This window comes from Emticicia sp. (genome assembly GCF_043780375.1).
Lineage (GTDB): Bacteria > Bacteroidota > Bacteroidia > Cytophagales > Spirosomataceae > Emticicia.
In genome coordinates this window covers 1-47,824 of record NZ_JAYWCU010000009.1, presented here as the reverse complement: position 1 = coordinate 47,824, position 47,824 = coordinate 1, and the positions used below count along the sequence as shown (strand labels likewise).

The following is a 47,824-nucleotide window of genomic DNA, read 5'->3' as shown; positions in this document are numbered from 1 at the left end:
TTTTGAAAGCATAGCACCGCTACGGTTGAAAAATTTGCTCAATTTGTAGCCGAAAAGATGGTGTTTTTCGACTTAAAATACTTTCGCAGGAAGTCTATTGAATATCGACTGATTTTTAATCAATTATACCTTTAATGGTTTCAATTATGCCATCAATTCCGCTTCTACTAATTTTTTTTTTCGACGTTCCTCACGTCGTAATAAGATTCGCTGTTTAAATCTCATCCAACGTTCATACAAAGGCGATTCGGTTAGAAAATCCCATTTTTCGTCTTTTTTTCCTGCTTCTTCTTTCTTTTTCGCTTCAACGGGGTCGAAAAGCATGCCTGTACACAAACAATGCTTGCGGTTGGTACGTGTAAGCACGTCATAGTTTACACAACTTGAGCAGCCTTTCCAAAAGGCATCATCGGCTGGTAGTTCGCTAAATGTTGTTGGTTCGTAACCCAAATCGGAGTTGATTTTCATCACTGCCAAACTCGTGGTTAGACCAATAATTTTGGCATCAGGATATTTTGTTCGAGAAAGTTCAAATGCTGTTTGCTTGATGCGGGTGGCAATACCACTTTTTCTGAATTCTGGATGAACGATTAGACCCGAATTGGCTACAAATTTACCATGTTCCCATGTTTCAATGTAGCAAAAGCCCATCCATTCACCCTTTTTGGTGAGTGCAATGATAGCTTTGCCTTCACGCATTTTTTCTCTCAAATAATCGGGCGATCGTTTCGCAATACCTGTGCCTCTTGCTTTGGCACTTTCTGCCATTTCATCGCAAATAGTTTCAGCCAAATTATAGTGGCTTTCATTGGCTACTTGCACAATATATAAATCTTCGGATGTGAGTGCTGTGTTATTCATCGTCATTTATTGGGCTTTCCTCAAACGGAGACGCTGTATCCTAAATGGTTTTAATTGAAAAAATAAGAAAACTTTGATAGGGAGGTGCTTTGCCATAAAGGCAAAACGATTACTGTCTGATATTGATATATCGGAATCGTCGAACTGGCATTATGGGGAGACGAATATTCATTTGGGATGCAAAGATGTTAGGTTTCGGAATAATATCCAATACATAGACCTAATATTTTTATTTGAATTAGAATAACGACCGACTTTTGGTTTTAGTTCGTTGGAAAGAAAACTTTCAAAATTATGACTTAATCTTTAGACAATATGCTCAAAAAAAATGCTTAAAGCATATAGCTCCAAATTTTCAAAATTTTCTAATAACTTTGACAAAAAAACGATTTAATCCTTGAATACTCGACTCGCCAATTTTCTTTCTGTTGTTTTGCATCCTTTATTGATGCCTACATTTTTATTTTTGATATTGTTTTCTCTTGCTCCGACCGTCATTGGAGCCGAATCGCTTGGTTTTTTGTTTAAAATCGGTTTTATAGCCTTTACCTTTTTTTATACTTTTGCATTGCCTGCTTATTTTATTTTTTTATTGAAACGCTGGGGCATTATCGGAAGTATAAAATTGGAAAACTTAAGTGATAGACGCATTCCGTATTTTCTAACAGCTGCTATTTATGCTATTGTCGGTTATATAATTCTTTCCAAAAATTCTGTGCTTTTTCCTTGTGCATATATCCTTTGGAGCATTTCAATAGTTATTTTTTTCGTAGCTATCATTAGTCTTTGGTGGCAAATATCGGCTCACGCTGCAGGTATTGGTGGTATGATTGGGGCTTTGGCAGGCATAATGATACAATTTGGAGAAACGGCTCTTTTTATTCCTCTTCTTTGCCTTATTCTTTTGGCTGGTGTTATTATTTCTGCTCGTTTGGCACTCAACGCTCATACTTCTTCACAGGTTGGAATGGGTTTTTTATTGGGAGTTATTTCGAGCTTGTCTTCTGTTTATGTATTTTTTTGATTTGTAAAGTATTTATAATCAACGATTTACAAACGATTTCTTAAATCGTTTTATGTTTCGTGCAACATTTTGTTTTTTGTTCCGTCATTTGTTTGAAACCATAAAACACAATACTTTTCTGACAAACACTGTATTCATCAACAAGCATTTCGATTTGGTCGAGCGATGCAAACGTGGCGAAAGTAAGGCACAGTATGAACTGTACAAGCTTTACTCTAAGGCTATGTTTAGTGTCTGTATGCGAATATTGAATCATGTGGGTGAAGCAGAAGATATTTTGCAAGAATCGTTTATTGATGCTTTTGCAAAAATTGGAGATTTTCGTCAAGAAGCCACATTTGGCGTTTGGTTGAAACAAATTGTGGTCAATAAAGCTATCAATCAGATTAGGTCGAGAAAAATGCAACTGGTTGATATTGAGGAGTTTGGCGGTGATGAAAATGACATTGCCGACTACCAAGAAACTTATAACGAACAAGAAGCAAAGTTTGAAGTAGAGCGAGTGAAACGGGCAATGCAGCAATTGCCCGAAGGTTTTAGAGTTGTGCTGTCGTTGTATTTATTTGAAGGATACGACCACGAAGAAATAGGGAAGATTTTGAATATAAACGAAAGCACTTCTCGTACGCAGTATATGCGAGCCAAGAAAAGGCTGTTGGAGATTATGGATAGACAAATGTTTTAGGTAATCAATAGCCTATTGTCGAAAGAAAAACATCAAAAAAATTAGGGTATGAAAGACCGTTTAGAAAGATTTGTGAGAGATAACCGTGAGGCCTTTGATGACTATGAACCATCGAATGACTTATGGAAAAAAATTGAGACAGAAACTGCCAAAAAATTACCAAAAAGCAAGAGATTGAATGGGAAAATCGTGTCTTTGGGTGGGCCAAAATTTGCTTGGAGAATTGCCGCAAGTATTGCTATTGTACTAACTATCAGTTATTTAGCCTTTAATTATGGAAAATCGCTTGCCCAAAATCCTGATATTGTAGCTTTGAGTCCGACGTATGCTAAAGAACTAACACAGTTTACATCGTTAGTTGAACAAAAGCGAGGAGAATTAAAGTTTTTGGAGCAAGAAGATCCAATGCTTTACCATGATTTTAATACCGATTTGAAAGGTTTAGACCACGATTATCAAAAACTTAAAGCCGAATTGCCTAAAAATCCGAATCAGGAGGAGTTATTGAAAGCAATGATGCAAAACCTAAGTATGCAGATCGAACTGTTGAACCAGCAGTTACAAATAATTCAAAAAATTAAAGCGTCAAAAAATGAAAAAATTAACACAGTTATATAATTACAGCTCAATAATGAAAGGAGCTATGGTCTTGATTTGTTTTTTCTTTTATGGAAAAACAAATGCAAACACTGACCAAAAGGAGCAAACTGATCCCCAATGGATAGAGAAAAAGAAAAATGTTACTTTTTCTTACAGCGTAACGGGGGCAGATAAAATTTCACTTGAAAACCAATTTGGAGATATTAAGGTTAGCTTTTGGGATAAAAATGAACTAAAAGTTGAAGTTATTATTTTGGCAAATGCAACTTCCGAAGAACGAGCATCAAACTTCATGCAAATGGTTGATGTGGTCGGAAAAAAAGCCGATGGTCAGGTAAGTATTAAAACTATAATCGACCGTGAAGAGGGGAATTATAAAAACAATACTTGGAATTGGAAAGGTGGAAGTGATGATAAGAACTCATTAAAAATTGATTATCAGGTGTTTATGCCTAAAAATAATGCTCTAAAAGTAAAAAATTCTTTCGGAAATACCTATTTACCAACTTTCACAAATATTCTGACGGTTCACCAAAGTTATGGTCAATTAGTTGCCGAAGATATTACAAATGCTCAATCGGATATTCGTCTGGAATTTTGTAAAAACTCTTATATTAGGTCGATGTCGGGCGGGAAATTGAAGGCATCCTATTCGGGCATAAAAATGGAAAAAGCCAATGATTTTGATTTTAATAATAGTTTTGGCGAAATTGATATTAAAGAAGTTGGTAAAATGGATGCAAAAATCTCTTATTCGAGTGGCATGATAGGTATGATACGAGAATCATCAAATCTTCGATTGGAGTTTTCTGGAGGTTTTAAATTAGGGGGCTTGGGCAAAAATGTAAAAGAATTGGATATTAACGCCAGTTATTCGCCTGTAAACCTGACACTTAGCGATGATATTGCCTACGATTTTGAGGTAAAAGCCAACTATGGAGATTTTGCTTATCCTGTGAATCGGGGGGTTTCTTTCACCAGAAACTCGGAAACAGATTCAAAAAAGAATAATGAACATTATTCTTTTAATCCTACTAAATATTATATTGGCAAAATAGGAAAAGGCTCAAGTGACTGCAAAATCATTGTTAATGGAAATTTTAGCAGTGTTAAGTTTAAATAGTTGCAAAACCTGTAAGATCTTTTTAAAACGGGGTAGCCATGACCTTACAGGTTTTTATCTTAGTTTTACCCTATTTTCTTCTCAGGAATCAAAACTGATGCTCCGATACTTACAGCCAAAATTCCGATAATGACAAATAGTGAATAAGTGTTTGTAAAGCCAAAGGCTTCCATTTGGTGGTGTAGAAGCATTTTTAAGCCAATAAAAGTCAGCAAAACTCCTAAACCATATTTCAAGAAGCGGAAAAGCCCCATAATGCTCGATAAAAAGAAAAACATCGAACGCAAGCCCATGATAGCAAAAACATTCGAGAAAAATACAATATAGGGGTCTTTTGTAATCGAAAAAATAGCCGGAATTGAATCTACCGCAAAAACTACGTCAGTTCCTGCAATTACGAGCATCACCAAAAACAAAGGCGTAATGTACCATTTTCTGATTTTCTTGTTGTAAATCAAGAAGTTATCGGTAACATTTCTTTTGTAAACATTGAAAACTTTCGATGCCAACTTAACTATTGGATGATTGGCTGGCTCGATATTTTCTGCATCTTCGTCTTTACTGAAAAATATTTTCAGCCCAGTATAAACCAAAAATCCACCAAATAAATAAAGAATCCAATCAAATTGTTGAATCAAAGCTGCCCCAATAAAGATAAATATAAAACGCAAAATAATTGACCCTAAAATTCCCCAGACCAACACTTTTTTGTAAAATTTTTCACGTACACCGAACGAATTGAAAATCAATATAAATACAAAAATATTATCTACTGAAAGAGAATATTCTGTCAAATATCCTGTTAAGTAGTCAATCGCCATGCTATTTTGAAATTTCTTTAAAGCAATATCAAAATCTGAGGGTAATTGCATTTTTTCATAATATTTTGCCTTCAGCAATTCAAGGTGAGAAGCATCGCTAATATCATGAATCAAGTAGCCGTATTGACGTAAAAAGAAGAAGAATCCAACGGCTAAAGCCACCCAAACGGCACTCCAAATACCCGCTTCCTTGAAACTAACTTTGTGGCTTGTCGATTTGCTGAATGCTCCCAAATCAAGTGCCATCACGAAACCAACGAAAATTGCAAAACCAATAAAAAATATACTTTCGTTTGAAAAAGTCATAAAATCAATATTTATATAAAAACTACCTAAATCTTGGCATTTTGTTTGCCATACAATACCTAATAGCAAACACTAAAAACAAGGTTAATCTTGCAAATTAAGTGAAACCTTATCTATTTTGTAACAAAGTTTTAAACTAATCGGTTTGCAAAAATGCACCGAAAACTCGAATAATTCATGTATAATGGCAAAAAAGTAGTTATCGTTATGCCCGCCTACCGTGCGTCGTTGACCGTAGAACGTACTTATAAAGAGATTCCTTTCGATATTGTGGATGAAGTGATTTTAGTAGATGACCACAGCCCAGACGATACCACAAAAGTAGCTCAAAGTATTGGTATTCAGCATGTTATAAGGCATGATGTAAACAAAGGCTATGGTGGAAATCAGAAAACTTGCTATACAAAAGCCCTCGAAATTGGGGCTGATATTGTAGTGATGGTGCATCCCGATTATCAATATACACCTAAGCTCATTCGGGCAATGGTGAGTATCATAGGTGAAGACTTATACCCTGTGGTTTTTGGTTCAAGAATCTTAGGTAAAGGTGCTTTGAAGGGCGGAATGCCACTTTATAAATATATTGCCAATCGTTTTTTGACTCTCACACAAAATATTTTGATGAACCAAAAACTATCAGAATATCATACTGGTTATCGTGCATTTTCTAAGGAAGTATTGCAAGCAGTTCCTTTCCAAAAATGCGACGATGATTTTATTTTTGATAATGAAATGATTGCCCAAATCTTTTGGAAAGGCTTCGAGATTGCTGAAGTTACATGTCCGACTAAATATTTTGAAGAAGCATCATCTATCAATTTTGTACGAAGTTCCAAATATGGTTTGGGTGTTTTGCGAGTTTCGATTTGTTATTTCTTCTCGAAATTGGGTATTTTTAAATGGGATTTGTTGGATTAACCATATCCAAACCTGTAAGGTCTGAAAAGAAGACTTTGCAGGTTTTTTTTACGCATCTTCGCAGTTTTTCTTCTTTATTCAAAATATTTCTCCTCTTCAATTGCTAACTTTGACTTTTTAATCAATCAAAAAGTCAAATGTCAGTCGTAATTTCTTCCATTTCCGAAAGTTTACAAACTTTTCTTGCTACGGGCGGCGTTCCGCAAAAGGTTTATTCTAAAATCATAGTATTGGTTGATACAAACACCAAGCGTTTTTGTTATCCAATTGTCAAAGAATTTTTGCCAAAACATACTTTGATTTCGATAAAAAGTGGCGAAGAGCATAAAAATCTCCAAACTTGTGAAATTATTTGGTCGGCAATGACCGAGGCACAACTCGACCGCCATGCTTTGATGATTAATTTGGGCGGTGGAGTAATCGGTGATATGGGTGGGTTTTGTGCTGCAACTTACAAGCGAGGCATTGATTTTATTCAAATCCCTACAACACTACTCTCGCAAGTTGATGCAAGCGTAGGTGGGAAGTTAGGCATTGATTTTCATGGATTCAAAAATCATTTGGGCGTTTTTACTTTGCCAAAAGCAGTTTTGATTGATCCAGTTTTCTTGAAAACACTTTCAGAAAGAGAAAAACGCTCAGGTTTTGCCGAAATTTTGAAGCATTGTTTGATTCAAGATGGTGAAAAATGGAATGAAATCAGAAGAAAAGATTTGGTCGACCAAGATTTAGCAGATTTGATTACACATTCGGTCGAAATTAAGAAAAAAATAGTCGAACAAGACCCAACCGAACAAGGAATTAGAAAAATTTTAAACTTCGGACATACGCTTGGACATGCCGTAGAGACGTATTTTTTGGATAAAGGAAAAAAAAGGTTGCTTCATGGGGAGGCAATTGCAACCGGAATGCTCTGCGAATCGTATATAGCTTTTGAGAGAGGTTTACTCAATGAAAAAACTTTAGAGCAAATCGAAGATTTTATTTTTTCGATTTATGGCAAAGTACCAATGCAAGAAAGTGATTTTGAGGCGATTATGAGCTTCACACAACAAGACAAAAAAAATAAAGGAAAAGAGATACGTTTTTCGCTCATCAATAGTGTAGGAAGTTGTTTATATGACGTAGTTGTGTCGAAGACAGAAATGAAAAAAGCGTTGGAATACTACGTAGGTTAGGGGAGCTTTTCATAGAAAGAGAAGTTTTTGGAGTATAATATCATTTTAAAATTATTTAATAAATATATTCGTAACTGTAAAAAAATCAAGAAATCATAAATATTTCACTTGATTTTTCAAAAGCATTCATTAACTTTGATGAATTGCTGTTGCGATTGTCTGTAGATAGTTGATTTGAGTTATTTGTACCTAAACTGAACAAATTGTAAACTTTATGAAAAAAATCTATTTATTCTCCGCACTAATTATTGTTGCTTTATCAAGCTGTAACACCCTCAAATTGATGGTTGATAATGACTATAGCTATGAAACAGACTTCACAAAGTACAAAACCTACAACTTTTTAAACTGCGAAATCGATACTTCCTTTGTTTGTTCCGAAATCCAAGACGCGATTCGTCGTCAAATGAAAGCACGTGGCTACAAAGTAGTTGCCGACGGCCCAGGCTTGTTGGTGAGTTATAGCATAATACGTGATCGAGTTGACTATAAAGGATACTTCCAACCTTCGCTCGACCGTTGGGTAAATCATTTCGACGGAGACGATACTTATAAAACTCAAAACTTTCACTTTGGAGGCGGAATGATTTTGGTGTCGCTGCTCGATGCCGAAAGTAGCCGTTTGATTTGGCGAGGATATGCATCTGGTGTTTTTAATAAGCAAGTAAATAAGCCCATCAATTATTACCGCAGCGTGGTCAGAAACATTTTTGACCAATATCCATTGTTTGCCGCAGGCGAAAAACCCCGTAAAATCGAAGAATTATAGTCTTATCTAAAATTGCTCTTTCTATGAAAAAGACTGTCCTTTTTTTTGGTTTTATAATGCTTTTGAGTGCCTGTACAAGGGTTTTTGTTGATAATGACTACCGATATTCGACCCATTTCAAAAAGTATATTACGTATGCTTTTGTAGAATGTGAGCGTGATACTAATATTTTATGTGAAGACGTTCAACAAGCAATTCAGTACCAAATGCGTGCGAGAGGATATGAGTTTAATGCCCAAAAACCAAATATTCTCGTTAATTTTTCTATTTACTATGACCGTTTAAGATACAAAGGGTACGACCAACCTTCATTAGTAAATTGGGTATCGACCGAAGATGATAATTATATGTATCGTCCTGTAAAATATGATTTAGAAAAAGGAACTTTGATGGTTTCGATGATTGAAGCTGAATCAAGTGAGGTTGTTTGGCGAGGTTATGCTACTGGAATTTTTAATAGAGCTTCTTCTAAGAAAAATTATTTTAAGAGTATCGTCAGAGATATTTTTGACCAATATCCTCTTTTTGCAACTGCCGAAAAACCACAAACAACAAAAAAGAATGTTCTTTTTTGAAAGACAATAAAACATTTATAAATGATTAAAGTTTACGGAATACCCAACTGTGATACTGTTAAAAAAGCCTTGACTTGGCTCAAGGAACACAATGTTGCTTACGAGTTTCATGATTACAAGAAGACAGGTATTACTGTCAAAAAATTGGAAGAATGGCTTACACAAATTCCTTATGAAAAATTAGTTAATCGTGCAGGAACAACCTACAAAAAACTAACTGACCAAGAAAAAAGTAAAATCATAAATAATGCTTCGGCTATCAGTTTAATGCTCGAAAAAACGTCAGTTATCAAACGCCCGATTGTGGAAGGTGATAAGATTTTGGTGGTGGGTTTTAAGGAAGAGGAGTATTTGGCGGTGTTTGGCTGAAATAAAAATTATTATACTGATAAAGACTTGAAAGGCAAACTTTCAAGTCTTTGTTGTTTAAAAAAAACAGAAAATATTATCTCGTGTAATGCTTGATTATTAGGTGGTTATAGTTTAATTTTTATTTTACAAAAATCAAATTTTTGAATTTGTATAAGTCAAATCCCGTATTTTTCCACTCTCCGATAAAGAGCTTGGCGGGTAAGCCCCATTTCCCGGGCGGCTTCGGTAATATTGCCGTTGAATTTCTTTAAAGTCTTGATTATTAGCATTTTCTCCATTTCTTCCAATTGATAAGTTTGGTCGAATGAAGGTGCAGTTTCTTGTCTCGTTTCAAAGAAAAAATCTTCGGGTTGGAGTGTAGTTCCGTGTGAAAGAATGACTGCACGCTCAACGGCGTGTTGTAGTTCTCGTACATTTCCCGCCCAATGATAACGTTGTAATTGTTTCGCCAAAGTCGCACTGATGGTATTGACTGGGCGGTTATATTTTTTACGGTAAATTTTCAAAAAATGTTCCGCCAAAGGCAAAATGTCTTCTGGACGTTCTCGTAGAGCTGGCAATTTTATTTCGATGGTGTTGATGCGATAAAGCAAATCTTGCCGGAAAGTGCGTTGAGCAACTCGGTCGTAAATTGGCTCATTTGTAGCACAAATTAAGCGAATATCAATATTTTTTGATTTATTTGAGCCAACTTTTGTAATACTACGGTTTTGCAAAACATTCAATAATTTGGCTTGTAATGGCAATGGGATATTACCAATTTCATCCAAAAATATGGTGCCGTTATTGGCTTCTTCAAAACGCCCTGTTCGGTCTTCACGAGCATCGGTAAATGCTCCCTTTATGTGACCAAAAAGCTCACTTTCAAACAAAGTTTCCGAGATTGCACCTAAATCTGAATGAACGAACGACATTTCGGCACGATTTGACTTTTCGTGTAAATCCCTGGCTATTAGGTCTTTACCAGTGCCATTTTCTCCTAATATTAAAACATTGGCATCAGTGGCAGCTACTCGTTCGATGGTTTCAAAAATTTTCTTCATCACCACCGAATCTCCAATTATTTGTGTTTTAGAGATGCTTTTTGTGCTGCCTACCGCCGACTGCCTACCGCCGATTTTTTCTTGTCGAATCTCATATGCAGACTGCATGGTTTCGAGCAATTTAGTATTTTCCCAAGGTTTTAGCACAAAATCAACCGCACCAACTTTGATGGCACGCACCGCCATTTCGACATCTCCATAAGCCGTAAATAGTACGACCGAAATAAGTGGGTCGATATCTAAAACTCGGTCGAGCCATTCAAAGCCCTCTTTGCCAGTGTTTACATCTCTGGTAAAATTCATGTCGAGCAAAACGACATCATAATTGCCATTAGTAATCAAAAAAGGAATTTTTTCAGGATTTTTTTCAATATCAACTTGACCAAAATGTCGCTTTAAAAATAGTTTGGCAGCACTTAGCACATCCACATCATCATCAATTATTAGGAGTTTCGACATATTTATTATAGCTTTTTCTGTTAGCTAATCTATAACAAAAATTATTCCTCAACAAATTATTATTGAAAAGGTTTTTATAATCAGTTGATTATCAATTAATTGTGTTTGTTTTTAAATTTTTATCAGAAAAAATCAACAATCAGAATACGTCCGACAACGTACAATGGTTGTCCGAAAACGGACAGTTTTTAAATAATATTTTTTTATAATTAGTTGATAATCAACAAATTATGTTTTTGGCATAAGATTGGAAAATAACATAAATGAAATAACAAAATTAAGATTTTATTGCATACCACGATGGACAGACAAATTGAAAAAAAGTTTTGGAATACACAACGAATTGCGATGATTGGTGGAGGGGTATTATTGGTAGCTTTCTTGGTTTGGCAATTGGCTTTTGCTGATAAACGCTCAAAACTCAATGTTGAAAAGGATAAGATTACTGTTTCAGTTGTAAGTCAAGGCGATTTTGACGAATTTATTGTTGTTACAGGCGTGGTTTTGCCTTTGAAAACTATTAGATTAGATGCAATTGTGGGTGGTTATGTAAAAGAAAAAGTGGTTGACGGTGGAAACATGGTGAAACAAGGACAAGTGATTTTGAAACTCGAAAATCAAAACCTAAAACTTAATTTTTTACAATCAGAAACCGAGGCAAGTCGCTTGGTAAACGACCTTCAAAATACTCGTCAACGACTGAAAGTTGAGAAATTTACGATTAGACAATCACTCAATGATTTAGATTTTCAGATTGACCAAACTAAAGATTTGTACGACCGAAATAAAAAATTGTTTACTGATAAAGTAATTGCTGAATCTGATTATTTGAAGTCGAAGCGTGATTATGAAAAACTAATCAAACAACGTGAAATTACACTCGAATCGCAACGATACCAAGAAGAAAATGCCGAAATGCAAATAAAACAATTGGAAGGAACGCTCGAACGAACACAAAGAAATGTGCAGTTATGGCGTGAAACCCTCGAAAACTTAGTAGTAAAAGCACCAGTTGCAGGTTTGTTATCTTCGATTGATGTGGAAGTTGGCTCGAATATTAATCAAGGGCAAAATATTGGACAAATTGATGACTTGAACGGTTTTAAGATGCGTGTCGATATTGATGAACATTATATTTCAAGAATTTTTGCAGGCTTGGGTGGCTCGTTTGAGTTTAATGGAAAAGATTATGGTTTGGAAATAACCAAAATTTATCCAGAAGTAAAAAGCGGGCGTTTTCAGGTAGATATGATTTTTTCGAAAGGAGTTCCAGAAGGTATTAAACGTGGGCAATCTTCTCCGCTTCGTTTAGAATTGGGCAAAGCAACTAAAGCAATTTTGATTCCAGTAGGAGGCTTTTTCTCTGATACAGGCGGAAATTGGGTTTATGTTGTAGACAAATCGGGCAAAAAAGCCTCGAAAAGAAAAATTACATTAGGTCGAAAAAATCCAGAATTTTTTGAGGTTTTAGAGGGCTTACAAGTAGGCGAACAAGTGATTACAAGTTCGTATGAAAATTTTGGGGATAACGAGGTGTTGGAGTTTTAAAAGCCTCGTATAACGGTTGCTCTAACCCCCAATTGGTGGAATTTAAAATGTTATTGAATCAAAATATAATAAAAAAACTTTTAACTCCATTGAGAGTTAGGGGGCTTATCTATCATGATAAAAACAACCAACCTTCAAAAAATCTTCACCACTGAAGAAGTCGAAACTACTGCCTTGAATGGCATCACTATGGAAATTAAAGATGGCGAATTTGTAGCCATCATGGGGCCGTCGGGCTGTGGAAAGTCTACTTTACTCAATATTTTGGGGCTTTTAGATAATCCGTCGGCAGGAAGCTATGATTTCTACGGAAACGAGGTAGCTACAATGTCGGAGCGTCAGCGGGCTACATTCCGAAAAGGTGCAATTGGCTTCGTTTTCCAAAGTTTCAATTTGATTGACGAATTGACAGTTTACGAAAATGTTGAACTCCCATTACTATATCTAAAAACTCCTGCCGACGAGCGTAAACGTAAAGTTGAAATTGCCCTCGAACGTATGAATATGATGCATCGTCGTAACCACTTTCCTCAACAATTATCGGGCGGACAGCAGCAGCGTGTTGCCATTGCACGAGCGGTGGTTGCTAAACCAAAAATGATTCTTGCCGATGAACCAACGGGTAATTTGGACTCAACAAATGGGGAAGAAGTAATGAAACTTTTGCAAGAACTCAACAACGAAGGTACTACCATTGTGATGGTTACGCACTCGCCTTATGATGCTGGCTTTTCGCACCGAATTGTTAATTTATTTGATGGTAAAGTTGTTACAGAGAATTTTCATGTATAAATGGCTTTTCGGCTATTAGCGATTAGCTTTTAGCTTTTTGTTTGATAATAGACTTCTTGCGAAAGTATTTTAAGTCGAAAAACACCCTCTTTTTGGCTACAAATTGAGCAAATTTTTCAACCGTAGCGGTGCTATGCTTTTAAAATTCCCTCAATTTTCGCTTGAAAATCTACTATTTTTCAATCATAAAATACTTTCGCAAGAAGTCTAATCAATGAATAATCGCACTTTTTAGTTAATCGCTAAATATGAACGCCGAAACGGCTAATTGCCAACAGCTAAAATGATACGAAACTACATCAAAATCGCCTTCCGAAATCTTGTACGTAACAAGGTTTTTTCATTTATCAATATTGCTGGTTTGGCTATTGGCTTAACTGCCGCTATGCTCATCTTGCTTTATACAAAAGACGAAGTGAGCTACGATAAGTTTCATGTCAATAACCCAAATATCTATCGTATTACCAACGCTTGGATAAAACCCGACGGCAGCATCAATAATAAAGGTGGTAATACTGGTGATTTTCAAGGTCCAAAATTTAAAGCACAGATACCAGAAATTGAAGCATTTGTAAGAATACAGAGCCAGTTTAAAGATATTCGGACAAAAGACGAAATAAAAGGCTATGAAATGCTTGCTGCCGATACCAATTTCTTTTCGGTTTTTAGCTTTCCCCTTGCGAGCGGAAACCCAGCTACGGCTCTACAAAAGCCAAATACCATCGTTATTTCAGAAGAAATGGCAGAGAAGTTTTTCAAAACAAAAGATGTTTTGGGCAAAACCTTAGAACTAAAAGAAGGTGATAAATTTATCCCTTACCAAATTACTGGCATCTCGAAAAAATGTCCACAAAATTCATCGGTTAAATTTGATTTTTTGTTGCCAAAAATTGTAGCTGAAAAAGAATACAGCAATAATGAAAACTGGTTCAATTTCTTTCAAAATACCTTTGTTTTGCTGAATGCAAAAGCAGATAAGAAGCTAGTGGAGGCAAAAATGAAGCAAGTATATGATGCCGATGCCGCCGAAGCCATTAAAATGATGGCTGCAAAATATAATGTTAAAGAAAAAGCAGTATATGCTTTGCAACCCTTATTAGAAATGCACCTCAGCACCGACTATCCTGCACAAAATGGTTTGGTTGATGCCAGCAATCCCACATTTTCTTATATTCTTATGGGCATTGCACTCTTTATTTTACTGATAGCATGTATCAATTTTGTGAATCTTACGGTGGCACGTTCGCTCAAACGGGCCAAAGAAATTGGTGTCAGAAAAGTGGTTGGTAGTAATCGTAAGCAACTGATTTGGCAGTTTTTGGGCGAATCTTTTTTGCTTAGTTTCGTTGCCTTTATTATGGCTATTTTATTGCTTCAATTGGTATTACCCACTTTCAATCAACTTGCCAATAAAGCCCTTTCATTTTCTTATTTGCTTGATGCAAAGTTAGTAGTGGCCTATTTTGGAGCTTTCGTTCTAACATCTTTATTATCAGGATTTTATCCTGCTATTATGATGTCTGGTTTTAGCCCTGTCGAAACCCTCTACAACCGATTTAATTTATCGGGCAAAAACTATCTTCAAAAGTCTTTAGTAGTCTTACAGTTCGGCTTAGCTTCGTTCTTGATAATTGCCACCTTGACCATATTTTCACAGTTTAACTATTTGATAAACAAAGACTTAGGTTACAAAGATGAAAATGTGATAATGGTAGATTTCGGACAAAACATATTTAGAGATAAAGCAGTGATCTTGAAAGACCAATTGTTGAAAAACCCAAATATCGTGCAGGTAGCCCCCAAAAATGGAGGGAATTGGGGAACTGTTGCCCAAGTAAATGGAAAAACTGATTTGCAATTTGCCTACGAAACAGTTGATGAAGATTATTTGCCACTTTATAAGATTAAAATTATTGAAGGGCGTAATTTTTCAAAAGATTTTGCCGATTCTACCAACTCAGTTATTGTCAATGAAGCCTTCGTAAAAAAAGCTGGTTGGAAAAAGCCAATCGGGCAGGTTATAAATTTTTTTTATAGAGATAATGAAAAATATATGGTAGTTGGCGTAGTAAAAGATTATCATTATGATGCTCTTACGCAAGAAATTAAACCACAAATGTTTACTATGAAAAGCAATGGTTTTGGCATGGTACACATCAAAATTAAGCCAAATTCGGAAACTGCGAGCTTGGCACACATCGAGAAAAACTTCAAAAGCCTTTTTCCTATTAACCCATATTCTTATAGATTTAGAGATTTAGTAAATAAAAAAGCATACGAATCGGAGGAGAAATGGAAGCAAATTATGCTTTTTGGAGCAGCCCTTACCATTTTTATTTCTTGTATTGGTTTGTTTGGTTTGGCTACACTTTCGGCCGAAAAACGAACCAAAGAAATCGGAATTCGCAAAGTTTTGGGTGCTTCAATTAGCAGTATTGTTGCATTGCTTTCAACGGATTTCATAAAACTGGTTGGTCTTTCATTTGTGCTTTCTTTCCCAGTTGCATATTATGCTACTCAAAAATGGCTCGAAAATTATCCTTATCGAGAAAGTTTCAATGGGTGGATTTTCGCTTTTACGGCAGCCATAACTATTTGTATTGCTCTAATTACTGTTGGTTGGCAATCTATTAGAGCAGCTATGATGAATCCGGTAAAGAGCTTGAAAACTGAATAATCATGTTGCGTTGTAGAGAAAAGGGAACGCCTTGTTTCTACGCAAATCTTACCCAAAACAAACAAAATTATGATACGCAATTACATAAAAATCGCATTAAGAAATCTATTCAAAAACAAACTGTATAGCTTTATCAATATTTTTGGTTTGGCTATCGGGCTTACTTGTTTTTTGCTCATTTCGCTCTACGTTTTGGATGAACTGAGCTACGACCGTCATTTTAAAGATGCCGACCGCATTTATCGCATTAATTCGGATATTAAATTCGGTGGAGTTGAACAAAAAATGGCGGTGAGTTCTGACCCTTTTGGAGCTACACTTAAGAAAGATTATGCCGAAGTTGAGCAATACGTTCGTTTGTATGCCAATAATAGCCGACGATTTATAAAAAAAGGCAATGAATTTTTAGTAGAAAATAATTGCCTTCATGCCGATTCTACTCTTTTTGATGTTTTTCAATTAAATATTCTCGAAGGGAACGTTAAAACGGCATTGACCGAACCCAATACGCTTATCATCAATCAAACGACAGCACAAAAGTATTTTGGCAATACTTCGGCTCTGGGCAAAACGCTTACCATTGGCGTGAGAGAGTCGGTCGAATATAAAATTACTGCTGTTTATGAAGATATGCCCGTTAACTCGCATTTTCAGGCAAACATGATTTTTTCGTTCAAAAACATTACCGATTACAAGTTCGGGAGTTTTCTGAACCATAATTTTTACACTTATATAAAGCTGCGTGAAGGTGTTGATTATAAGCAATTTGAGAAGAAATTTGATGCAGTTGTAGATAAATACATCTTGCCGCAAGCCAAGGCTTTTATGGATATTAATAGTATGGACGATTTCAGAAAAACGGGTAATTATATTCAATATTCTCTTATACCGCTTGTGGATATTCATTTGAAATCAGATAGAATCTATGAATTAGGTACCAATAGCGATATTCAATATGTCTATATTTTTTCGTTGGTGGCGTTGTTTTTATTGCTCATTGCTTGTATTAATTTCATGAATCTTAGCACGGCCCGTTCGGCCAATCGTGCCAAAGAAGTGGGCATCCGAAAAGTGATGGGAACCCAACGCAGCAGCCTCATCATGCAGTTTATGTCGGAGTCGGTACTTACAAGCTATTTAGCTTTTGGACTATCATTACTATTTACAATTTTATTGATTCCGTATTTTAATAAAATTGCAGGAAAACAATTTAGCTTCAAATCGTTTTTTCAATTGCAATATTTACCATTCTTATTACTTTTACCCTTGATGGTTGGCATTTTGGCGGGCTATTATCCTTCGTTCTTCTTATCCTCATTCCGCCCAATAGAGGTTTTGAAAAGTAAACTCAACGCTAATTTCAAACGCTCCAATTTACGTAATGCTTTGGTTACTTTTCAGTTTGTTACTTCGCTGGTTTTGGTTATTTCTACCTTCGTTATTTACAAACAACTCAATTATATTCAGCATAAAAATTTGGGTTTCTCAAAAGATAAAGTGTTGGTCGTAACAGGCACGTCTTCGTTGCGTGATAACAACGATGTTTTCAAAGAAGAAGTAAAGAAAATAGCGGGTGTAAAAAATGCAACTTTTGCGGGCTATTTGCCAGTAGCCAATTCATCGAGAAGCGATAATACTTTTTCGACAGAAGCCGTAATGACAGCAAAAAATGGCTTCAATATGCAAACTTGGGATATTGACGAAAACTATATTCCTACGCTCGATATGGAGATGCTGAAAGGAAGGAATTTCTCAAAGGCTTTCAGCACCGATTCATCAGCCATTATTCTTAACGAACAAGCGGCTAAATTGATTGGTTTTGATGAACCAATTGGTAAAAAACTGTATGTAAGAGATGATGAACCTAATCACGTAATTGGATTTACGATTGTGGGTGTTGTCAAGAATTTTCATTACCAATCAATGCGTGAAACAGTTGGCCCTTTGTGTTTTCGCTACGGCAGAAGTGCATGGGTAACGGCTTTTAAAATCAATACCGATGAACCTCAAACACTCATCAAACAGGTAGAAGCAAAATGGAAGGCTTTAGCTCCTGAAATGCCGTTTAATTATCATTTTATGGAAGAATCATTCGATGAAATGTACCGAGCCGAACAACGAATCGGAAAAATCGCCTTGATTTTTGCTCTACTCACAATCTTGCTTGCTTGCTTAGGTTTATTTGGGCTAATTACGTATATAGCCGAGCAACGTACCAAAGAAATCGGTGTCAGAAAAGTACTTGGGGCGAGTATTTGGAGCCTTGTACAGCTCCTATCAAAAGACTTCTTGAAATTGGTTTGTATAGCCTTCATAATCGCTACACCATTGGCTTATTATGCCATGACTACTTGGCTCAAAGACTTTGCTTTTCGGACAGATATTTCGGCTTGGATTTTTGTCGGAGCAGGCGTGATTACTTTGCTAATTGCCTTACTAACAGTGAGTTATCAAGCAATAAAAGCCGCTTTAATGAATCCTGTGAAGAGTTTGAAGACTGAATAATCGTTACTTAGAGACGTTACATGCCTTGTCTCTATATTGGAATTACCCCAAAATACAAAAATATGATACGCAATTACATAAAAATCGCCTTCCGAAATCTTGTCAAAAACAAGGTATATTCATTTATCAATATTGGTGGACTTGCCGTTGGTATGTCTGTGGCTATGCTCATTGGGCTTTGGATGTATGATGAATTATCTTACGACAAATCTTATCCAAATTATAATCGCATTGTCCAAGTAATGCAACATCAGACATTTAATGGTGAGGTTGGTACGCAAACAGCGAATCCATATTTATTAGGAAGTGAAATTTTAGATAAATATGGCAGTGATTTTAAATATGTAGTAATGTCGGCTTGGACAAATAACCATATTTTGTCTTATGGTGAAAAGAATCTTAAAAAAAGCGGTAATTTCTTCGAGCCAAAAATTACCGAAATGTTAAGTTTAAAAATGCTACGTGGCACACGAGATGGTTTGAAAGAACCTGCGTCTATTTTACTTTCAGAATCGGTTGCTAAGGCTTATTTTGGTGAAGAAGACCCTATCAATAAACTCCTAAAAATCGACAATAAACTGAATGTAAAAGTAACAGGTGTTTATGAAGATTTACCCTATAGTTCAAGTTTCAGAGATTTAACATTTATCGCTCCTTGGGAATTATATGTAAGTAGCGAGAAATGGATAAAGGAAATGACCAATCCTTGGCGAAGTAATTTTGTCCAAACTTTCGCCCAATTAGCCAATAATGCTGATATAGATAAAGTTTCGGCGAAAATCAAGGATGTTAAAATTAGAAAAGTCAAGGAAGAAGAAAAGAAGTTTAACGCACAAGTTTTTCTGCACCCGATGAGCAAATGGCATTTATATTCTAATTGGGAAAATGGTATAAATACAGGCGGAAAGATTGAATTTATTTGGCTTTTTGGCATAATCGGCTTATTTGTATTGTTGTTGGCATGTATCAATTTTATGAATTTGAGTACTGCTCGCTCCGAAAAACGTGCCAAAGAAGTAGGAATTCGTAAAGCGATTGGTTCGGTAAGAGGGCAATTGATTACGCAGTTTTTTAGCGAATCATTTTTAGTTGTGGCTTTGTCTTTTGTGTTGTCTTTGCTTTTGGTACAATTGATTTTACCATTTTTCAATGGAGTTGCCGATAAAAAAATGACAATTTTATGGTTAAATCCTATTTTTTGGTTGTGCAGTATCGGATTTAGCTTAATAACAGGTTTGATTGCAGGGTTTTACCCAGCCTTTTATTTGTCTTCGTTTCAACCAATCAAAGTCTTAAAAGGTACTTTCCTTTTGGGACGTTGGGCGGCTATTCCTCGAAAAGTATTGGTTGTCTTACAATTCACTGTTTCAGTTACTTTAATCATCGGGACTGTTATCGTTTTCCGTCAAATACAATTTGCCAAAGAACGTCCTATTGGGTATGGTCGAGAAGGATTATTGACTATTCCCATCTCCACGCCAGAGCTTTCGGGTCATTATGATGCTATCAGAAATAGCTTTTTAGAAACTGGTGCGGTAGCCGAAATGTCACAATCTTCAAGTCCAATCACGGGTGTTTGGGAAATTAATAATGGTTATGAATGGGAAGGAAAAGACCCTGCTTTGCAAGGTAATTTTGGAACCGTAGCAGTTACCCATGACTTTGGGAAAACGATAAACTGGCAAATTAAAGAAGGTCGAGATTTCTCCCGAGCATTAACTACCGATTCGTCTGAAATAATTCTGAACGAAACTGCTTTAAAATTTATGGGTTTAAAACAACCCATTGGCAAATTAATGAAGGTGGATGGAAAACCGTATACAATTGTTGGCGTAATTAAAGACATGGTGATGGACTCGCCCTATAAACCTGTTTTTCGCTCGGTTTTTATGTTAGATTATCACTCTGCAAATGTTTTTAATATCAAACTAAAACCAACAGTAAGCTCAAGAGAAGCATTAGCTAAAATAGAAACCGTCATTAAAAAGTATAGTCCTGCTGCTCCGTTCGAGTATACTTTTATTGATGCGGAATACAACAAAAAGTTTGGTGATGAAGAAAGAATCGGAAAATTGACTGCTTTTTTTACTATTCTCGCCATATTTATTAGTTGTCTCGGCTTATTTGGTTTAGCTTCATTCGTAGCCGAGCAACGTACCAAAGAAATAGGAATCAGAAAAGTTTTGGGTGCAACGGTAGCCAATGTTTGGCGATTGCTCTCAAAAGACTTTGTGGTTTTGGTTATCATTTCTTGCCTAATCGCTGCACCAATCGCCTATTATTTTATGAATAATTGGCTACAAAAATATACTTACAGAACTGATATTTCTTGGTGGATATTTGTTTTTACGGGCTTTGGTGCTTTGCTAATTACCTTACTAACAGTAAGTTATCAAGCCATTAAAGCCGCTTTAATGAATCCTGTGAAGAGTTTGAAGACTGAGTAGAATGTTAAGGTTTATTTGGGACTTAGTAACTGGTAAAACCAATTTTCTATTGACCCATTTCTAATAACTAATAACAAAATTATGATACGCAATTATATAAAAATAGCTCTCCGCAATCTGTGGAAAAACAAAACCTACACAGCCATCAATATCATTGGCTTGTCTGTTGCCTTCGCAAGCAGTATTTTGCTCTACCTCACATCGGCTTATGAACTTTCATTCGATAATTTTCATAAAGACTCCGACCGAATTTTTCGGATGTACTTTTCTGCCATGAGCAAAGACGGCAGTCCGAATGTTGGTACTTCTATGGCGTATCCGCTTACGCCTGCCTTGAAAGCTGAGTTTCCAGAAGTGGAAGGAGTTACACGCATTAATTGGGGGGCGGGTGGAGTAACATATAATGGCAAAAAGTTTGATAAAACGATACGAAGTGCAGATGCCGATTTTTTTAAAATGTTCTCTTTTCCGCTACTAAAAGGCAACGCTAATACGTCGTTGGCAGCTTTAGACAATATTGTGATTAGTGAGAATATGGCGAAAGATGTTTTTGGTAAAGAAGAACCGATGGGCAAGCAATTGACACTGGATATTGAGGGGAAACCATCGCCCTTTGTGGTTACGGGCGTAATGACCGACTTTCCAGAAAATTCTTCGATAGAATATGATGCTTATATTCGCACCGAAACGCACCCAAATTACGAAAGTAGAAAAAACGATTGGACTTCTCAAAACCATGAGGTTTTTATCAAACTTTCATCCAATGTCAGTCAGGCAACTTTTGAAAAACGCCTTGAACCTTTTCTTCAAAAATATTCAAAAATAAGTTTTGAAGAGGCAAAAAAGCAAGGCTACCCCAAAAACGAACGTGGACAATACAATAGCCTATTGCTCACACCTTTATTGGATGTTCATTTTAGTAATAATACAGGCGGTGGTACGAGCAAAGCCTATGTTTATACATTACTTACCATTGCGGGCTTAATTTTGCTCATTGCATCTATCAATTTTATTAATCTTTCGGTGGCTCAATCGCTCACACGGGCAAAAGAAGTCGGGGTCAGAAAATCGCTCGGAGCAAATAAAGAACAGCTTTTTATACAAAATTGTGGAGAGGCATTTTTGGTATCTTGGCTTGCTTTATTGCTTGGTTTAGCTTTGGCATATATTTCTTTGCCACAGTTCAATAAAATGTTTAGCTCGCACCTTTCTATCGCTAACTTCTTGGTTATTAGTAACTTATTGATTACTATAATAGGATTCTTACTGGTTACTTTTATTGCGGGTGGCTATCCAGCAATGGTCGCTTCAAGGTTCAATATCGTAGAGGTTTTGAAAGGAAAGTTGACCATGAAAAAACCAGGGTTTTTGCGTAACTCACTTATAACCACCCAGTTTACAATTGCGTGCTTGCTTATTAGCTGCACTTTGGTAATCATGCAGCAACTCAAGTATTTGCAAACAAAACCATTGGGCTATAATAAAGAGCAAGTGATAAGTGTACCCATAAACGGTGCAATGAAAGGCACGGTGGCTGTTCAGAAGATGCGAAATGAACTATCAAAATACCCTTCGGTTGTAGCAGTGAGTGGCTCAAGGGTAAACATTGGTCGAGGTTTAGATGGTAGCTCGTCGAGGAGTACATCGGGTTTTGACTATTATCCTGATGCCAGTAATTTGAGCAATGCCAAGCCGATTTTGAGCGATTGGTTATTTGTTGAGTATGATTTTTTGAAAACAATGGATATGAAATTGTTACAAGGACGTGATTTTTCGACACAATATGGCACCGATTCGAGTGCAATTGTTGTAACCGAAAGTTTTGTGAAGCAAATGGGCGAAAAAACTGCCATTGATAAATTTGTCATGCCTGATTCGTTGGAAGGAAGGCTCAAAATCATTGGCGTGATTTCTGACTTTAATTTGTATTCGTTGCACCAAAAAAATCAAGCTATTACATTACAAATCAACAGAGGAACTCGTATTAGCTACGTTTTTGTGCGTGTAAGTTCACAAAACATGGCTGCTTCTATGGATTTGGTCAAGAAAACTTGGAAAGAAATCGCTCCACAAACTGAGTTTGAAGGTTCATTTTTAGACGAAAACGTAAACCGTTGGTATAAGAAAGAAGAACGACTTTCGCAGATTTTCACCACTGCCGCAGGAATTGCTATCTTACTTTCTTGCATGGGGCTTTTTGCCATTGCTTTAATCGTAATCGAGCAACGAACCAAAGAAATCGGCGTAAGAAAAGTGTTGGGTGCAAGTATCCCGAATATCGTTACGCTTATCTCGAAAGACTTCCTGAAATTAGTCTTAGTCGCCTTCGTCATTGCCACGCCCATTGGCTATTATTTAATGAGCAAATGGCTCGAAGATTTTGCTTACAAAACCGATTTGCATTGGTGGATTTTTGCTGTGGCGGGTTGTGCTTCAACGATAATTGCCTTACTAACAGTGAGTTATCAAGCCATTAAAGCCGCTTTGATGAATCCGGTGAAGAGTTTGAAGACTGAGTGAAGCAGAGTCCGCATCGGCGGTCCGACCCAAACCCGATGGAGCTTTATATAAAAATCATTATAGAAAATTATAATTATGAAAAACTCAATTTTTAAAACCTTCAGCGGGGGTTTGGGGGCTAATTATATAAAAATAGCCTTCCGAAACCTTTGGAAAAACAAACTCTTTTCTTTTATCAATATTATGGGTTTAGGCTTGGCAATTCCATTTGCTTTGCTTTCGTTGATGCAGTTGCGTAGTTCTTTTGAATTTGATAATTTTCATCCAAACTCAAACCGAATCTATCGCATTATCACCGACGAAAACTCCAATGAAGGCGGCAAAGTTAGCTATGCTTCTTCACCTTTTTTGCTGTCTGATAATTTAAAGAATAATTATACTTGCGTCGAAAAAGCCACAAAAGTAGTCAGAGATTTCAGTTGGGAATTGACCAATCGGATAAAAACTATTAGGGTAAACACCATCTATGTGGAGCCTACTTTTTTCGAAATTTTTGGTTTTAGTTTAGCAAACGGTTCGCTGCCATTAGAGCCAAATAGCCTCGTTTTGAGTCACGAAATGGCACAAAAATTCTTCAATGAAGTCAACCCTGTTGGAAAAATATTATCGCATCCAACTTATGGTTCTTTCAAGATAACAGGCGTCTTGAAGCCATTTAAAAAGCAAACAATGTTCAGAAGCGATGTAATGATTTCGATGGCAACTTATACCAGTTCTAATCAAGAAGCCGCCAATCCACAGTCGTGGGCAAGCTACAAAATGCATACTTTTGTTAAATTACAAGCCAATGCACAGCCAAATTCTCTTGACTTGGCACTCAACGAAATTGCCAAAAAGAGTAATGAAAACATAATTTCCGCCAAAAAAACCAATCATTTTCGTAAGCAAGCTATCAAAGATATTTCGCCGAGTTTGGAAAAACTTCGTTTTAATCCTTATGTAGAAGATTTGGCAGACATTTCATCCAATTTTGCAATTCCACTCATGATTTTAATATTGGCAGGCTTCAATTATACTAACCTGACTTTGGCTCGCTCGTTGAGTCGTTCGAAAGAAGTTGGCGTACGAAAAGTAATGGGAGCAGTTCGCAGTCAATTGATTATCCAATTTATATGCGAAGCCATTATGATAGCCTTATTTGCATTATTTGTTGGTATAGTTATTTTGTTTTTAATGAAGCAAACAATCCATGTGCAATGGGTAACGTGGGAAGTTGAAAATCAGACTATTATTTGGCTTGTTTTCTTAATATTTACTTTGCTTTTGGGTATCTTGGCAGGAGCATTGCCCGCTTGGATATTGTCGAGTTTTCAGCCAGTAAGTGTCTTGAAAGGCACGCTTTCACCAGCATCTTTTGGTAAAATAAGTTTCCGTAAAAGTCTGGTAGTCATTCAGTTTGTGGTTACAATGGTGTTTATTTTTTTTATAGGACACATGTACAGTCAGTTTAATTATATGGCTACCGAAAACGAAAATTTTAATAGAAAAGGCATTTTCAATATTACCCTTGCCAACAAAAATTATCAATTATTAATAGACGAAATTTCAAAAAATAGAAATGTAGAAGAGGTCGGACTCACTTCGATTCCTTTTGGCGGAATGACCGCTGAATTTGGAGTGAAAGCCAACAAAAAAGCCAAAAACGAGGCTGCTTATTATTATGCAGTAGATAGAAATTTTATAGAAAATATGAAATTGAAATTTGTGGCTGGTCAAAACTTACCCATTTCAAAATCAGATTCGGCTACAAATTTTGTAGTAATCAATCAAAAAGCGGTGCAGAGACTTCATTTGGGAACGTCCCAAGAAGCTATTGGTAAGACAATCATCCTAAATAATGCTACCGAAGTACAAGTAGTAGGAATTGTACAGAATTTTTGTCATTTTAACTATCAGTTTGACATACAACCTTTAATTTTTCAGTATAATCCCTCACAATTTCAAGTTCTTTCCATTAAAACCAACGAACATACTTCAGAAGATGATTTTTTAGCTGAAATGAAAAAACTTTGGAAAACCAATTATCCTTACCAATCAATGGTGTATTCGTGGTATGAAAGAGATATGTACGACCGTTATTATCCTGCCGAAGATATGAAAATGATGAGTCTGGCTTCGATGGTTATTTTTGTAATTGCCATTATGGGTTTACTTGGAATGGTAACATATACTACCGAAAAACGTACTAAAGAAATTGGAATTCGTAAAGTAATGGGAGCTTCAGTTTGGGAAATCGTGAGAGTACTTTCGCTCAGTTTTATAAAATTATTACTCATTGCGGGGTTAATAGCCTTACCGATTGGGTACGCTTTAGGCTTATTTTTTCTTAGCATTTTTACTTTTCATTCGAATATCGATATTGGTTTGATGAGCCTATTTTTTGTCATGGTTTTTATTATTGCCATTTTTACCATTGGCTATAAATCAATTAAAGCTGCTTTGATGAACCCTGTGAATAGCTTGAGGAGTGAGTGATTTTGGTTGCCGTAGACACTGAATCGAGTCACATAATAGCTATCCATTTCTTCGTTTTTTATTAAACGGAAACATAATTTTTGGAAAATAATATACTTTGGGCATAGTTTTTGATAAAATCATTTGAAATACTGAAACCTCCCCAAAAATTATTTATAAACCACGAATGCACAATTTTATGGATATCCTTGGACTAATTAAAGACAAACTGACAGATTCTGTTATAGAAAAAGTTAGTGCTTTTTTAGGCGAACACCCCGAAAAAATAGGCCCTGCTTTGAATAGTGCAGTTCCTATTGTGCTGGGAGGGATTATCCGAAATGCTTCAACTGAAGAGGGTACGGGTAAGGTAATGGATGTATTGAAAGATGGTGGACATACGGGAGAAATTCTTGATGATTTGCCAAGTTTGCTCGCAAATTTTGATAAAACGCAGTTATTAATCACCATTGGCTCAAATATTTTCAATCATTTTTCAGGAAATACGAGCAATAGTATTGTAGAAAAGCTATCTTCATTAAATGGTGTTCGCAAGACCTCGGCTTCTTCATTGGTAGGTTTGGCCGCTCCTTTGGTTTTAGGAGCTTTAGGAAAAGTGGTTGGCAGAGAAGGACTTGGTGTGTCAGGATTAACAAAACTTCTTGCCGAACAGCGAGAAACTGTTTTTGGAGCTTTACCGCCTGCTATTGCTAACCAATTGAATTTTAAGAGTACGGTTTCTACTGTTGTAGCATCTAAAGAAGAAAAACCAAATGAAGAAACAAAACCTTCTACAAGTGGAAGTGGTTTTTCGAATTGGATTCCTTGGGTTTTGATACTGTTCTTATTTTTGGGAGTAGTAGCATATTTTTGGAAATATCGGAGACAAATTATCAAAGAACCCGAAATTTCAGCCGTAGGTGTACTACCAAAAGAAGATTCAACTTATGTCAGTGATTCAGCTTTTGTGGCATTACCAATTGATACAAGCAGCAGGGTTTTATTGACCGAAACGCCAAAAGTAGAAGAAACAAAACCGATTGAAAAAGTAGAAAAAGTAGCTAAAAATGAAGATAAAACTGTAAAAACTCAAACTGTTGAGAAGAAAATTGAAGAAAAGCCAAAAGTAGATATTTTTGATACTAACATCTCGACAAACACAGTAAGCGAACAACTTAAAAGTAGCGATTCTTGGATTGGATTGAACACTGATTTTAGAAAAAATAGTGCAGAAATTAGTTTAAAAGGGCAATTAGAAGATGTTGCAAAATATCTAAAAAGCAATCGAAAAGCCAAGGCTACTATCGCTGGTGGTTCACAAAGTAAAGGCAGTACACTCTCCGAAGACCGTGCCTATGCCGTACGTGAAATATTGTTAGAAAAAGGTATCTCAGAAAACCAACTCTCAGTTCAAAACTCGTTTATAAAAGATGTGAATGCAAAAGTTGTTGTAAAAATAAAACGATAACTTTACTCTATATAAATGAGCCATTAGTATAAAAACTGTTGGCTCATTTTTTATTAATCCGAAAATAATTGAGCAACTTATTCATTTAAAAGCAAGTTATAGGCTGTCGACCGTCGTCTATGGACTTTCATCTACTCAACTCCTTTAGAGCTGCTACAAAAGTATCTAACTCTGCCGTAGATGTATAAAGATTAGGTGTAATTCGGCAGCCTTGTACATTGGCATAATCAATGGCAACAGTCCAGATTTTGTATTTTTCGAGTAAAGTTTTTGCTAAATCTGCGGGTTTTATAGTTTTAATTCCAACATTGGCAATACCACAAGCTCTTTGGCTATCGGCTGATGTATTTAGGACAATATTTGGCAAATCACGCACTTTTTTTGTCCAATATTCTTGCAAGAAACGCAACCTCGCTTCTTTTCGTTGGATACCAATTTTTTGATGAAAATCAATAGCATTGGCAATTGCCAAATCAGTATGTACAGGATGTGTACCTGTATGATTCAGCTTTCTAATATCATCATCTTTATAACCCATATCGCCAAATAGTTGCCATAGTTTGGCAATTCTATCTTTTTTTACGTATAAAATGCCCGCTCCAAGTGGCACACTTAGCCATTTATGAAGGCTACTTCCATAATAATCGCAGCCTAAATCGCTGATTTTGTAATCAAGATGAGCAAACGCATGAGCTCCGTCTACCATTACAGCAACGCCTTTTGCATGAGCCATCTCGCAGATTTTTTTAATCGGTAAAATATGTCCTGTAATATTGACGATATGACAAACCATTAGTAGTCGAGTTTTAGGCGTAATGGCTTTTTCATAAAGTTCTACTATCTCTTCATCAGATTTTGGATGATTGGGTATTGAAATAATTTTATTGACAATTCCATAACGACGAGCTTGTAATTTAAACATATCAAGCATTGCTCCGTAATCTTGCATTGCCATCACCGCCTCATCACCAACTTTCCAATCGTAGCCCGCAATAACCGAGTCTAGCGATTCGGTTGTATTTCGAGTAATAATCAATTCTTCGTGTGAACAACCTGCTAAAACTGCCAATTTTTTTCGTATATCTGCCTTATCGTCAAATTGTCGAGTACGCATATAATATGAACCTTGAAAATTTACTTCTCGCACATGTCCAATAAAAGCCTCTAAAGTTTCTTGTGGAGCAAAAGAATAATAACCATTTTCGAGATTAATATAATCAGGTTTTATGAGAAACGCACACCTAATTTCTGCCCAAAAATCTTCGTTTTGTGCCATTTGCTCGGGCGTTTGTTGCTCAAATTTCGACAAAATATTCTCAAAATCTCTCCCAAAAACAGGCGAAATAAGATTGGCAGCCGCAAAGGTTTTGATAAATTGACGTTTGTTCATTTTTTAATTGTTGATAAAATTAAAGATACACTTACCGAAGTTTCATAAAATATTTCTTTCGCTCATCGGTCATTTTTTCAATGGCATAACGTAGTGCTGTTCGAGGCATTCGTCCAATATTTTTTTCTAAAAAGTCTTCTACTTGTTCATTTCCACCCTTTTTCCAAGCCTCACGAAGCATCCAACCTATGGCTTTATGAATCAAATCGTGCTTGTGCGAAAGCAAAATTTCGGAGATTTTGAGCGTATCATAAAACTGCTTGTAATTGATAAAATACCAAGTGGCAATGATGGCGATGCGTTGTGTCCAGAGATGGTCGGTGCGAGCCATATCGTAAAGAATACTACGGTCTTTATCAATTAAATATGCTCCGACAATATCACGTGCTGAGCAATCAACCAAGTCCCAATTATTAATTTGATGAGTATTCGCTAAATAAAAATCGTAGATGTTTTGGCGATTATCACCTTTGCTTTTTTTCATTTGCTCTACCAAAATTGCCAATGCGGCAAACCGATATTCGTGAATCGGACTATCTAATAATTCTTGTAATTCATTGACAGTAAGAGCGTTGTATTTTTTGCAAATCGCTCGAAGGTCAGGATTCGTGATGCCAATAAAAACATCTCCTTCACCATATTGTCCTTCCTCAGTCTTGAAAAACCATGCTGAAGCTTTGGCTCTTTCGGGTGTAGCAATAGCTTGGAGTTCGTCAGTAATTTTATTCATCAGTAAAAAAGTAGCTAAAAGGCTTTTAAAATAGAACCTAAAAATAAGATTTTTTTTCGGCTATTTACATCATCTAAAATAAAGAAAGGCTATGGGTAAAATTCCCCATAGCCTTTTCTACTACTAAATCCACACAACTTTGAATCAAAAATAAGTATATTAAATGAAATACGCAAGAGATTTCTCCAAAAAAAATAATTTTAACACTCAATAAAGTGCAATTATTTGTTTGTATTATACCAAAAGAATATTGTTTATTGCTCATCTATGAAGTACGAAATAAAATGATAATTCGTAATTTTGTCTCTAAAATTAAAACTTATTATCAATCATGACTATCGACTCGCACCAACATTTTTGGAAATTTGACCCCATAAGAGATTCCTGGATTACGGATGAAATGTCGGTGATTCAAAAAAACTTTTATCCCAAAGATTTACAGCCAGTTTTGCAAGCAAATGGAATTGATGCCTGCGTGGTAGTGCAAGCCAACCAAAGCATAGAAGAAACGAAGTTCTTGCTTGATTTGGCTAATAATAATGATTTCATAAAAGCAGTAGTTGGTTGGATAGACCTACAAGCTGATGATATTGACGAGCAATTAGCCAATTGGAAATCGGAAAAAAAATTAGCGGGTTTCAGGCACGTTTTACAAGCTGAACCCGACTTAGAATATATGCTCAGACCGAACTTTTTACGAGGTATTTTCGCTTTAAAAAAGCATGGTTTCACTTACGACATTTTGATTTTTCCAAAACATTTACCCTTTACTCAGAAATTTGTCGCTCATTTTCCTGACCAGCCTTTTGTGCTTGACCACATCGCCAAACCCTACATCAAAGCGGGTTTGATTGATGATTGGAAGAAAGACATTGAAAGTTTGGCAAAATTTGATAATGTACATTGCAAAGTTTCAGGAATAATCACTGAAGCCGATTGGAAAAACTGGACTTATGAACAAATAAAGCCGTACTTGGATGTAGTTTTCGAGGCATTTGGTACTAACCGAATCATGTTTGGCTCTGATTTTCCGGTATGCTTATTAGCGGGAGAATATACCCAAGTAAAAGGCATCATCGAAACCTATACAACACATTTTTTAGCCTCAGAAAAATCAAAAATTTTTGGTGAAAATGCTGCTAAGTTTTATAAAATAAATGAATAATTGAGCATTTTAGAGAAGAAAAATTTTCAATTATTCATTTTTCATTATCAATTAGAACCGCTGCTTCATAGCATAATCAACAGCACGAGCAGTTAGAGCCATGTAAGTCAAAGATGGGTTTTGAGTGGAAGTGGAAGTCATGCAAGAGCCATCAGTTACGAATACGTTTTTACATTCGTGCAATTGATTCCATTTATTTAGCAACGATGTTTTTGGGTCTTTGCCCATTCTCACACCACCCATTTCGTGGTTTTCGTTGCCTGGAAGTCGTTTTGTATCAATCGGTTGAATGTTCTTGAAACCTGCGTCGTGGTACATTTCTGAAAATTGTTCATGAAAATCTTTCAAAACTTTCTCATCATTATCATCATAACCAATCGAAACCCGTAGCTGTGGAATGCCGTATTTGTCTGTTAATTGTTTATCCAATTTCACAACGCTGCTTTCCTTCGGAATCGTTTCGGCCATCATGCTTGCATTGATTCCCCACAAGCCCAACGAAGTATTCAATAAATTGTCTTTCAAAATTTCTCCCAAACCGTTTCGTTTTATACCATCCATTCGTCCAGCACTAAAACTTGTGGCATAACCCCTCAAAAAATCAGTTTCTTGTTTGAGAACATTGCGAAAACGAGGAATATAAGTACCTGTTGGTCGGCGACCGTCAGATTTTGAGTCCATAAAGCCTTCGTATTCAGCAGAGATTCGCCCACGATAACTATGAAAAGCCATGAATTTTCCGAGCAATCCATTGTCATTTCCCAAACCATTCGGGAAACGATTGGAAGTTGAATTCAACAAAATAAGATTTGTATTGAGTGGCGAGGCATTCAAAAAGATGATTTTTGCATAATATTCTATCATCTCATTAGTGTTGGCATCAATGATTCTAACACCAGTAGCCTGATTTTTCTTTTCATCATAAATGACAGAATGTACCACCGAATGGGGGCGAAGAGTCATTTTGCCAGTTTTTTCTGCCCACGGAATGGTTGAGGAATTGCTACTATAATAACCTCCATACGGACAGCCACGCTCACAAATCGTACGGTTTTGGCATTGCCCACGCCCTTGTTTGAGATGAATGGCTTTTGGCTCGCTCAAGTGAGCTACTCGCCCCATGATTACGTGGCGGTCGGAGTGTTTTTTAGCAATATTGGTTTTGAAATGTTTCTCTACGCATGACATTTCGAAAGGCGGTAAAAATTCGCCATCGGGTAGCGTAGCCAATCCATCACGGTTGCCCGAAATGCCTACAAATTTCTCGACATAGCTATACCACGGAGCAATATCGGCATATCGAATAGGCCAATCAACAGCATAACCATCACGAGCTGGGCCTTCATAATCGAAATCGCTCCAACGTTGAGTCATTCGTCCCCACAAAAGCGAGCGACCACCTACATGGTAAGCCCGAATCCAGTCGTATGGTCGGTCTTGGATATATTCTTGCTCGGCATCTTTGGTAAGAAAATGAGCAGTTGCTTCAGTGAAAATGAAGTTTTTACTGGCAATCTGATAATCTTTTTTGATTTCATTTGGCACTTGCCCACGATGTTCAAATTCCCACGGTTGCATCATGGTTGTTGGGTAGTCAGTTACGTGTTTTACATCACGTCCACGGTCAAGCACCAAAGTTCGGAGACCTTTTTGTGTCAATTCTTTAGCAGCCCAACCACCACTAATCCCCGAACCGACCACAATAGCATCAAAAGTGCGAGATTTTATATCGTCAATGTTTAAATTTGGCATTTTTATAGGGTTGATTAAATTTCCTCCAAAATTAAGAAAATCAGCAATATTTAAAAGGGTATTTAAGTTTTTTGTGTGGCGGGGCTTTTACATCAAAGCGATTCTTGGTTTATAAATGTTTTGAAAATAGAGAGATTTGGAACAAACCACTCCGTTAAAATTCGACTCCGTCAGAATTTTGCCACCGAGCGTCGGTCGCCTCTCTTTGAAAAAAGGAGGGAAAGTTTTCAAAATATGGAATGTATTGATAATATACTGCTAAATTTGCAGTCCAAAAAAGAATTGAATGGCAGATAAAAATTATTTAGATAAACTCAATGCCCCGCAGCGAGAAGCAGTTACACACCCCGATGGCCCACTGATGATTATTGCAGGTGCTGGTTCGGGAAAAACACGTGTGCTTACCTACCGAATTGCGTGGTTGATAGAGCAAGGTGTTGACCCTTTCAATATTTTGTCATTGACTTTTACCAACAAAGCGGCGGGCGAAATGCGTAAGCGTATCGAAAACGTAATAGGAAGCGATGCCAAAAATCTTTGGATGGGTACTTTTCACTCAGTTTTTGCCAAAATCTTACGTTTTGAAGGAAAAAGACTTGGTTATACCTCCGATTTTACGATTTATGACACCGATGATTCTAAATCTTTGATGCGTTCAATTATCAAAGAATTGGCTTTAGACGATAAAATTTACCGAGTAAATTACGTACTGAATCGTATTTCGAGTGCCAAAAATGCCTTAGTTTCGTGGGAGGCATACAACGATAGTCCGATTTATATGGAAGACGATAAAGCTGCTCGAATGCCAGAAATCGGTCGACTTTATAAGTTATTTGTGTTGCGTTGTTTTCAAGCCAATGCCATGGATTTTGACGATTTGTTGTACAATACAAATGTGCTTTTTCGTGACCATTTAGATGTGCTGAACAAATATCAACATAAATTTAAGCACGTGTTGGTCGATGAGTTTCAAGATACCAACGTGTCACAATATTTGATTACCCGGAAGCTCTCTTCGGTACATCAAAATATCTGCATTGTGGGCGACGATGCCCAAAGTATTTATGCTTTTCGTGGAGCAAATATTCAAAACATCTTGAATTTCAAGTCAGATTATCCTGAGTTGAAAGTGGTGAAACTCGAACAAAATTATCGTTCAACACAAAACATTGTCAATGCTGCCAATTCGGTCATTGCTCGAAATAAAGAGCAGTTAGAAAAAAACGTTTTTTCGGAAAACGAAGAAGGGCATAAAATAGAAATTATCAAAGCTGCTTCTGATAATGAAGAGGGGCGGCTGATTGCCAATAACATTTTTGAAATAAAAAATAATGAAAGCCTAAAAAACACTGATTTTGCGGTGCTTTACAGAACCAATGCACAATCGAGGGCTTTTGAGGAGTCGTTGCGACGACTCAATATCAAATACCGAATTGTTGGTGGCTTGTCTTTTTACCAGCGAAAAGAAATTAAAGACTTATTGGCATATCTGCGATTTACCATCAATCAGAGCGATACGGAGGCTTTCAAACGCATCATAAATTTACCCAAACGAGGCATTGGCGATACGACCGTTGCCAAAATTGTGGTTACGGCTGCCGAAAACAATAAATCAATTTGGGAAGTAGTGAGCAGTATCAACCAATATGTGGCAGGTCGAGCGGCACAAACGATTGATGAGTTTGCAACGCTTATCAAAAGCTATGGTTTGATGATTGATGAAGGCAAAGATGCTCATACAGTGGCGTCGTACGTTGCTAAAACTTCGGGACTTTTGAAGGAATTGTACGACGACAAGACCGTTGAAGGGCTTTCTCGCTACGAAAATATGCAAGAATTACTCAACTCAATTAAGCAATTTGTTGATAACCCTGAAAATGATGAGGTAACATTGAGTAATTTCTTGCAAACGGTTACGCTCATGACCACCGCCGACCAAGAAGACGAAGATGGAGACCATGACCGTGTAACCTTGATGACAATTCACGGAGCTAAAGGTTTGGAGTTTAAGTATGTCTATATTGTGGGCATGGAAGAAAATCTATTTCCTTCACAAATGATGTTGTCGAAGCGAAGCGATTTGGAGGAAGAACGCCGACTTTTTTATGTGGCAATTACCCGAGCCGAAAAAAAAGTAACTTTGAGCTATGCCGAAACTCGCTATAATTACGGTCGTTTGAACTTTTGCGAGCCCAGCCGATTTATTGAAGAAATTGACAAGCAATATTTGCAAGTTTCACGAAGTAGAATTGTTTCTTTTGCAGGAACAGAAACCCGAAATGACCTTCCAGCATCAACATTGTCTTTTTCTAAGAAAGAAAGCATCATTTCTAATTTGAAACCTATGCAGAAAGCTACGCCTGTCAATCATACACCAACAGGTGATTTTGTGGCGAGCGATACTTCAAACTTAAAGCAAGGAGATAAAGTGGAGCATCCTAAGTTTGGCTATGGTACTGTTACAAAAATGGACATCAATGGAAATGACCGCAAAGCAACCATAAAATTTGATGGGCAAGGGCAAGGAGAGAAGACATTGTTATTAAGTTTTGCGAAGTTGAGAATTGTAGGATAGAAAACATTTTCTTCATACATGAATGATGATAATATCTGATAATCTTGTAGTATAATTGGGCGATAGATTATCTTGCTTCATTTTCCAAATTATTTTAGGGTCTTGAGACCCTAATCTTATTTTTTGCTGACCGAACATCGCATTGACTTTATCTATTGATTGCATCAATTTTTTGTGGCGTTCGTCGCTATTTTCAAAGATATTTATCTGAGTTTTGTCTTCGTCTGTAAAATCCTGTACGATTACGCCTGCTCTTTTATATTGGTAACCTTCCCGAAAAACAATAGATAGTGCCTGCAAAGCAAAATTTGAAATTTCGATACTCGAATTGGTCGGAAAAGGGAGGTTCAGTACAATGTTTCGGTTATATTGTGGCAAATCAACTCGGTGTCGGTTGGTTTGAATAAAAACCATTATTGAATTACAACACGCTTTTTGTAAACGTAGTTTTTCAGCACACGAAACAGCAAAAGTTGAAATACGCTCTTGCAGAAAATCCCTTTCGGAATAGTTAGATTCAAATGAGCGAGTGATGGCAATGTTCTTTTTTTGTTGAGGTTCTTCTAAATCTAAGGTAGGTTTTCCTTCCAAATCACGTTTCAAACGCAAACCCACAATTGCCATGTTTTCTTGCACCCATCTGTCATCGAGCATCGTAAAATCAAGAGCAGTTTTTACGCCAATTGCCTGTAATCGTTTGGCGTGTTTGCGACCAATTCCCCAAACATCTTCTATTTTCAGCCATTTTAGGGCTTTTATTCGTTTTTCATCGTTGTCGATGAGATAAACGTTTTTGGTTTGCTGCGGAAACTTCTTGGCTATTCGATTGGCAACTTTCGCCAATGCTTTTGTTGGAGCAATGCCCACACTTATTGGTATTCCAGTACCTTTTGTTACTTTACGGTGCATTTCTTCACCGATATTTTGGAGGTTAAAGTATTCAAAACCTTCAAATTTTATAAAAGCCTCATCAATGCTATAAATTTCCATTTCTGGACTAAAATCATTCAAAATAGTCATCACTCGCTGGCTCATATCGCCATAAAGCGAAAAATTGGCCGAGAAAATTTCGATACCGTTTTGCTTAAAAAAATTTTCCCATTGATAAGCCGCAGCACCCATCGGAACCCCCAAAGCTTTAGCTTCATTACTTCGGGCAATAACACATCCATCGTTGTTTGAATAAACAACAATAGGTTTACCAACAAGGTTTGGTTGAAAAACCCGCTGACATGATGCGTAAAAGTTATTACAATCGACTAAAGCAAACATCAGAATGATTTGATAGAGAAAGTAATGATACCCCAAATTATAAAATCGTTTTCTTCGGTAACTTTTATAGGTTGATAATCTTCATTTTCAGCAATTAACCAACATTGTTTTTCTTCAATTTTTATTTTCTTTAAAGTAAATTCACCGTCTAAGAAACAAATAGCAATTTTATTATTTACTGGATTTATACTTTTGTCAATTATCAATATATCCCCATCAAATATCCCAATGTTTTTCATAGAGTGCCCTTTTACGAACCCACAAAACGTAGATGGTTTATTTTTTATGAGATATTTATTTAGGTCAATTGATAATTCCGTGAAATCAAGGGCCGGTGAAGGAAAGCCAGCACTTATTCCTACATCTACAAATGGCAAATTTAGCTCTGAATCGGCAGAAACAGGCGTAATATCAATGGTCGAATCTTTTATTTGAAGTATTGGCATAATGTTGATATAAAATACACCAAGGTATAAGTTTGTAGTAAATGTATAAAAGTTTTAGCTAAATGCAAAAATGATGTGATGATTGATGAATAACAAAAAATCCAGCGAACTTCGCTGGATTTTTTGTTATTGAAATATTTTATAAAAACCTTGCTTTCAACTTAGGTGTAGGAATTCGACAGGCATCAGTTCTTCCGAAAATTCGGTAACGATTTTTGGCAATTAAATTATAAACAGGATTTCGAAGGAATGATGGAATGATTTTGAATATATAGAAAACTTTCCATAAACCGTCCATATTTCGTACAATTTCTAGTGCAGCGTCTGATTTTTGATAGATTTTTCCTTCTTTTTCCAAGATTATGCTATCAAAGTTTGTTTGCTTTAAACCGTATTTTTTTAATATCTCCTGACCAATATCCGACTGCAAAGCTGCAAATTTGAAAACGCCTTTTTTATCTCTATCAATAACGAAGTTGATAGAAGCATTACAAAAATTACAAACACCGTCGAATAAAACAGTCATTTTTTTTGGTTTTTTTACTATCGACTGCCGTCGTCCATTGACAGTCGACTGAAAACTAGTTCATCGAAACCGCTTTCTTTGGTTCTTCAGTTTCTAATTTATTGTTGTTGTATTTTGATGGACATTTTAGCAGAATTTGCTCTGCCTTGAAACATTTATTTTCCAAATCCATTTTACCAACGACTACCACTTTTTCAGATTTATCTAAATCGGCTGGTTTTGGTTGGTTATAAACAACTTTCGACTCAAAATTTAGTGAGTCGATCATTACAAATTCAAAGCGATTTGGGTCAATAGATGGCTCATAAACCATTCCTACAAAACCTCCCGAAGCATCTTTTTTTAAAGTACCAACTACGTGCATTGATTTGGTGCTACCTTCTTTGGCAACTTGCTCGGCTTCGCCAAAACCAACATAAGTGCTGGCATCTCCAACTGTCGAAATAATAATTGCAACGGCAATGGCAATAACGCCAAGAGCAATAATATGTGATTTTTTCATGAATGTGATTTAAGAGTCGAACGTCCACAGACGACTTACGATAGTTTTTACGCTAAAATAATATAATTACAGAGACAAGTAAACTGCGGTGTGGAACGCCGCCCGATATTGACTATAGACTTTTTTCTATTTTACTTATCTTTCTATCTAACAAAACTAAATAGGTAATAATTCCTGCAAATACGATGGCGATTACGGCTACCACTACCCAAATTTTGCCATCGCTTCGCATTTGGTCGGCCATTTCAACTTCTTGAGCAAATAGATTTGTTGAGGTCAATAACAGTATTAGAAACGACAATATTTTTTTCATTATTGTTGAAATTTTATAATTAAAAGTAAAACTTATTTTGCACCCAAACGCTCAATAACTCTCAAGCGGATTCTTAAACTTGAAATCCAGACACCGAGTAAAGTCCAACCGATAATAGCTGGGTAAAATACCATTCTCATACCGTTGTCCATGTCATATTTTCCGAAAGCTGGATTTCCACCATTTCCTGGATGAAGAGAGTCGGTAAGTCGTGGTAAAATCCAGACCAAAGGAATGAATGTTGCGAAGGCAAAGATATTATAAATGGCTGATAATCTGGCTTTTCGTTGTTCATCTTCAAACGAACTTCTCAAAATAAAATAGGAAGAGTATATCAAAAGTCCAACTTCTACGGCGATGATTTTCGGGTCTTTTGGTAGCCAATCTCCCCAAGTGAATTGTCCCCAAAGAGAACCAGTCATGAAACCCAAAATACCAAAAAGTATAGCAACGTTGGCAAATTCTACGGCATATTCATCATCTTGGATTTGCCCATTTCGCAAATATTTAATCGAAAACCACATCGAAGCGGTCATCAATGCCATCATGCCAAACCAAAGTGGTACATGGAAATAAACATTCCGAATAGTTTCGTTCAGAATCGGCTGGCGTGGCACAATACCCGTCAAACCTTGAATAATTGTGTAAAGTAAAAGCACTACACAAAGAGTTTTCCACCAAGTTTTTTTCATATAATAATAGCCCCCGATGGGAGATTTTTTTAGTTAAGAATATTCACTCATTATTTTCAACTCCTCCACAAATAAGGAAACAATAAATAACTCAAAGCGATTACGATGGCATCAATACCGAGCAAAGTCAATATTTCGTCGTAGCTGGTACTCCATTCTAAGCCATCCATAGCGTTTTTTGAAAGACGAATCAACATCAAAAGCATAGGCAAAATGATTGGAAAACTCAAAACTGCCATCAAAGTTGAAGTATTTTCAGCTTTTGATGCAATTCCTGCCACCATTGTCAGCGTTGCCGAAAAACCAATTGCTCCTAAAATAATTCCTGTTAAATACATTCCTAAATTCTGCACAGGATTACCCATTACACCCGCATAAACCACAAAGCCAACCAACGAAAGTGTTAATAATAAAAATATATTATAAATAATTTTCGATAGAATAATACCTTGTGGACTTGCCAGAGTATAATAATACAATTGTCGTCCTGCTCGCTCCTGCGTAAAACTTTTGGTGATAGAATTGACCGCCGTAAAGAGTAAAATTATCCAAAATAAGGTGTTCCAAGTAATAGGTTCAATACCTTTTGTTTTCAATGTAAAACTCATGTAGCACACAAAAACAGTACTGACGATATAAAGCAACATCCCGTTGAGGGCGTAGCGTTGTCGCCATTCGAGTCTGATTTCTTTTTCTATGAGTGCTTTCAGTTCTTGCATATCTTTATTAATGGAACAAGTACAAAGATACTACTCAAACAAATAGAAATTTTATGATTTTTATTCTTTTTTCGGGATTTCTTTCTTTTTAGAATAGATATCATAAGGAATACTATTTTACAAAATTATTGAGAATTGAAAATTATCTGCGGAAAGAGGTTAAAGGAATACTGACCATAATACCTGACGAAAATCATTTTTATTTTAGAACCAAAAAAGCTAATTTTACGTTTATTTGAAATCAGTCTAAATAAAATATAACGTGCAAGCCGAAAAAACTGTTGCCGATTTAAAAGTAGGGGAGAAAGGTATTGTGAACAATTTCAAAGATGCTTCGATGTCGTTAAAACTACTCGAAATGGGTTGTTTACCCGAAACCGAAGTAATCTTAGATTTTATTGCACCTTTGGGTTGCCCAGTTGGAATTACGGTGGCAGGTTATCACCTCTCCCTCAGAAAAAGAGAAGCAGCAACAATTGTACTTAAATAGTTGATAAACTATTGCATAGGTTGGCTTTTTAACTTATTGATAGTAAGCCTTTTAGTGAATTCTGAAAACGTAAATCGTGTGTGAAAAATAAACAGGTTGTAGCACTTCTTGGAAATCCGAATTCTGGAAAATCATCGCTTTTTAATCAACTCACTGGGTTGCGTCAAAAAATCGGCAATTTTCCAGGTGTTACGGTTGATAAAAAAGTAGGATTTTGTCGATTAGGTGGGGGCATGGATATCGAAATTCTTGATTTGCCAGGTACATATAGCATTTATCCAAATTCGCTTGATGAGCAAGTTGTGCTGGAAGTACTTGCTAACCCTAAAAACAATGATTACCCCGATTTGGCAGTTGTAGTTGCAGATGCGTCAAATTTGAAGAGAAATATGCTGCTCTTTGAGCAAATTAGTGATTTGGGTGTGCCTGCAATTTTGGCTTTAAATATGCTCGATGTTGCAGAAGAATCGGGTATTTCGATAAATTCAGGTAAACTTTCAAAAATCTTAGGAATTCCTGTAGTCGAACTTAATGCACGTGAAGGTATCGGTATGGAAGGTTTGAAACACACAATTTTCAACCAACTTCAACATAAAAAAACACATATTAATCCTCCTGTTTTTGACAAAAAATCAGAAAAAATCTACGAAGAAGTAAAAGAAAAATTTGGTATTGAAAACAAGTATTTGGCTCTTCAATATGCTGCTCAAGCACAAAAATTAATGTTTTTGGGTGAAAAAGAGCAAAAAGACTTGGAAGATATTGTGAAAAAATACGATTTCAATGCCGATAAATTTCAATCTGCCGAAACCATCGACCGTTATAAAGATATTAGTGCAACGCTGAAAGAAGTAATTGTTGAAGAGGGTGTAAAAAAAGAAACGATTAGCGAAAAAATTGATAAAATTCTGCTTCATAAAATATGGGGTTATGTAATTTTTCTAAGTATTTTATTCCTGATTTTTCAATCGGTTTTCACCTTTGCCGAAGCCCCAATGGACTGGATTGACAAAGGAATTGCTTTTGTTAATCAATTTTTGAAATCACATTTACCTGATGGTCAACTTGTTAGCCTTTTAACAGATGGACTGATTGCAGGAATTGGCGGTGTTTTAATTTTCATCCCTCAAATTGCTTTTTTGTTTGCCTTTATTTCGATTTTGGAGGAGTCAGGTTATATGGCACGTGTGGTTGTGCTGATGGATAGGCTCATTCGGCACTTTGGCATGAGTGGAAAATCGGTCGTTCCATTGATTTCGAGTATGGCTTGTGCTGTACCAGCTATTATGTCGGCTCGCACGATTGGCAGTTGGAAAGATAGATTGATTACGATAATGGTTACGCCGCTGATGAGCTGCTCGGCGAGGTTGCCGATTTATACAATTTTGATAGCTTTGGTTGTGCCAGAAACAAAAACATTAGGGTTTTTCAATATGCAAGGTGTTGTCTTAATGGGGCTTTATTTATTAGGTTTTTTATCGGCATTAATTGCGGGGTGGTTGATGAAGTTTATGCTAAAATCGAGCGAAAGAAGTTACTTTATTATGGAACTTCCAACCTATAAAAAACCACGCTGGAAACAAGTCGGTTTTATGATTTTGGAGAAAGTAAAAACTTTTGTTTTTGAGGCAGGAAAAGTCATTATTGCTATTTCGATTGTACTTTGGGTTTTGGCTTCTTATGGGCCAAGTGATAAAATACAAAATGCTGAAAATCGAGTGATTGCCGAAAATCCAACGCTCGACCAAGCTAAACTTGATTCAAAAATAGCATCGGCAAGATTAGAAAATTCGTATGCTGGGCATTTCGGAAAATTTATCGAACCCGCCATCAAACCATTAGGTTATGATTGGAAAATCGGTATTGCTCTCATCACATCATTTGCCGCACGTGAAGTATTTGTCGGCACGGTTTCAACCATTTATAGTATTGGGGCCGATGCAGAAAATGAAACAACCATAAAGGAACGCCTCCGAAATGAAGTAAATTCCGAAACAGGAAAGCCAACATTTTCAATTGCTACTTCATTTTCATTGTTGATATTTTATGTATTTGCCATGATGTGCATGAGTACGCTTGCGGTAGTTTATCGTGAAACCAAAGGCTGGAAATGGCCTATTATTCAGCTTATTTATATGTCAGTTTTGGCTTATGTGGCAGCGTTTGTGGTTTATCAGGTTTTGAAATGATAGAGTACTTGAGTTTCTTCATAAAAAAGCGTAGCATTCAAAACTACGCTTTTTTATAAATCTCTCTTATTATTATCATTTTACCCAAGCCTCAACTTCTTCTTTACTCACCATTTTCTCTTCAATTTTCAATTTCTTTCTCATACCCCCCAAGTCATTGAATATTTTGTTGGCGTTTGCTCCTTTGAGTTGATCAACCATTACAAATCCCATTTTTTGTAAGGCAGGAACCCAAACTTTCGGAACACCAATTGCCTCATAATCAGCTTCTTGAGAAAGTTCTTGTTTCTTTTCTGGTCGCATTTGCGGGAAGAAAAGTACTTCTTGAATACTCACATTGTCAGTCAACATCATTGTCAAACGGTCAATGCCAATGCCGATGCCTGCGGTTGGAGGCATACCGTATTCGAGCGAACGAATGAAATCTTCATCCATTGCCATTGCTTCGTCGTCGCCTCGTTCTGCTAATCTTGCTTGTGCTTCAAAACGCTCACGTTGGTCAATTGGGTCGTTCAACTCTGAGTAAGCGTTGGCAACTTCTTTTCCATTCACAAATAACTCAAAACGCTCTACCAAACCTGGTTTGCTACGATGCTTTTTTGTTAATGGCGACATTTCAACTGGATAATCAATGATGAAAGTTGGTTGGATTAAATTTGCTTCAACTTTTTCGCCAAAAATCTCATCAATCAATTTTGCTTTGCCCATCGTGTCGTCAATTTCCATGCCCCACTTTCGGCAATAAACACGAGTTTCTTCTTCGGTCAATTCGCTCAAATTTATACCAGTATATTTTTCGATTGCCTCCAAAATACTCAATCTTTCAAATGGTCCAGCGAAATTCAATTCGTTTTCGCCTAATTTGAAAGTTGTCGAGCCATGAACAGCCATTGCAACTTTCTCGAAAATTTCTTCGGTGATATTCATCATCCATTCGTAATCTTTGTAGGCTACATAAAACTCCAACGCAGTATATTCTGGGTTATGTGTTCTGTCCATTCCTTCATTACGAAACATTTTACCAAACTCATAGACACCTTCAAAACCGCCCACAATAAGGCGTTTTAGGTATAATTCGTTGGCAATACGCATATATAAAGGCATATCAAGGGTATTGTGGTGCGTAGCAAATGGACGTGCCGCTGCTCCACCGTGAATTGGTTGCAAAATCGGCGTTTCTACTTCCAACCAACCTTTATCGTCGAAGATTCTACGCATGGTACTAATGATTTTTGCTCTTTTTACAAAAACATCTTTTACATGCGGATTGACAATTAAATCAACATAGCGTTGGCGGTAGCGTTGCTCAGGGTCAGAGAACGCATCATAAGTTTTTCCATCAACTTCTTTCACAACAGGTAATGGACGAAGCGATTTATTCAGAATCTTAAATTCGGTCACATGAATAGAGATTTCGCCAGTTTGAGTAGTGAAAACGTAACCTTTTACTCCAATTATGTCACCAATATCGAGTAATTTCTTGAAAACAGTATTGTATAAAGTTTTGTCTTCGTTTGGGCATAAATCGTCACGACGAAAGTACAATTGAATACGTCCAGTTGAGTCTTGCAACTCAACAAATGACGCACTTCCCATGATACGAAACGACATCAAACGCCCAGCAATTGATACGTTTTTGTAGTCAATCTTATTATTTTCGTAATTCTTTTCTATATCAGCCGCCGTTACATTTACCTCAAATAATTCGGCAGGATAAGGGTCAATTCCCATTGCCATTAAGTCTTGTCTTTTCTGACGGCGTAGTATTTCTTGTTCGCTAAGTGCCATTTGTATTTGCTAATTATTAATCAGTTTTGAAAAAGAACTGCAAAATTAAGAAATTTTAGCGGCTATTTTCCCTATTTTTGCACTTCAATTCAAGAATAAAGAGAGAATTATGCAAATCAAGGAACTACTGAAGCTAACACCAAGCGAACAAGAAGTAACAGTAAAAGGTTGGGTACGTACCAAACGTGGACAAGTAGCCGTAACTTTTATTGCCATTAATGATGGCTCAACGATACATAATATTCAGGCAGTTGCCGAAGGTGGAGCAATTGATGAGGAAACATTAAAATTGGTTTCAACTGGTGCTTGTGTGGCTGTTACAGGAAAGTTAATCGCCTCAATGGGTAGCGGCCAAGCCGTTGAACTAAAAGCTGAAAAAATCGTAATTTATGGTACAGCCGATGAGAGTTTTCCGATGCAGCCAAAGAAACATTCATTGGAATTTTTGCGTGAAAAAGCCCATTTACGATTTCGAACTAATACTTTTGGAGCAATTTTTCGCATTCGTCATACTTTGGCTTTTGCCGTTCACAAATATTTTAATGACAATGGCTTTTTTAATCTTCATACGCCAATCATTACCGCTTCTGATGCCGAAGGTGCGGGTGAAATGTTTCATGTAACTAATTTCGACATGGAAAAACCACCAAAAGGCGATGATGGAAACATTGATTATAGCCAAGATTTTTTTGGTCGCAAAACAAGTTTGACCGTTTCGGGACAATTGGAAGGTGAATTAGGAGCGTTGGCTTTATCGAAAATTTATACTTTTGGTCCAACTTTTCGTGCTGAAAATTCAAATACGACTCGCCACTTGGCAGAGTTTTGGATGATTGAGCCAGAAGTTGCTTTCTACGAATTGGAAGACAACATGAATTTGGCAGAAGATTTTGTGCAGTATGTGATTAAATATGCTTTAGAAAATTGTGCTGATGATTTGACTTTCTTGGAAAAACGTTTGTTAGAAGAAGAGAAAAGCAAACCACAAAACGAGCGTAGCGATTTGAGTTTAACAGAAAAATTGAAGTTTGTGGTTGAAAATCAATTTCAAAGATTGACATATACCGAGGCGATTGAAATTTTGGTGCGTTCGAAACCTCATAAAGAGAAAAAATTCCAGTATAATGTAGCTTGGGGTATAGATTTGCAGTCGGAGCATGAGCGATATTTGGTAGAAAAGCACTTCAAAAAACCAGTGATTTTGACCAACTATCCGAAGGATATTAAGGCGTTTTACATGAAACTGGATGAAGATAATAAGACAGTTCGTGCAATGGACGTTCTTTTTCCAGGCATTGGCGAAATTATTGGAGGCTCACAACGTGAAGATGATTACGAAAAACTTTTGGCCCGTACCAAAGAAGTAGGTATCGACCCAGAAAATATTTGGTGGTACCTCGAAACCCGTAAATTTGGGTCAGCTCCACACGCAGGTTTTGGACTTGGTTTCGAGCGTTTGGTATTGTTTGTAACAGGCATGACTAACATCCGTGACGTGATTCCGTTCCCTCGTACGCCTAAGAGTGCAGAGTTTTGATTAGGCACGAAAATTAAACAACAATAACGTGCCACACTTTCAAAGTGTAGCACGTTTAGCAAAGTTTTTTAAAATGAACCAAAATTGCTAAATGCTCATAACACTCCTCATATTTCTTGCGTTTATTTTTGCCAATGTAGTCATTGCGGTTTATGCTGAACGTAAGGTTTCGGCATTTATTCAAGACCGTACTGGGCCAATGGAGGTTGGGAAATGGGGACTTTTGCAACTCATTGCCGACTTGCTGAAATTGATTCAGAAAGAAGACATTATACCAGCCGTTGCCGATAGGCGAATGTTTAAATTTGCTCCTTTGATGATTTTTATGGCAATTTTTGCAGGATTTGCTTTATTTCCTCTTTCGCCAAATTTACGAGGTTCGGCTACGCAAACAGGTGTTTTTATGCTTTTAGCGGTGGTTTCATTAGATATTTTGGGAATTTTGATGGCAGGGTGGTCGTCCAATAATAAATATTCTTTGTTAGGTGCGATGCGTTCGGTGGCTCAAATTATTTCTTATGAAGTGCCTTTGGGTTTATCGGTTTTGTGCGTAATTTTGATTACGCAAACCCTTGATTTGCAGGAAATTAGCTTCCAACAAGGACTTTTTTCTGTTGAAAAAAACTATCTTTTTGGCATAAAAGCTACTGGTATTGAAGTTGGACAATACGGTGGAATTTTGACTTGGAATATACTCCGAAATCCATTTTTGATAATCGTTTTTGTGATTTATTTCATTGCTTCATTAGCAGAAGCAAATCGAGCCCCATTCGATTTGCCCGAAGCTGAGTCTGAGTTGATTGGTGGTTTTCATACCGAATATTCGGGTTTTCGTTGGGCAATTATGATGCTTTCGGAGTATGGAATGATGCTTTTGGTTTCTATTTTAGGAGCAATTTTATTTCTTGGAAGCTGGAATACTCCTTTTCCAAATATAGGTTTGGTAACTCTCGGAACTTGGACAAGTGGTGAAATTGGTCATTGGTCGAGTGACCTTTGGGGAGCTTTTTGGTTGATTTCAAAAGCCTATTTTTTGATTTTAATACAAATGTGGGTGCGTTGGACGCTCCCTCGCCTACGAGTTGACCAACTCATGTATCTTTCTTGGAAGGTGCTTACACCTTTTTGCTTGGTATTATTGCTCATTTCAGGCATTTGGCGGTTGTTGATGATTTAGATTTGTTGGAAAAGAATAAAAATTATCACTCACTCTTTGTTTTCAACCCAACTCAAACCATCCTCTAAATTGATGAGCTTTTTCTTTGCTCACTACGATTTCTTCTTTAGTCAAAACAACTAATTTTAGTTCTATTTTTCCAGTAAAATGCGTCCGATAATTTTCGATTGCTTGTTTATTAGCAATAAATTGACGATTTGCTCGAAAGAAATTTTCAGGGTTTAATAATTCCTCAATTTCGTCCAACGAATTATAATCGGTGATAAGTCGTTGATTATCAGTAGTTTGAATCCAAATTACTTCATCTCGGTAAAAACAGGCAATTCGCTCAATAGTTACTGCTACAATATTTCGTTGGTGATGTGCCGTGAAGCGAGTTTTGAATTTTGGCAATGCTGCACGATTTTCTAAATCATGTAACAAATGAGTGAGTTGTTCTTTAAAACCATTTGATTCTACATTATTGAGCCTTTTAAATTTCTCAAAAGCACTCCGAAGTTCGTCTTTATCAATCGGTTTTAGCAAATAATCAATACTATTGAGTTTAAATGCTCGAATAGCGTACTCGTCGTAAGCAGTCGTAAAAATGATGGGACATTGCGGTTGTATTTCTTGAAAAATATCAAAACTTACACCATCAGAAAGTTGAATATCTGACAAAATTAAACTTGGTTCTGGATTTTGCTTAAACCAATCTAATGCTTCTTTTACACTGCCGATAGTATTTAATATTGTAGCTGAAGAGTCTATTTCTTTAACCAAGTTTTCAAGATTTTTGGCGACTAAAGGTTCGTCTTCTATGAGTAAAATTTTCATAGATTTTTGATTAGATTAAGGGTATTTTTACTCGAAAAGTACCATTCGATTCAATTAATACTTCTTTTTCGCTTAAAAAACTGTATAGCGATTTTAGATTATTTAAGCCTTGCCCGTTAGAAGTTTCAACTTGTTTTTTTAATTGAATTTTATTTTCAATAATTAAATAATTATTTTGATTTAAAATACTGATAGACAGCGGATTAGCCAGATTAGTAATATTGTGTTTAAGAGCATTTTCAATCAATATTTGCAGTGTGACTGGTGCAATATGTAAATCTAAAACTTCATCTGAAATATTAAAATTAATGCTTAAAGAATCGCCAAAACGAGTTTTTAGTAAAGCTACATAATTCTTGATAAAGTTTAATTCAGTTTCAAGACTCACCAAACCTTTTTCCTTGTTTTTCAACACATATCGAAAGACTTTTGACAATTGTTGCAAAAACTCTCGTGCTAAAGGTGGGTTTTCTTGAATCAGCGAATCTAATGAAGTCAGACTATTAAGTAAAAGAGTAAAAGTTTTCGAGTATTAGAGTATAGCTAGTTATCTTTGTTGAATGAGAACGAAAATATATATACATCTAAGTGCGGAAGAGC

General features: G+C 36.4%; 39 protein-coding genes. 23 read left to right on the top strand and 16 right to left on the bottom strand.

The features are described 5' to 3' along the window. Positions 1–144 precede the first annotated feature (144 nt). Positions 145–861 (bottom strand): GNAT family N-acetyltransferase, encoded by a 717-nt coding sequence (locus tag ACH2CJ_RS01115; protein WP_394990225.1) that lies wholly within the window; start codon positions 859–861, stop codon positions 145–147. A 397-nt stretch (positions 862–1,258) separates the two neighbouring features. Here ACH2CJ_RS01115 and ACH2CJ_RS01110 point away from each other — a divergent pair, with 397 nt between their 5' ends. The 4 genes from ACH2CJ_RS01110 to ACH2CJ_RS01095 all read left to right on the top strand — a co-directional run bounded on the left by ACH2CJ_RS01110 (position 1,259) and on the right by ACH2CJ_RS01095 (position 4,293). Continuing rightward, positions 1,259–1,885, top strand: coding sequence for a hypothetical protein (locus ACH2CJ_RS01110; protein WP_394990224.1), 627 nt, complete (start codon positions 1,259–1,261; stop codon positions 1,883–1,885). A gap of 118 nt (positions 1,886–2,003) precedes the next feature. Beyond that, positions 2,004–2,570, top strand: coding sequence for an RNA polymerase sigma factor (locus tag ACH2CJ_RS01105; protein ID WP_394990227.1), 567 nt, complete (start codon positions 2,004–2,006; stop codon positions 2,568–2,570). Positions 2,571–2,618: 48 nt separating this feature from the next. Beyond that, positions 2,619–3,188, top strand: coding sequence for a hypothetical protein (locus ACH2CJ_RS01100; protein WP_394990223.1), 570 nt, complete (start codon positions 2,619–2,621; stop codon positions 3,186–3,188). Continuing rightward, positions 3,163–4,293, top strand: a complete 1,131-nt coding sequence (locus tag ACH2CJ_RS01095) for a DUF4097 family beta strand repeat-containing protein (protein ID WP_394990222.1) — start codon at positions 3,163–3,165, stop codon at positions 4,291–4,293. Before ACH2CJ_RS01100 ends, ACH2CJ_RS01095 begins: the two co-directional genes overlap by 26 nt. Positions 4,294–4,358: 65 nt before the next feature. Here ACH2CJ_RS01095 and ACH2CJ_RS01090 read toward each other — a convergent pair whose 3' ends face one another. Beyond that, a complete protein-coding gene (locus ACH2CJ_RS01090; protein WP_394990221.1) occupies positions 4,359–5,420 on the bottom strand; it encodes a TerC/Alx family metal homeostasis membrane protein in 1,062 nt (353 codons plus the stop codon). A 177-nt stretch (positions 5,421–5,597) separates the two neighbouring features. Here ACH2CJ_RS01090 and ACH2CJ_RS01085 point away from each other — a divergent pair, with 177 nt between their 5' ends. From ACH2CJ_RS01085 to ACH2CJ_RS01065, 5 genes are all read left to right on the top strand, one after another. Beyond that, positions 5,598–6,338, top strand: a complete 741-nt coding sequence (locus ACH2CJ_RS01085; protein WP_394990220.1) for a glycosyltransferase family 2 protein — start codon at positions 5,598–5,600, stop codon at positions 6,336–6,338. Between the two features lie 137 nt (positions 6,339–6,475). Next, entirely contained in the window at positions 6,476–7,516 is a 1,041-nt protein-coding gene (gene aroB / locus ACH2CJ_RS01080) for a 3-dehydroquinate synthase (RefSeq protein WP_394990219.1), read from the top strand. Positions 7,517–7,730: 214 nt separating this feature from the next. Then, on the top strand, positions 7,731–8,285 hold the full coding sequence (locus ACH2CJ_RS01075) for a DUF4136 domain-containing protein (RefSeq protein ID WP_394990218.1): 555 nt from the start codon (positions 7,731–7,733) through the stop codon (positions 8,283–8,285). Positions 8,286–8,308: 23 nt separating this feature from the next. Continuing rightward, complete coding sequence (locus ACH2CJ_RS01070) at positions 8,309–8,860, top strand: DUF4136 domain-containing protein (protein WP_394990217.1); 552 nt, start codon at positions 8,309–8,311, stop codon at positions 8,858–8,860. Positions 8,861–8,881: 21 nt separating this feature from the next. Further along, the gene (locus ACH2CJ_RS01065; protein ID WP_394990216.1) at positions 8,882–9,229 is read left to right on the top strand and encodes an arsenate reductase; all 348 of its coding nucleotides are present in this window, start codon (positions 8,882–8,884) and stop codon (positions 9,227–9,229) included. Positions 9,230–9,387: 158 nt separating this feature from the next. Here ACH2CJ_RS01065 and ACH2CJ_RS01060 read toward each other — a convergent pair whose 3' ends face one another. Then, positions 9,388–10,734: a sigma-54-dependent transcriptional regulator gene (locus tag ACH2CJ_RS01060; protein WP_394990215.1), complete on the bottom strand. Its 1,347-nt coding sequence runs from the start codon at positions 10,732–10,734 to the stop codon at positions 9,388–9,390. Between the two features lie 300 nt (positions 10,735–11,034). Between ACH2CJ_RS01060 and ACH2CJ_RS01055 the strand changes: the two genes are divergently transcribed. The 8 genes from ACH2CJ_RS01055 (at position 11,035) to ACH2CJ_RS01020 (ending at position 27,145) form a co-directional block, all read left to right on the top strand. After that, entirely contained in the window at positions 11,035–12,282 is a 1,248-nt protein-coding gene (locus tag ACH2CJ_RS01055; RefSeq protein WP_394990214.1) for an efflux RND transporter periplasmic adaptor subunit, read from the top strand. A 114-nt stretch (positions 12,283–12,396) separates the two neighbouring features. Then, positions 12,397–13,074: an ABC transporter ATP-binding protein gene (locus tag ACH2CJ_RS01050; RefSeq protein WP_394990213.1), complete on the top strand. Its 678-nt coding sequence runs from the start codon at positions 12,397–12,399 to the stop codon at positions 13,072–13,074. A 283-nt stretch (positions 13,075–13,357) separates the two neighbouring features. Beyond that, the gene (locus ACH2CJ_RS01045; RefSeq protein WP_394990212.1) at positions 13,358–15,751 is read left to right on the top strand and encodes an ABC transporter permease; all 2,394 of its coding nucleotides are present in this window, start codon (positions 13,358–13,360) and stop codon (positions 15,749–15,751) included. 69 nt (positions 15,752–15,820) lie between these two features. Further along, positions 15,821–18,256 (top strand): ABC transporter permease, encoded by a 2,436-nt coding sequence (locus ACH2CJ_RS01040; RefSeq protein WP_394990211.1) that lies wholly within the window; start codon positions 15,821–15,823, stop codon positions 18,254–18,256. 62 nt (positions 18,257–18,318) lie between these two features. Then, positions 18,319–20,703, top strand: coding sequence for an ABC transporter permease (locus tag ACH2CJ_RS01035; RefSeq protein WP_394990210.1), 2,385 nt, complete (start codon positions 18,319–18,321; stop codon positions 20,701–20,703). Between the two features lie 81 nt (positions 20,704–20,784). Further along, a complete protein-coding gene (locus ACH2CJ_RS01030; RefSeq protein WP_394990209.1) occupies positions 20,785–23,223 on the top strand; it encodes an ABC transporter permease in 2,439 nt (812 codons plus the stop codon). A 75-nt stretch (positions 23,224–23,298) separates the two neighbouring features. Then, positions 23,299–25,698: an ABC transporter permease gene (locus ACH2CJ_RS01025; RefSeq protein ID WP_394990208.1), complete on the top strand. Its 2,400-nt coding sequence runs from the start codon at positions 23,299–23,301 to the stop codon at positions 25,696–25,698. A gap of 178 nt (positions 25,699–25,876) precedes the next feature. Then, positions 25,877–27,145, top strand: coding sequence for a DUF937 domain-containing protein (locus ACH2CJ_RS01020; protein ID WP_394990207.1), 1,269 nt, complete (start codon positions 25,877–25,879; stop codon positions 27,143–27,145). Positions 27,146–27,272: 127 nt separating this feature from the next. Here the strand turns inward: ACH2CJ_RS01020 and ACH2CJ_RS01015 are convergent, their stop codons facing one another. Together ACH2CJ_RS01015 and ACH2CJ_RS01010 are read right to left on the bottom strand one after the other, a co-directional pair. Beyond that, on the bottom strand, positions 27,273–28,535 hold the full coding sequence (locus ACH2CJ_RS01015) for an aminotransferase class V-fold PLP-dependent enzyme (RefSeq protein WP_394990206.1): 1,263 nt from the start codon (positions 28,533–28,535) through the stop codon (positions 27,273–27,275). A 31-nt stretch (positions 28,536–28,566) separates the two neighbouring features. Further along, positions 28,567–29,265 (bottom strand): DNA alkylation repair protein, encoded by a 699-nt coding sequence (locus ACH2CJ_RS01010; RefSeq protein WP_394990205.1) that lies wholly within the window; start codon positions 29,263–29,265, stop codon positions 28,567–28,569. A 331-nt stretch (positions 29,266–29,596) separates the two neighbouring features. On the opposite strand from ACH2CJ_RS01010, the gene ACH2CJ_RS01005 reads away from it, so the two are divergent. After that, entirely contained in the window at positions 29,597–30,430 is an 834-nt protein-coding gene (locus ACH2CJ_RS01005) for an amidohydrolase family protein (protein WP_394990204.1), read from the top strand. A 51-nt stretch (positions 30,431–30,481) separates the two neighbouring features. On the opposite strand, the gene ACH2CJ_RS01000 is transcribed toward ACH2CJ_RS01005, so the two are convergent. Next, positions 30,482–32,182 carry a GMC oxidoreductase gene (locus ACH2CJ_RS01000; RefSeq protein ID WP_394990203.1) on the bottom strand — a complete coding sequence of 567 codons (1,701 nt, stop codon included), beginning with the start codon at positions 32,180–32,182 and terminating at the stop codon, positions 30,482–30,484. 286 nt (positions 32,183–32,468) lie between these two features. Between ACH2CJ_RS01000 and ACH2CJ_RS00995 the strand changes: the two genes are divergently transcribed. After that, the gene (locus ACH2CJ_RS00995; RefSeq protein ID WP_394990202.1) at positions 32,469–34,757 is read left to right on the top strand and encodes an ATP-dependent helicase; all 2,289 of its coding nucleotides are present in this window, start codon (positions 32,469–32,471) and stop codon (positions 34,755–34,757) included. Between the two features lie 12 nt (positions 34,758–34,769). Here ACH2CJ_RS00995 and ACH2CJ_RS00990 read toward each other — a convergent pair whose 3' ends face one another. The 7 genes from ACH2CJ_RS00990 to ACH2CJ_RS00960 all read right to left on the bottom strand — a co-directional run bounded on the left by ACH2CJ_RS00990 (position 34,770) and on the right by ACH2CJ_RS00960 (position 39,227). After that, positions 34,770–36,029 carry a Y-family DNA polymerase gene (locus ACH2CJ_RS00990; RefSeq protein WP_394990201.1) on the bottom strand — a complete coding sequence of 420 codons (1,260 nt, stop codon included), beginning with the start codon at positions 36,027–36,029 and terminating at the stop codon, positions 34,770–34,772. Next, positions 36,029–36,475, bottom strand: a complete 447-nt coding sequence (locus ACH2CJ_RS00985; protein WP_394990200.1) for a LexA family protein — start codon at positions 36,473–36,475, stop codon at positions 36,029–36,031. Before ACH2CJ_RS00985 ends, ACH2CJ_RS00990 begins: the two co-directional genes overlap by 1 nt. Before the next feature lie 139 nt (positions 36,476–36,614). Beyond that, positions 36,615–37,001 (bottom strand): thiol-disulfide oxidoreductase DCC family protein, encoded by a 387-nt coding sequence (locus tag ACH2CJ_RS00980; protein ID WP_394990199.1) that lies wholly within the window; start codon positions 36,999–37,001, stop codon positions 36,615–36,617. Positions 37,002–37,056: 55 nt separating this feature from the next. Then, positions 37,057–37,503, bottom strand: a complete 447-nt coding sequence (locus ACH2CJ_RS00975) for a cytochrome c maturation protein CcmE (protein WP_394990198.1) — start codon at positions 37,501–37,503, stop codon at positions 37,057–37,059. Positions 37,504–37,615: 112 nt separating this feature from the next. Further along, on the bottom strand, positions 37,616–37,816 hold the full coding sequence (locus ACH2CJ_RS00970; protein WP_394990197.1) for a CcmD family protein: 201 nt from the start codon (positions 37,814–37,816) through the stop codon (positions 37,616–37,618). A gap of 32 nt (positions 37,817–37,848) precedes the next feature. Continuing rightward, positions 37,849–38,508, bottom strand: a complete 660-nt coding sequence (gene ccsA, locus ACH2CJ_RS00965; protein WP_394990196.1) for a cytochrome c biogenesis protein CcsA — start codon at positions 38,506–38,508, stop codon at positions 37,849–37,851. A 56-nt stretch (positions 38,509–38,564) separates the two neighbouring features. Beyond that, positions 38,565–39,227, bottom strand: coding sequence for a heme exporter protein CcmB (locus ACH2CJ_RS00960; protein WP_394990195.1), 663 nt, complete (start codon positions 39,225–39,227; stop codon positions 38,565–38,567). A 262-nt stretch (positions 39,228–39,489) separates the two neighbouring features. On the opposite strand from ACH2CJ_RS00960, the gene ACH2CJ_RS00955 reads away from it, so the two are divergent. Beyond that, entirely contained in the window at positions 39,490–39,717 is a 228-nt protein-coding gene (locus tag ACH2CJ_RS00955; RefSeq protein ID WP_394990194.1) for a ferrous iron transport protein A, read from the top strand. Between the two features lie 80 nt (positions 39,718–39,797). Next, positions 39,798–41,906, top strand: coding sequence for a ferrous iron transport protein B (feoB, locus tag ACH2CJ_RS00950; RefSeq protein WP_394990193.1), 2,109 nt, complete (start codon positions 39,798–39,800; stop codon positions 41,904–41,906). A gap of 75 nt (positions 41,907–41,981) precedes the next feature. On the opposite strand, the gene lysS is transcribed toward feoB, so the two are convergent. Next, positions 41,982–43,694, bottom strand: a complete 1,713-nt coding sequence (gene lysS, locus ACH2CJ_RS00945) for a lysine--tRNA ligase (RefSeq protein WP_394990192.1) — start codon at positions 43,692–43,694, stop codon at positions 41,982–41,984. A 109-nt stretch (positions 43,695–43,803) separates the two neighbouring features. Here lysS and asnS point away from each other — a divergent pair, with 109 nt between their 5' ends. Continuing rightward, a complete protein-coding gene (asnS, locus tag ACH2CJ_RS00940; RefSeq protein ID WP_394990190.1) occupies positions 43,804–45,231 on the top strand; it encodes an asparagine--tRNA ligase in 1,428 nt (475 codons plus the stop codon). A gap of 91 nt (positions 45,232–45,322) precedes the next feature. Then, entirely contained in the window at positions 45,323–46,408 is a 1,086-nt protein-coding gene (locus ACH2CJ_RS00935; RefSeq protein ID WP_394990189.1) for an NADH-quinone oxidoreductase subunit H, read from the top strand. A gap of 42 nt (positions 46,409–46,450) precedes the next feature. Here the strand turns inward: ACH2CJ_RS00935 and ACH2CJ_RS00930 are convergent, their stop codons facing one another. Then, positions 46,451–47,224, bottom strand: a complete 774-nt coding sequence (locus ACH2CJ_RS00930) for a LytR/AlgR family response regulator transcription factor (protein ID WP_394990188.1) — start codon at positions 47,222–47,224, stop codon at positions 46,451–46,453. A gap of 10 nt (positions 47,225–47,234) precedes the next feature. Then, positions 47,235–47,723 (bottom strand): sensor histidine kinase, encoded by a 489-nt coding sequence (locus ACH2CJ_RS00925; protein ID WP_394990226.1) that lies wholly within the window; start codon positions 47,721–47,723, stop codon positions 47,235–47,237. Positions 47,724–47,824: the final 101 nt, after the last annotated feature.

Bases quoted from the DNA above. Each gene is read 5' to 3' on its own strand.
- ACH2CJ_RS01115 (WP_394990225.1), bottom strand. From the start codon at position 861: ATGAATAACACAGCACTCACATCCGAAGATTTATATATTGTGCAAGTA.
- ACH2CJ_RS01100 (WP_394990223.1), top strand. From the start codon at position 2,619: ATGAAAGACCGTTTAGAAAGATTTGTGAGAGATAACCGTGAGGCCTTT.
- ACH2CJ_RS01095 (WP_394990222.1), top strand. From the start codon at position 3,163: ATGAAAAAATTAACACAGTTATATAATTACAGCTCAATAATGAAAGGA.
- ACH2CJ_RS01090 (WP_394990221.1), bottom strand. From the start codon at position 5,420: ATGACTTTTTCAAACGAAAGTATATTTTTTATTGGTTTTGCAATTTTC.
- ACH2CJ_RS01085 (WP_394990220.1), top strand. From the start codon at position 5,598: ATGTATAATGGCAAAAAAGTAGTTATCGTTATGCCCGCCTACCGTGCG.
- aroB (WP_394990219.1), top strand. From the start codon at position 6,476: ATGTCAGTCGTAATTTCTTCCATTTCCGAAAGTTTACAAACTTTTCTT.
- ACH2CJ_RS01075 (WP_394990218.1), top strand. From the start codon at position 7,731: ATGAAAAAAATCTATTTATTCTCCGCACTAATTATTGTTGCTTTATCA.
- ACH2CJ_RS01070 (WP_394990217.1), top strand. From the start codon at position 8,309: ATGAAAAAGACTGTCCTTTTTTTTGGTTTTATAATGCTTTTGAGTGCC.
- ACH2CJ_RS01065 (WP_394990216.1), top strand. From the start codon at position 8,882: ATGATTAAAGTTTACGGAATACCCAACTGTGATACTGTTAAAAAAGCC.
- ACH2CJ_RS01060 (WP_394990215.1), bottom strand. From the start codon at position 10,734: ATGTCGAAACTCCTAATAATTGATGATGATGTGGATGTGCTAAGTGCT.
- ACH2CJ_RS01055 (WP_394990214.1), top strand. From the start codon at position 11,035: ATGGACAGACAAATTGAAAAAAAGTTTTGGAATACACAACGAATTGCG.
- ACH2CJ_RS01050 (WP_394990213.1), top strand. From the start codon at position 12,397: ATGATAAAAACAACCAACCTTCAAAAAATCTTCACCACTGAAGAAGTC.
- ACH2CJ_RS01045 (WP_394990212.1), top strand. From the start codon at position 13,358: ATGATACGAAACTACATCAAAATCGCCTTCCGAAATCTTGTACGTAAC.
- ACH2CJ_RS01040 (WP_394990211.1), top strand. From the start codon at position 15,821: ATGATACGCAATTACATAAAAATCGCATTAAGAAATCTATTCAAAAAC.
- ACH2CJ_RS01035 (WP_394990210.1), top strand. From the start codon at position 18,319: ATGATACGCAATTACATAAAAATCGCCTTCCGAAATCTTGTCAAAAAC.
- ACH2CJ_RS01030 (WP_394990209.1), top strand. From the start codon at position 20,785: ATGATACGCAATTATATAAAAATAGCTCTCCGCAATCTGTGGAAAAAC.
- ACH2CJ_RS01025 (WP_394990208.1), top strand. From the start codon at position 23,299: ATGAAAAACTCAATTTTTAAAACCTTCAGCGGGGGTTTGGGGGCTAAT.
- ACH2CJ_RS01020 (WP_394990207.1), top strand. From the start codon at position 25,877: ATGGATATCCTTGGACTAATTAAAGACAAACTGACAGATTCTGTTATA.
- ACH2CJ_RS01015 (WP_394990206.1), bottom strand. From the start codon at position 28,535: ATGAACAAACGTCAATTTATCAAAACCTTTGCGGCTGCCAATCTTATT.
- ACH2CJ_RS01010 (WP_394990205.1), bottom strand. From the start codon at position 29,265: ATGAATAAAATTACTGACGAACTCCAAGCTATTGCTACACCCGAAAGA.
- ACH2CJ_RS01005 (WP_394990204.1), top strand. From the start codon at position 29,597: ATGACTATCGACTCGCACCAACATTTTTGGAAATTTGACCCCATAAGA.
- ACH2CJ_RS01000 (WP_394990203.1), bottom strand. From the start codon at position 32,182: ATGCCAAATTTAAACATTGACGATATAAAATCTCGCACTTTTGATGCT.
- ACH2CJ_RS00995 (WP_394990202.1), top strand. From the start codon at position 32,469: ATGGCAGATAAAAATTATTTAGATAAACTCAATGCCCCGCAGCGAGAA.
- ACH2CJ_RS00990 (WP_394990201.1), bottom strand. From the start codon at position 36,029: ATGTTTGCTTTAGTCGATTGTAATAACTTTTACGCATCATGTCAGCGG.
- ACH2CJ_RS00985 (WP_394990200.1), bottom strand. From the start codon at position 36,475: ATGCCAATACTTCAAATAAAAGATTCGACCATTGATATTACGCCTGTT.
- ACH2CJ_RS00980 (WP_394990199.1), bottom strand. From the start codon at position 37,001: ATGACTGTTTTATTCGACGGTGTTTGTAATTTTTGTAATGCTTCTATC.
- ACH2CJ_RS00975 (WP_394990198.1), bottom strand. From the start codon at position 37,503: ATGAAAAAATCACATATTATTGCTCTTGGCGTTATTGCCATTGCCGTT.
- ACH2CJ_RS00970 (WP_394990197.1), bottom strand. From the start codon at position 37,816: ATGAAAAAAATATTGTCGTTTCTAATACTGTTATTGACCTCAACAAAT.
- ccsA (WP_394990196.1), bottom strand. From the start codon at position 38,508: ATGAAAAAAACTTGGTGGAAAACTCTTTGTGTAGTGCTTTTACTTTAC.
- ACH2CJ_RS00960 (WP_394990195.1), bottom strand. From the start codon at position 39,227: ATGCAAGAACTGAAAGCACTCATAGAAAAAGAAATCAGACTCGAATGG.
- lysS (WP_394990192.1), bottom strand. From the start codon at position 43,694: ATGGCACTTAGCGAACAAGAAATACTACGCCGTCAGAAAAGACAAGAC.
- asnS (WP_394990190.1), top strand. From the start codon at position 43,804: ATGCAAATCAAGGAACTACTGAAGCTAACACCAAGCGAACAAGAAGTA.
- ACH2CJ_RS00935 (WP_394990189.1), top strand. From the start codon at position 45,323: ATGCTCATAACACTCCTCATATTTCTTGCGTTTATTTTTGCCAATGTA.
- ACH2CJ_RS00930 (WP_394990188.1), bottom strand. From the start codon at position 47,224: ATGAAAATTTTACTCATAGAAGACGAACCTTTAGTCGCCAAAAATCTT.